We start from the raw sequence: 57,671 nt of genomic DNA on the forward strand, positions 1-57,671 counted from the left end.
CGACTTTGAAAAAGCACTGATAGAGCAAGCTTTAGCGAGCTGTGATGGCAGGATCAACGACACGATGAACATTCTACAAACCGCAAGAAAAACGCTATATGACAAGATGCAAAAATATGGGCTAGACAAGAATAATTATAAAAATGACTAAGGCAACACAACGGTGACCACACAAAAAACCAAACAAATAAACTCGAAATTGGTTTAGCGGTTTCTATACTGAAAACATGAGTAACAAAATGTTAACATAGTATATAGAGAGGTTGCCCATGGGTGAAAAAACAACCGTTCCAGCCATTACCGAGACCATTGAGATTGATGGCGTCTATTATGTCGAGCAACGAGAGTATCAGGATCGTAGAAAAAAACCGACGCAACGGGTCTTTTATGAGCGACGCTCACAGCCAGATTCCCGTCTAGACAACATCAAACACATCGACGAAGAGGTTTAACCCTCTTCGCCTCACGGTGTAAGCCGTCTTCGATGTTGTGATGTTATTTGGTAATGATCTCCGGCCCCATTAATAGCGTTGGAAGCCATGTAGAAACCCAAGGTACATAGGTGACGATAATCAAGAACAGGAACATCACACCTACCCATGGCAGCGCCGCTTTCACTACACTCATCATCGACATTTTCGCCACGCCAGCCGTCACAAACAGGTTTAATCCCACTGGCGGTGTGATCATGCCTATTTCCATATTCACCACCATCATGATCCCTAGGTGAATTGGGTCAATACCAAGCGCTATTGCAATAGGAAAAACCAATGGCGCGACAATAATCAGAAGCCCTGAAGGCTCCATGAATTGCCCACCAAGCAATAGCAAAATATTCACCACAATAAGGAAGGTAATCGGTCCGAGTCCTGCTGAAAGCATAGATTCAGTGATCATCTGCGGGATGCGTTCTTCAGTTAACACATGCTTCAATATCAACGCATTGGCGATAATGAACAACAACATGATTGTCAGTTTTCCCGCTTCATAAAGTGTGTGCTTGGTGTCCTTATGGACAAAAGCTTGCATAACCTTAACAACAATCGGCTGACGATTTTCTTTATCAGCAAACGGGCCCATGTCTTTATAAATAAAGTTGGCAATCAAAAATGAATACACGGCAGCAACGGCAGCGGCTTCGGTTGGCGTGAAAATACCACCATAAATACCCCCTAAGATGATCACCACCAACAACAAGCCCCAACTTGCATCTTTGGCTGCGTCAAAAGCTTCTTTCCACCCCACAAACGGTTGTTTGGGCAGTCCTTTCACTCGTGCGGCAATATAGATGGCAATCATCAACATGAGACCAGCAAGTAACCCAGGAATGACGCCCCCTAAGAACATTCGTCCGACAGACACGTCCGTCGCCGCAGCATAAACTACCATCACGATAGAGGGTGGAATCAGTATTCCTAGTGTCCCAGCATTACAAATAACGCCAGCGGCAAACTCTTTGGTGTAGCCATTTTTAATCATCCCTGCAATAACGATACTACCAATGGCCACCACTGTAGCCGGTGACGACCCAGACAGCGCTGCAAACATCATACAAGCAACAACCGACGCCATGGCCAAGCCACCACGAAATGAACCCACCATTGCAATAGCGAAACGAATAATACGCTTCGCCACGCCGCCCGTAGACATAAAGCTGGATGCTAAAATAAAGAACGGGATCGCTAGCAGCGTATAGTGACCAGCAAAGGCATTAAATAAGGTTTGGGCGACTGATGCTAACGACGCATCGGAATGCATCAACAAAAATAAAATGCTCGACAGTCCAAGCGAAATGGCAATTGGCACGCCCACCAGCATGAAAGCAATAACCATTAAAAATAGAAATAAAATTGCCATAGGTTACTGCCCCTTATCCTTGGTATTGCCTAACGTACTGTGCTTGCTAGATTCACTGGCTGCTATATTTTCGAAGGCGTTATCTTCAGCCATCTCAGCCTTTAGCGCCTCCAAGTCTTCTTCGGCTTCGTGACCCGCAATCATGCGATCCATTTTTCCTGTCACAACCTGATAAGCGACATGTAAGAAACGATAGGTCAGCATTGCCATGCCAATTGGTAACGCCATGTAAGGGATGAATCGAGGCAGTTTCTCGTAACGCTCACCTTCATTGAGCCAATCAGCCAAAAATTGCAACATCTCAGGCATAGGGATATCGTCGGTTTCATACCACGCTCGCTCGGTGACAAATGGATACCAATAATTCCAAGAGCCGATTAGCAGCAGTATCGAAAACGTTAAGCAACTCAGTACCGCGATAATGGCGCACATTTTACGCCACTTAACGGATACCATATTGATGATGACATCCACGCCAATATGAAAATGTTTTTTAACACCATACGACGCGCCAACCAGTACCATCCACGCGAACATAAAGACGGTTAATTCAAGTGCCCAAAGAATATTGCTGTTAAACACATATCGAGAAATAACATTGGCGAAAGTCAGCAGCGTCATCGCACCAAGAAAAAAGGCGATCAACGCTTCTTCAAATGCATCGGTCACCTTACCGATTTTTGTCGTTATTGATTGTTCCATGTGAACCATCACTTTTTATAAATAGGGAGAAGAGAAGTTGGCCTTGCGTGGACAAGGCCAAACTTGGGTTTGATGGTATTACTGTTGATTCGAGGCTAATGCTGCATCAATCAGCTCCGAGCCAATATCTTTCTCAAACTTTGCCCATACTGGTTGTAGAGCTTCCACCCACAACTGGCGCTGTTCTGGCGTTAACGTTCGAACTTCCCCACCCGCTTCAATGATGTTGTTTTTGTTAGCTAAGTTAACCTGACTGGATTCCGCATTGCGCGTTTCTGTCACTTCTTTAATGATAGTACCAAGCTGGTCGCGAACATCGTCGGGTAGCCCTTTCCAAAAATCATTCGACGTCACGACTAAATAGTCCAAAATACCGTGGTTAGTCTCAGTCACACCATCTTGAACTTCAAAAAACTTTTTGCCGTAAATGTTCGACCATGTGTTTTCTTGCCCATCGATAACCTTGGTCTGCAAGCCACCGTACACTTCTTTAAATGACATTTTTTGCGGGTTTGCACCAAGCTGTTCAAACTGCGCCACTAGTACATCGGATGCCTGAACACGGAACTTTAGCCCTTTCGCATCTTCAGGTGACAATAGCGGTTTGTTCGCTGACATTTGCTTCATACCGTTATGCCAGAACGCCAGACCTTGCAAGCCTCGGCGCTTCATTGCATTTTTTAGCTTGTCACCAGATTCTGAGTTCTGGAAGCGGTCTACGGCGTTCACGTCTTCAAATAGAAAGGGGAGGTCAAAAATGCGGTATTTTTTCGTGAACTTTTCAAATTTTGATAGCGATGGCGCAGCGAGTTGCACATCACCATTTAGCATGGCTTCGAGCACTTTATTATCATCATAAAGTGTCGAGTTTGGGAAAACCTGCATACACGCCTTGCCGTTCATCTCGGTATTCACACGCTCTTCAAGTAACGATGCCGCGATGCCTTTTGGGTGTTTGTCGGTATTCGTTACGTGGCTAAACTTAATAACAATTTCACCCGGGTCGCAATTAGCGGCCGCATTGAAACTCGCAACAGACAGGATGGAAACCGTAAGTAGGGATAGAGGCTTTAACATTCTTATTCTCCTTGGATTGAAGCAGTCCCTTCAATGGGTACTGATACTTTTATAGAGCAAGTTGAATGCCAACCATGAAATACAACTACATTTCAATGATTTAACCGAAAACTCACATCTAAATACTGAAATAGACTAAGAAAATGGGGGGAAAATGACCCATCAGTTACAGGTGAAAGGGTAAACAATGACTCATTTTGTACTGTTACTATCTGTGCTTTTTTATTAGAACGGTAGATTACTTGTATGCAACAAGTTCACAGTAGTGAGCCCTATATTGACAGCTTTCTACGCGCTCAACTCTTCTAAACCCTGCTTGTTTTAGCATAGATATAAATGTGTTTTCTTTTATTAAATGCGAATATTTAGTGAATTTATATACGTCTCCAGCGATTGAAATATCTACGTCCCACTTACGTTTCAACGACGCCTCATCGTGAGTTATCTTTTCTCTTACTCGTACTGGTAGGCAATTGACTGATTTCTCTTCGTGCTCAATCACCAATGGTGCATCGAAATTAAAGTGTTTCTCTGAAGGAATATCGATATATAAACACCCATCGTTTCTTATCGCTTTATAGATCCCATTAATCGCTTTTTTAACACCATTAAGATCTCCCAACATCTGATGTGACTCCCACATATCAGAATAAACAATTGAATTTCCTCGACATAAAACTAAATCGAAGGATTCTGGCAATTTATAGCCCAATTCATCCCACTGAATTTTTAGGGGACTCGTTTGCACATTATCTCTATGCGCGTTTTCACTAAACCGACGTAACATTTCACTACATGCATCCGAGCAGACAATATTATGACCCGTTCTAATTAAATCGATAACACCAAAACCAGTGCCTACCGAGCAATCTAAGACACGGCCAAAACGATAAGGTTTTATAATGGACTCTAACGATTCTACGAGGGTATCCCTGCAGGTCACTGCATCTAAATAATAATCAATTTGGGCTGGGAATGACAAAGGCTTCACAGGGCACCCTCTCGCTCTTCGTATTGGTACTCACCATCGATCCAAGATTTCAAGCGATCTCTATCTATCTTGCTGTTATGTCGCTTATCGGTCGGTAATATAGAGGGGTAAAGCATAATATTCGACGACGCATACCCTAAACCCAAAAGCTTCTCTTTGATGACATCAATATTGGCGAATCCTTGTTCGGACTTAGGTATGACTACCGTAACATGCTGATCATTATCATAAATAACAGCACTGGCACTAATTCCGGTATGTAAGTTTATAAACTGCTCTATCGCGTCAGGACAAAAATAATTATCGCCGTATGAAATAGCGTACTTTTTGCGAGTCATAAACCACACAACACCATGATCATCAACGTATCCAATATCCCCCATTTTATGCCAAGTAAGATCACTCTCAGGAATGCGTACCTTTGATCGTTTCGTTAAATCTGGTCTTCTAAAATATTTGCTCGTTACCCGTTCACCAGCAACGATGATCTCACCGATTGTATTAGGTTTCAGAGGGAGCGATAGAGCTGAATTGCAGTCTACTGATATCACCTTTACTTGAATGCCATCACACGCGGCACCTAATGGAATTCCCATCCCCTGCGCAGTCTTGTCTAGTGATAATGTTTTAAAGTCTTCATAACGAATCATCGTAAGTGGAAGTAATGCCTCAGTACTTGCATAAGGAATATAAATATCGCCTTTATTTAGTAACGAGTTCAACTTTCTCAACATATTTAAATTCAAAGATGCTCCCGCTGTCGATATTATTTTTATATAATCAAGGCTATGAGATTGGGTATCTAGGCACTCAATCACTCGAACCCAAAACGCTGGCGATGCGAATATATATTGACATCCATAATGCTCCATTTGATGCAAGATATTGCTAATAGGCATAAGGTTAGGTTGTAGAGAATTAGTCTCAGGAATAATAGCCTTTCTATTGTTATAGATACACGCCAGAGCTAGGTATGGAAACAATACAAATTCTTTATCAACCAATTTATGAATTTTATTTAACTCTTGCGCCTGTGACTTCAACTGTCCAATAGTCCATGGAACGCCTTTCGGTGTTCCCGTCGTTCCCGTGGTATACAGTAATAAACACTCAGTTGAATCAGAAACCATGACTTCAGGATAGTCCGATGGTTCTATCGCCCATAATTCTATTGGTGAACAAGTCGTGAACCCTTCGATTTCCTCATCACTAAGCCATAACACTGGCTTTAGTTCGTCAATACACTCGACAAGTTGGCTCTTTTTCTGGCTAATATCTACCAAACTTGGAATGGCGCCAATCATAAAGCAACCATATAGAATTGCGTAATATTCAAGTGAGGCTGGCACAGACACGATTACATGGTCATTTTGACGTACACCAGACGCCCATAAACGACCCGCTACTTGTCTACTGCACGCCAATAACTCAGACGCTATATATTCCTTTCCTGACGCAGCATCAATAAGAACTGTATTATTATCCTCTGAGGAACTTTGAATAAGAGATTCAATAAACGTGTTCATATGTTACCTATATAGTGGAGTGAGCTATGGACTTTATACTCACTTAATATATAGATCTTTTGTAATTGTCATACCTTGTAGACATTTCAAATAATCAGGAAACCAACAACATTGTAAGTTACAAGCAGCTCGTTAGCATAAAAATAGTACAGTCCAGAAAACGTTAATATTAATCCCCCTCTTAATAAGCAATAACTGATACAAATCACTACCTACAGACCAAGATAATACAATTTATTATCGAAGGTAATTCCAGAGTTTGAGTGATTCACTTATCGTCAGAAGATTTAAGTGGTAACTAATCCCGATTCCAGATAATAACTGCGACTAAAAGGCGTGTTAAGTTTTAAATAAAACACTCGAACACCCGCAGCTTACCTAAATCGCCGCTTTTACCGCTTTGGCTAGCTTCTTCGCGGTCTTTTTAGGATCGGCATTTGGGTCATTAAAAAAGTCCGTCACGACATCGAAGATGGCACCTTGCACGTAACTCGTTGTCGCCATTCCTTGTGACACACTCGGCACCAGATCACCGCTCTTTTCTGCCATTTTAAAACTCGCTAATGAATCCAGTGAGCATTGGTCGAACTTAGACATATCTAAATCCGTTCTGGCGGGTAATGAGCCTTTTTTTAGATTAAAGGTTTCTTGAAAGTTTTTGTCTAAGATCGCCGCGGCAAGTGCTTTCTGGGCATCCACATCACCACTATCTTTTAAATCAAAAAAGGCAAAGCTGTCAATGTTGTAAGCAAATTGAGCCGCCGTGCCCGGAGCTGGCGCGCAGATAAAATCCTTACCGGGTACTTTACCTAACGCGATAAACTCACCTTTTGCCCAGTCACCCATTATCTGCATTGCGGCTTCACCATTGGCTACCATGGAAGTCGCGACATACCACTGACGCTCTGGTGCGTCGGCATCCATATACTCACGTAGTTTCTTAAATTTAACGAGCGCTTCCACCATTTTGTCGCTTGCCAACATGTCTAGGTCAAGTTCAACAAAAGCCTTTGTGTAACCTTCTGTTCCCAGAACACTTAAGGCGATGGTTTCAAACATGGTCGCATCTTGCCAAGAACCCACACCGTTTGATAACGGTAAGTAACCTGTCGACTTAATTTTTTCAGCGACAACAAAAAATTCATCAAGAGTGGTAGGCACACTCACCCCTGCTTTTTTTAGTACCTCAGGGTTCGCCCACAACCAGTTCACTCGGTGGATGTTGACGGGCACCGCCACGTACTCACCATCAAACTTCATGATATCGGTGACGATTTTCGGGACTTTTGTATCCCATTCCCCTGCTGCAGCCACATCGTCCAAGTTGGTTAAAAAGCCCAGGCTTCCCCACTCTTGAATATCATGACCCTTTATTTGCGCAGCCGATGGCGGATTGCCCGATACGGCGCGCGTTTTGAGTACCGTCATTGCCGTTTCGCCACCACCGCCCGCCACAGCGAAATCTTTCCAAGTATGACCCTGCTCTTCAAGGCGCTGTTTCAACGGTTGTACTGACTTTGCTTCTCCGCCTGACGTCCACCAGTGCAGCACTTCGACTTCTCCCGCATGAGTAAGAACGGGCAATAGAGCCGAGGTGGCCATCGATAGTGTCAGTAACAGCTTATTTATTCTCATTGTCGTTCACATCGTCATCGTACAACACTCGCAGTCCACGAGCTGTCTAGGGTGAAATAGATAGAAGTTAATCAGTTTTCACTAAGTTTCTAGTTTATAACTAAGCATCTAGTTTTTACTACGCTTCTAGGTTTTTACTAAGCTTCTAAGTTTGGCGGGATGAAGACCTGTACCTCTAGGCCGCCAACATCTGCGTTTCGCATGATTAAATCCCCGCCTAAGCCGTGGAGAATACTGCGGCATATCCCGAGTCCAAGGCCGTGCCCATCTTTATCTGTTGCCAATCTCACATACGGCTCAAAAACCGCTTCAATTTTCTCTTTCGGGATACCCGGCCCTTTGTCTTGAATCGTCACGATTATCCAATTCGGTGTTTCTTCAACGTTAATGAATGCTCTATCCCCGTACTTAACGGCGTTATCCACTAAGTTAGTTAGCACTCGCTTAATCGCAAGTGGTTTGGCAATAAATGGTTCAATCGGCTCGGAAGTGACCGATACTAGCGTATGCACTTGGTTATGCATTTCAGAAACACTACGGATAATCTCATTAAGGTCGATATAAGCGTTATTTTCATGCAGATCCGTGTCACGAACGCACTGCAGCGCACCTTTCACCATCATTTCGAGTTCATCGAGATCAAGATTGAACTTGTCACGCTTAGCATCATCATCAAGCAACTCAGCACGTAATCGCAATCGCGTAATGGGTGTTTTTAAATCATGAGAAATCGACGAAAACAGATGTTCACGATCGGCAATGTACTTACGAATACGCGTCTGCATGCGATTAAAGGCACGAGTTGCCGTCACAAGTTCCGTCGCGCCTTGTTCAATGAGTGGTGGCTGGTCAATATCCATACTCATATCATTCGCCGCTTTTGCTAAGCGCCGTAATGGTTTCACCTGCGCTCGTACCAGTAAAAATGTGAGTAGCAATAGCAATGTGGTAGAGGTGATCAAAAACACCATTTGATCTTGAGTCAACATCGTATCATCAAGCTGGATATACGGAGACGGTAACAACGCCGCAATATACAACCACTCGCCTTGGGCAATTTTTAACTGCACTACAAGTACTGGAGGATCAAGCGGTCCAAGCGTTAGTGTATGGTGCGCCCATGACTTGGGTAAGTCGTTGAGAAAAATATCATTTTTTAATAATCTTAAATTTTCCGCTTTAGAGAATTCAACACTAACCGCCTGAATCGACGGTAGTTTTTCATTCAATACGTCGCTGACCGATGTCATCGAGGCCAGCTTTAAAGGCGTGTCTGGAATCGGGTCGACGATAAGCTCTTCTTTATTAAACGATACGAAGAAGCGAGTGCCACCCATATTACGGATTTGGTCTAGAACAATATGTCGGTATTTGATGGGCAACTTTTGAAAAAAGGTCACCGTCGATGCAAACATGTTTGCCATGCTAGCGGAAGTATCTCGGATCCCCGCCAGCTCATCTTGTTTGGTTTTTTGATACCAGATAGCGGTTAGAACGCCCTGCGAGCAGACCACCGCTAACAGGGTTAATAACAACGTACGAGCAACAAGCGTATTAAGGTTAAAGCGTCTTAACCAGCGGGAACGAGACATCAGGAGTTTACCATTCTAACTTAGCGCCAATTTAACTAAGTACTATTTTATCAAAGCACTATTTTAACTAAGCACTATTTTAACTAAGCGCCATTGTAACTAAGCGCCATTCGCAACAAGTTACGGTTGGAGCCATCGCCAACACTAATAACCATACTCAACCGGAACGGAAAGAATATAACCGTTACCACGCATCGTTTTAATGTAGTGTGGATACTCGGCGCTTTTGCCTAATCGATTACGGATTCGGCTCAGTTGCACATCAATCCCGCGTTCAAACGGTAGCGCTTCTCTGCCGCGAGTCGCAAATGAAATGGTGTCCCTATCCAACACTTCGTTGGGCTTAGACAGAAACAACATCAATAACGCAAAATCACTACCAGACAAATCATGATGGCGATTGGTCACCCGATTCACCATACGTTGCGATAATGTATCAAGACGCCAGTCACCAAAATCAATCGTTCTTGGTGGCTGTTCATCGCGATCTTCATGAATGTGAGCTCGTCTCAATAGCGCTTTAATACGCGCCATCAGTTGACGAGGGCTGAACGGCTTAGCAATGTAGTCATCAGCACCAATTTCCAGACCAATAATCTGATCCGTTTCATCTGAAACGGCCGTCAGCATAATAATCGGCACTTGCGAGTCACGGCGCACACGTTGACACAACGTAAAGCCATCATCACCAGGTAACATGACGTCCAGTAAAATTAAGTCTGGATAGCCTTTGGCTTTAATGAACAACTCCATTTCAACACCATCTTCTGCTGTGGTGACCTGAAAACCCGATTTACTCAAATACTCATCAAGCAATAAGCGGATCTCCTCATCGTCATCTACGACAAGAATGTGTGTCTTTGGTTGCATTTCCAATCCTTAATGATTACGTCACAGCCTATAGTGTAAGGCTTTGCGGTTTTATTTATCATCGCTTCATTAATAAAATTAACATACGAATCTTGACCAAGATCACGAAAGTGATACTTAACAAGCCATGTAAAAACTGATAGCACAAAAAGTATTCAACTTTATGAAGAGCAACTGATCTCCATTTTTTTCCCCCAGTTTGGTGGGGGCGCCGCTAAGGCTGCTGATTCGGGATGTTCATCGTAGGGCGTTGTTAATACCTTGAACAGTGTATTAACTAAGTGAAAATTGCCCTGCTCCGCCTCTTCGATGGCTTGTTGAGCCAAATAATTACGCAGTATGTATTTGGGATTTACCGCGCGCATTCCATCACAACGTTCATCAACAGATAACGGCTCTAGCGTTGCCCGAGCCTGATAACGTTGCAACCATTTTTCTGCTTCAGTTTTATCATTGAACAAGTCCAGTACTGGTGTCTTTCCGCTAGTATCTAGGTTAGAAAGCGTTCTAAAGAACAGCGTAAAATCGACCTGATGACGCTCAATAAATTCAAATGCATCATTAAAAAACACACCATCTTCGCTCTGTTTCGTCAATAACCCAAACTTGGCGCGCATCTGTTGGCTGTATTCGCTCTGTAAGGTAGCGGTGAACCCTTCAAGCGCGTTATCCAGCTCCGCTCGCTCGATAAATGGTGACAATGCATGTGCTAAAGCGGTTAAGTTCCACAACGCAATGGAAGGCTGATTGTCAAACGCATAGCGCCCCTGATAATCGGAGTGATTGCAAATATAGCTAGGCTCATAGTCATCGAGAAAAGCAAACGGTCCGTAGTCAAACGTTTGTCCTAGCACCGACATGTTATCGGTATTCATCACACCATGAGCAAAACCAACCGACTGCCACTGGGCGATCATCTGCGCAGTTTTTGTCACGACTTGATTGAAAAAATACGCATAAGGGTGAGCCTGATTCAGACTGTCTGGAAAATGCCATTCAATCACCTTATCTAGCAGTAGTTTTAGTTCGCTATGTTGTCCGGTGTAAAAGAAATGTTCGAAATGACCGAAGCGAATATGCGTTTCCGCAACCCTCACTAGCATCGCTCCCTGTTCAACACGCTCTCGATAGACTGGAGTCTCGCTGACCATCATGCCCAATGCTCGGGTTGTTGGGATACCTAGCCCATTCATGGCTTCACTACATAAATACTCTCGAATCGTTGAACGAAGTACTGCCCGCCCATCTCCCATCCGAGAATACGGTGTTTTCCCCGCCCCTTTAATATGAATGTCTTGATAAACACCATTTTTGTCTTCTATCTCACCAAGGAGTAATCCACGACCGTCACCTAAATCGGGGTTATAGACCCCAAATTGATGTCCTGCGTATTTCATTGCCAGCGGCGATAGGGAATCAATGGACTCCGTTCCAGACAATACTGCTAATAGCTCTGGGTAATCATCAACGTGTCGCGGCAATCTTAACTGCGTGGCAAGATCACTATTCCAAGCCACCCATTGCGGCGCCAAAAGCGGCGTTGGATTCACGGGAGTATAAAAGCTCGCGGGAAATTCAGTAAAGCGCGTGGAGAGATGAATACTATCCCAAACCGACATAGGTAAACCCTTTTACAGCAAATATGGTGTAATTAGAGTATAGCGATAAGATTGTAATAAAAAAGCAACAAAAAGAAGGGTCTTTAGCCTAGAGGAGCACCCAGAAGCCAATGTTTAATTGGAATTTGAACTGTCCTCTAAGAAAGCAGGTAGGGTTAGATTAGCGCGAGAATGGCAACCACTGAACCTAGTGAAAATAAGCAAGTACGGCTAATAACGCCAAAATTTGAATGTTGGATCATTTCATGATGCATAGGCAATTTCTCCTTTTTATTACACTACAATTACAATTTAGTACGAAGCGGCCATTTATTCAATATTATTGATGCAAATCTTTGAATTCGTACCAACAAAATAATACTAAACACGATAAGTACAGCGGCAACCATAGAGAAAAGCGAGAATTAGGTGTGTCCCAATTCTCGCTTGAACATTAAACAACCTCTATCTATTCAAAACAGATCGTTAACCTTATTTCCGTGCCAACCACTCATTTTAATGTGAAAACTCGGGCTGTTTTTCTAAACGAACCGCTGATACCTTAAATTCCGGGATTTTGGCATAAGGGTCCGTGGCGGTGTTGGTAAGTTTGTTCGCCGCCGATTCTGCAAAATGGAATGGAACAAATACCACGCCAGCTTGCATCCGCTTAGTGACAAACGCAGGCGCTGATATTTCGCCACGGCGAGATACCAACACTACCGGTTCACCATTAGCGATACCAAGACGCTCTGCATCTTCAACACTGATCATCACTCGTGGGCCCGCTAGATTATCTAATCCTTTCGTTTTTCTCGTCATGGTTCCGGTATGGAATTGCTCTAGCAATCGCCCAGTCGTTAACGTCAGAGGAAACTCTTCATCCGGTAATTCGGCTGCATATTCAAACGCTATCGCCGCCATGGCGCCTTTACCACGAATAAATTGGTCTTTATGCATAATACGAGTACCAAATGGTTTCACATCATTACACGGCCATTGCAGCCCATTACCACCAATCGACTCCCAGCGAATCCCTTTATATTGAGGGGTGACCTGCGAAATTTCTTCGGTAATATCTTGCACCGTTTGATAATTCCATTCTCCGCCCATCGCGTTAGCAATATCTTGGATAATTCGCCAATCTTCCATGGCATCACCCGGCGCTTTAACTGCCGGTACTAAACGCTGTACCCGTCTTTCGGTATTAGTAAAGTGCCCGGCTTTTTCTGCAAACGAGTATGATGGTAAGACGACATCCGCTAACGCCGCGGTTTCAGTTAAGAAAATGTCTTGAACCACTAGGAAATCTAAGGCTTTTAACCCCTTAAGTACATGAGCTTGATCAGGGTCGCTCAGCACAGGGTTTTCCCCCATAACGTACAAGGCTTTCATGTCACCGTCACAAGCAGCATCAATAATTTCAGTTAACGTCAAACCCTGTTTGGTCGGCAATGTGTCGCTTTGCCACGCCTGAGCAAACTTTTCTTGAACATCAGGACGAGTCACCTTTTGATAGCCTGGATAATCTGTCGGCAATGCGCCCATATCACACGAGCCCTGCACATTAGATTGGCCACGAAGTGGATTAATACCGCCCCCTTCTACCCCAACATTTCCACATAACATTTGTAAGTTGGCGATCGAGCGGACGTTGTCGTGCCCTGTTGTATGCTGAGTGATACCCATTGAATAGAATACTGAGCTCACGCTTGCGGTACCGATTATCTTGGCCATTTTTTCAATGTCTGCTTTCGGTACGCCAGTAATCAGCTCTGCATTGCTTGAAGAATACGTTGGCTTACTGACCTCCGCGAGCAGCGCCTCATATCCTTCCGTTCGTTCAGCAATATACGCCTCGTCTTGCCAACCATTAAGTACAATTTGATGCATGATGGCATTGAGTAACATTACATCGGTACCCGGACGATGGCGCAGGTAAAGCTCAGCATGATCAGCCATATCAATACGTTTTGGATCCGCAACAACCAAGCTAGCGCCATTCGCGACTGCCTGCTTAATATGAGAGCCAATAATAGGATGCGCGGCACTGGTATCTGAGCCAATAATAAAGATCACATCCGAATGTTTGATGCTCGGAATATCATTGGTCATTGCCCCGCTACCAAACGCCGCCTCTAACCCTGTCACAGTGGAAGAGTGACAAAGTCGCGCACAGTGATCGATATTATTGGTTCCGAACTCACGGCGTAGCAGCTTTTGAAAGGCATAGTTATCTTCATTCGTTGTTTTTGCCGATGAGAATCCGGCAAGGCTATCACTACCATACATCGCTTTAATTTTGGCAAACTTACTGGCAACGTAATCAATCGTCTCCGGCCAAGACGCAGGCTGAAGCTGGCCTGACTTACGGATCAACGGCGTGGTTAATCGCTCATCGCTGCCAATGAAATCAAAACCAAATCGCCCTTTTACGCACAGCATGCCTTGGTTCACTGGCGAGGTTTTATCCCCTTTCACATAACGAATGGTATTACTTGCGGCATCCACATACAGCTCGACTCGGCAGCCAACACCACAATAAGTACAAATGGTTTTGACTGGTGTTAGCATCTCTATTCGGCTATGGGATTTATCACGCTTATCCACCAGCGCTCCAGTAGGACAAACTTGAACACAAGCGCCACATTGCACACAATTACTGTCACCCATTGACGCATTCTCTGGAAAACTTGGGCGGTGTGACGACTCTGAGAAATTCAAAATACCGTGTACTGACTCCGTTTGACACGCATGTACACAAGAGCCGCAGCTGATACAACGGTTGGCATCAAATACAATGAATTCACTCGATTTGTCTACCGGAAACATTTTGCGTTCGTTGATATCAATCTCACGATAATCAACCTGATATTCTGTGGCGTAATCCCGAAGGTCGCACTGGGTATTAGCTTGGCAACCACACTCTAGACATCGCGCTGCTTCAGAAATGGCGCGTTCAGTGTCAATATCCAACTCCACTTCTTGGTATGTGGTTTGGCACGCTTCAACATCCAGCTGCTCAGCTTGCGCTCTCGGTCTCGCGTGCTCTTTCAAGTACTCGGTTTGTCGCACTAAGCTGATTCTTTCTGCTTTGTGGCTATTAAATGGCGTTTGCGTTGGCTTAAAGTGCCCTTGCAAAATAAACCGTTCAATCGCGTCGGCGGCTTTCTTACCATCAGCAATGGCTTCAATTGCCGTCGCAGGGCCTCGCCTAAAATCACCAATACTATAAATATTGTAACCGTGATGCATAGAGTCCGAATCTGAGGCTGCCGTCCCCCAATCGGTCAGTGGCAAAGCATATTTTCCTGTCTTTAAAAAATCAGTCTCAGGCTTTTGTGACAGAGCAGAAATGACCGTATCGAAGGGCTCTACTATTGTTTTACCTGTGGATACTGGACGTCGGCGCCCTGAACTATCAGGCTCACCTAGCTCCATAATTTCTAGCTCAATATGGCTAACTCGCCCTTGCGAGTCCGCACTATTTTCTACTGGGTTAGTCAAAAATCGAAACTTAACCCCTTCCAATTCTGCCGCTTCAATTTCATGTAATTCTGCCGGCATTTCATTGCGAGTTCGTCGATATATAATCGTCGTCTCCGCGCCCTCACGGATAGCGGTTCTGGCGCAATCTATCGCCGTATTACCACCGCCAATCACGGCTACTTTATTACCGACCTTAAAGGATTGATTCGTCATTATGTCTTTAAGAAAATCGACACCAAGTATGCAACCTGACAAGTCCGAACCGGGATAAGGCATGTTGACCGCCTTAGTTGCGCCAACAGCAAGACAAACCGCTTCATAGTTTTCGGTTAACTCATCCAGCGTCATATCATTGCCCAACTTCGTGTTGGTGTGGAGACGCATACCACCACGACACATAACTTCAATTTCTTTATCTAAAATATGTTTCGGTAATCGATATTCTGGGATGCCATAACGTAGCCAACCACCCGCCTCTGGCATCGACTCAAAGACATCAACCGCAAAGCCCTGATAACTCAGATAGTAACCGCACGCCAAACCGCCCGGCCCTGCGCCAACGATCGCCACTCGATGGCCGTTATACGGCAATTTTTCCGGTTCGAACTGTTCGCTAAGAGACAGATCAATATCAGCCGCATGGCGCTTTAACTGTCGAATCGCCACAGGCTCGTCAACTAAACTTCGACGACACTCGTGCTCACAAAACGCCGGGCACACTCGGCCTATTGAAATAGGCATTGGTAGCGTGTCTTTAATGACTTCCACCGCTTTAATGTGATCATCTTGCGCAATATGATGAAGGTAGGTTTGGATATCGACATGAGCAGGGCACGCCACCTTACAAGGTGCCTCACAATCGGCATTATGATCGGCAAAGATACGATTAAGCGCTTGGCGACGAAGAGTATTAATTTGCGCGGATTGTGTAACAACGGTCATGCCATCTTCTATGTCCGTTTCGCAAGCTTTGACGATGCCTTGCCCGACGATTTCAACCACACACAAATCGCACGACTGTTTATCGTTATGCTGACTAATAGAACAAAGGGATGGGACATCAACGTGAATGTCTTTGGCGACATCCAAAATGCTTTTACGCTGACGCAGTAGATACGGTTGACCATTGATTGTTACATTCATATAGAACTATCTCTTTTAAATCACTGAAACGCGTCCACTGAGGTCATGCATTCTGGCAAAGCGGTGCCTTGCCAGGCTATTCGGTAACCACACTGGATTGATAATCGCGAGACAATTAATCATACCAGTGCATACAAGTCCACACGACGGGTAAGGACTTAAGAATAAAACGCATGACGAACCATCAGTAAGGTTCTGATTAATAGGGTTGTTGCACAGTGGTCGAACTAGTTTAAAAAAGAATTCTTGGCGCTCTCTGGGGGTCTCTCATTGAGAGAGATTTATAAATAGGAGCATACTCACTAAAGTATAACCTTACATTTGAAAAGGATAAATGATACGACCCTAAAAACGAGATCTTACGTGGCGCATAATGGTAAATACCCATTCTTTATCATTGCTATTCTCCTCCTCGTCAACAAAACAACTAAAAACACCACGAGGAATAAAAATGAAAATGTTCAAAGAAATCGCATTAAGCACCGTTATCACGACCATCGTTATGCTGAGTCTAAACGCTTCTTGGGATTGGGTTTTCATTGCAAGTTTAGAGGTTGCTGTACTCGCATCTATCATTTTAGCTAGCATGCTAAAAGGCGCGATATCACTCGAAAAAGTGATGGCGTCTTACTTCTTAACCCATAAAACGCTCCCCAAACTAAAACGCGGCATTTCTTCTTACGTAATCCTTGTCGGCTCAAAATTTGTCGCTATGGGTATCATTGCTAGCGTTTTCGGCCAGCACGTCGCCTTTACCGGCGCATTTGGTGGCGTTGTCGCTTTCTTTGCTATTATTTTTGCCGTGCTTGGTATCGAGTCATTACTTGCCCGCTTTCATTCACAAGCAAGCGCGTAAGGAGGATATCCCCCTGCAAATAATAACGGTTTGCACACAATCAAAATGTAAGTGATTTCTATCAATTACATATCTGTATATCGCAACTCGAAACACGCGCATTTACGCAACCTTTCCTTAACAACTTACATTAGCATTGCTGCGACTATTATAACCAAGGAACCGTTATGAACCGCATCACGCTACTCGCAACTTGTATCGCAGGAGTCATTTCTCCCGCGTTACTCGTTGCCGCCCCAGCGGCACCAACACGATCAATAGATCTCAATACTATTAATCATGAGCATATATTAAACACACTCAATGGCACGACAATACTTGCCGCAAGTGAAGAAGCAGACGCAGAGCAAGCACTGCATCACCATTTGAACCACCACCAACACCTTAATGACACCGGTGCTCTCGATGACTATGAACAGAGAAGAAATCAGCGTTTACGCCAAATGATGACCGGCTCATCACTCACAGTGACTGAAAGTACAGCGACAAATAATGAAACCGGCGTACACACCGTTCTCAAAGCAGGCGCATGGAACGGGCCCATAACAAAAGACAAAGTTCTCGCTCTACTGATAGAGTTCCCCGATTACCCCGTCAATACCGTCACCGCCGATGAAACATCCAACTACTATGATGATTACCCCGCAACGCACTACGCTGATATGTTATTTGGGCAGCAGGGGTACGTAGGCAGCAACGGAGAAACACTCCTGTCAATGGTGCAGTTTTATGAAGCCCAAAGTGGCGGCTCATATAGCCAATATGGCGAAGTGTCTGGTTGGTATACTGCACAATTCCCCGCCGCCTATTACGGGGCGCAAAATGGCTCAATTAATGATATTAATGCACGAGCACTCGTTAGAGAGGCATTGCTCGCTGCCGACAAAGATCCCAATATCAATTTAAGTGATTTTGATCTCGAAGATCGATACGACATCGATGGCGATGGAAACTTACGAGAACCAGACGGCCTCGTTGACCATGTGATGATTTTTCACTCTGCTGTTGGACAAGAGGCAGGAGGCGGCGCCCTCGGTTCAGATGCCATCTGGTCCCATAGGTGGAACCTTGGAAGCTTACAACTTCTTCCGAACTCTCCCGCAACCGTACCAAACTGGAACGGGCTAATGGCGGCGTACGACTATACCATTCAACCGATTGACGCTGCTGCTGGCGTGGCTGCACATGAATATGGCCATGATCTCGGCCTGCCTGACGAATATGACACTGTGTATGGGCAAGACGAATATGGCACAACCCCGGGAGAGCCCGTTTCTTACTGGTCTATCATGTCATCGGGTTCATGGGCGGGTCTCATTCCAGGTAGTGAACCGACGGCGTTCAGTCCATGGGCTCGCGAGTTTCTTCAGCGTTCTCTAGGCGGAAATTGGTTCAACGTCAAAACGGTGTCCTCTGAGGCGCTTACCACACAACCTCAACGCTTTGAGCTTACTCACGCAGCAAACCGAAATGAAAAGCTCGATGCAATTAAAGTCGAGCTCCCTAATAAATCAGTAAAAGAAATTGACCCTATTGGCTCTCATGCTTATTTCTCAGGACGAGGAAATAACCTTAATACGCTAGCATCCTTTGAGGTTGATTTAACTCAAGCCAGCACTGCGACGCTCTCTTTCATGGTGCATTACAGCATCGAACAAGATTACGATTTTGGACGAGTTCTCGTCAATGGCGCACCGATTGCTGGAAGTATCACCACCGATAGTGATCCATTTCAAACCGGGCATGGCATTGGGTTTACCGGGCAATCTGATGGCTGGCAACCAGCAATGTTCGACTTGTCTGCGTACGCAGGCCAATCCGTTACCATTAGCTTTAACTACTTTACCGATCTGGGGTATATCGATGATGGATTTTGGTTTGATGATGTCAGCGTCACTAGTGAAAATGGCATCATTAAACAGTTTTCAGCAGAAAATGAAGAACCTGACCTCACCTTGCTGGGTATGACACGAAACTCTGGTTCATTTGAGTATGAACATTATTATTTAGTGGAATGGCGTCAACACCAAGGAGTGGATAAAGGCCTAGCGCATATCAATCGTAGTGGTAGTTTAATGAGCTTTGATCCCGGCATGGTCGTTTGGTATGTCGATACTTCCTTTACCGACAATGGTGTCACGAAACACCCAGGAGAAGGGTGGCTTGGTGTGGTAGACGCAGACCGAAATCCGCAAATTTGGAGTAATGGCACTCCTGCAACAACGCGATATCAAGTTCGAGATGCCGCCTTTAACATCCAAGCGGGTTCCATTATGAATTTACTCGATCGCATCGGCAATCAACTCCATGACCCGTACATCGTAGCAAACCCAATGTTTATTGATTGGGAGGATTATTCCAACCCAATTCGACCAGCCACAGGGAAACAATTGCCGCAATACGGCTTAATTTTTAATGTTGTTGCCCAGCACTCCAACGGTCGTGACGCCACACTGGAACTATCTAAAGTTTGGTAATACGAAACTAATCACAAACTTCAGACGTAAAAAAGCCTCGTCATTTATGACGAGGCTTTAGAATGAGGTCTGTCCCGTCCTGAAATGTGCTTACACATTAAGGACGAATTATGACTACTTCAATGCAGCGTTTTTGATATGCCAGAAAGCAAAAAACCTCGCTAAAAAGCGAGGTTTTTTTAAAGATGGTCGGTGAAGAGGGATTCGAACCCCCGACCCTCTGGTCCCAAACCAGATGCGCTACCAAGCTGCGCTATTCACCGAGATGTTGCGTTAAGTCTTCCTAAGCAACGGATGGGTATATTACTGATTATTTTTTTTGGCGCAAGTCATTTAGCACATCTTTTTTGTGCTAACCGTTCGTTTGCTTAACTAACGACCAGAAATAGTAAAACCGTGACTAAGCACACACAGTTAGCTACAAATATTTAACGAGTTGTTCTCATTTGATCCAGATCAGTGTCGCTCTTTTGGCCAGCCCGTAGCATTAAACTTGTCACGCAACTTTGGAGGAAACATGGAATTTTGGCTTGAACTCCTATTTGGTAATGCTATAGGCCTATCATCAATGATCGTTATTTTTGGTGCTTTAGGGCTTATGTTGTTTTACGGTGGTTTCTTCATCTATAAAGTAATGCATGACGAATCTCCTCACTAGAATCGCTTAGCTCCTACTCTAAGAACAGAAACATCTAAGATTAGAAACCGCTATGCACCGGAGTGAATCGCTTGTTCACTCCGGACTTTTATTTACCCCACGTATTTCACTACTCAATACTTTTTCCCCACCTCAAGCTTGGTATATACTCCGTTTATCCTTTTCCCTCACGTGTCGTGACCTATCCGAGATACTGCTATGTCTCAAGATAATGACCTAGAACTATTCCAACAAATGATGGGCGACGTTAAGCCACTGCAAAACGATACCGTCGAACTCAAAAAACCGCTGCAAATCTCCGAAGCCCAATTGGCAAAACGAGAAGCCGCGCTTTGGCTATCAGAGCAATGTCCAGACCATCTCTCTCTTGATTTTGCCCCACCACTTAAGCCAGAAGATATTATCGAATTCAAACGCAATGGCGTACAAGAAGGTGTTTACCGTAAACTTCGTCTAGGCAAGTATCCATTACAAGCTAAACTTGATTTACATAGACGAACTCTGAGCCAAGCCAGAGATGAAGTCATTGGGTTTCTGCAACAATGTATGCGTTTAGATGTGCGTACCCTTCTTATCGTACATGGCAAGGGAGAGCGCTCTAATCCGCCAGCATTGATAAAGAGCTACCTAGCCCATTGGCTTACTCAAATTAGAGATGTTCAGTGTGTGCATAGTGCTCAACAATTTCATGGGGGCAGTGGTGCGGTGTACGTTTTATTGCGAAAAAGCCAAGAAAAGAAGCTAGATAACCGAGAACGTCATCAAAAACGGACGAGTTAAGTGACTTGTCACTCACTTGAGTATAAAATACGCGACCTTATTTGTGTCTGACCAACCAAGAGTAATATAAACTCATGCCTAACTCTGCTGACGGTAAACGTCTTAATAAATACATCAGTGAAACTGGTTTTTGTTCTCGTCGTGAAGCCGACCGCTTGATTGAACAAAAACGCGTTACCATCAACGGCATCATTCCTGAAATGGGAACGAAAGTGCTTGCGGGTGACAATGTCGAAATCGATGGTAAGCCAGTTAAAAGCAAAGAAAAGCCTGTTTATATTGCCCTTAATAAACCAACGGGTATCACTTGTACGACCGAACGTGATGTGCCGGGAAACATTGTTGATTTCATCGGACACAGCAAACGCATTTTCCCCATAGGTCGATTAGATAAACCCTCAGATGGGCTGATTTTCTTGACTAACGATGGCGACATCGTCAACAAGATTTTGCGGGCTGGAAATAACCACGAAAAAGAGTATGTGGTGCGTGTCGACAAACCCATTTCTAAAGAGTTTCTCAAAAACATGGGCTCTGGTGTCGCCATTCTAGATACCGTTACCCTACCTTGTAAGGTTGAGCAAGAAACGAAATTCTCATTTCGTATTACTCTAACTCAAGGTCTCAATCGCCAGATTCGTAGAATGTGTGAAGCATTAGGCTATGAAGTTCTAAAACTACGTCGTGTACGTATCATGAACATTAGCATCGATGGTATCCCTAATGGCAAATGGCGATACCTAAGTGAAGCCGAAGTTCAGGAAATTCATGCTTTGTGTGAAGACTCTTCAAGCACAGAAGAAGCCTCTAGAAAAGATGGTTCAGGCCGCCGCATCAATAAAGCGACCGATGCTAAGCTTCACGATGCTCGTATCGAAGCAAAACGCGAGAAGATGAAAACGTTTTCTGGTCATGGTGCTGATGAATTCAGACGTGGACCGAAGCAAAGTGACCGAAATAGCCAAGATGCTCGCGGTCACCAAAGTGGTCGCGGTAAGCAAGGCGAACATAATAAACAAGGTGATCGTCACAAACCGAACCACCGCAATAACTCGAATGTCACTCGTACGCATACTGACAGCAAACCACGCTCAAACGATACCTCTAGTAAGCCTAGAGCGCGAGTCAGCGGTACGCTATCACTTAAGAAGTAGTCACTTAAGAAGTAGCCACTGGCGACTTTAGCCACTAAGCTTCACACAAATTAGCAAATTGACCACGAGTTAGTGCTGCCAAATCATGCGGCGCTAACTCAATTTCTAGCCCTCTTTTCCCTGCACTCACGCACATGGTTTCCCTTGCTTCGGCACTCACATGAATAAACGTCGGCAACGCTTTCTTTTGACCAAGTGGGCTAATTCCACCTAAAACATACCCTGTCGTTTTCTGAGCGATCTCCTTGTCCGCCATTTCTGCTTTTTTACCGCCCGCCGCTTTAGCTGCCAACTTCAAATTCAATTTTTCTTCAACAGGAATAATCGCAACTGCAAGGTTTTTCGGTTCACCATTTAATGAAAAAAGCAGGGTTTTAAATACCGATTCAGGATCTTGCCCAAGCGCTTCAACCGCTTCTAATCCATAACTTTCATGTCTTGGATCATGATGATATTGGTGCACGACATGGGTGATTTTTTTCTTTTTGGCGAGATTAATAGCAGGTGTCATAACAGTATTCCCAGACATTAAAAAAGCGGTACCGACAGTACCGCTTATTTATAACTGACTCACTCAAAAAGAGTCAATGCGTGATTATTTGATTTTGTAAACAATCTCGCCATTTGGCTGATACTTATTGACATCAATTGGGCTGTTCGCCTCTAAGTAGTCTTTTAGTACTTCTGCATCAACAAAACCGGTGTCAACATAACCTGGGTGGTTGTTGAGTTTTGGATAGCCGTCACCACCAGCCGCATTGAAGCTTGGTACGGTAAATCGATACGTCGCTTTTGGATCTAACGCTTTGCCGTTAATCACCACGTCCGATACCGACTCTTTACCCACCGTCATTGAAATACCAGCAAACTGCGCATACGCACCAGAATCAACAGGTTTCAATGCGACTACATTTAAGTAATCTAACACTTCTGCACCTGACATATCGGTGTAAGTCACGATGTTACCAAATGGTTGAACCGTCAATACATCTTTATAAGTGACAGCACCTTCAGCAATAGAATCACGAACGCCACCAGAGTTCATAACAGCAAAATCTGCTTTCGCACGTTCTTTATGAGCGGTACCGATTAAGCGACCAAGGTTTGTTTGACTGAAACGCACAACGTTACGGTCACCCTCTAACTTGCCGTTAGTCTCGGCGATTTCAGCGCTCAGCTGGCCTTGACCTTTTTCTTGGAAAGGCGTCAAAAATGCCAGTAGTTCTGCATCAGGCTGAATCTCTTCTTCGATCAACACACGCTGCTTCTTACCGTCAACTTTGATTTTTTTCTTCAAGTTCACAGGAATTAAATCATAGCTCACCATCTCTAGTTCACCATTCTTGAATTCATAGTCTGCACGACCCACGTACTTGCCCCACTCGTGTGCTTGAACAATCCACGTGCCATTTTGTGTATCGGGTTTACACTCGTCGGCAGGCTTAAAGTTTTTCTTCACCACATTTGGGCCTTCCATACAAACAGGCTCTTGTGAGTGACCACCGACAATCATGTCCAGATCGCCAGGCTCAAGGTAACGCGCCAGTGCCACATCACCCGGCGCATTCACACCGCGCTGACCATTTTCATAGTGACCCATGTGCGTCACGGCAAAAATAAGGTCTGGCTTTTCTGTTTCTTTCAGCTCAGCAATAAGCTTTTTCGCTTCCACTTTAGGGTCACGGAACTCAATGCCACCGATATATTCAGGGTTACCAATTTTCGCGGTATCTTCTGTTGTTAAACCAATAACCGCGATTTTTATACCCTGCTTATCAAACATTTGGTAAGCGTCGAACATACGCTCACCGGTTTTTTTGTCATAAATATTGGCAGATAGCATTGGGAAGTTTGCCCACTCTTTCTGCTTAAAAAGCACTTCCAGTGGATTGTCAAATTCATGGTTACCGAGTGCCATCGCGTCGTAACCAATTTTGCTCATGCCTTTAAAGTCAGGCTCAGCATCCTGCAAATCGGATTCTGGTACACCGGTATTAATGTCGCCGCCAGAGAGTAGCAATAAGCTCCCCCCTTCTGCTTCAACCTGTGAACGAATATCATCGATCAACGTTTTACGCGCCGCCATGCCATATTCGCCATATTTGTTTTGCCAGAAACGACCGTGATGGTCATTGGTATGAAGTACAGTTAGCTTATACGTTTCATCTGCATTCCATTCGTGCTCTGGTTGAGTTGCGCATCCTGCAAGTGACGCGATGATTGCCGCACTAAGTACGGACTTAAACATAAGGCTCTTTTTCATTGTCATACCTTTGAACTTTGGAGAATTCCACTGCTTTAATTATTTTAGAGTAACTCACTATCATTAAGTTAGAGAGACTCACTATCTATGCTGAACAGTCAGTTTATGCTGAGAACGAATGAATAGACCGATCTTGAAACATCAGCAAAACTTGCGTTAGTTTAAATTAACCCATTAAACATAACATGTTGATTTCATTTTTATGATGCATAGGTCACAAGTTGCTGGGCAACTCTAGAAGTGGCTCGCATCATCACAATCAACATCGCTCATAACTTGGTTAATAACTAACGTTGATTGATTAAAAGATAAACCAACTCACCCCAAGAGTGTTAACCATTCCCAGCAAAGTTAAAGAGAACTAGTAGGAAACCGCTTTTACAACACAAAACGTGAACATTTATTACAAGGCGGCCATTGTAGTTTTACTAAACGGTCTATAGCCTACTCGCTATACTTATTATAATAAGCGTCACTCTAAGGTTGTTCTTTGTTTTCTTTTTTGCACTTAACTAGCACGCGTCCATTTCAGGTGTTACGTTATCGCGTTTTTTTAGACTCGCAAATCTATCAGCCCTACTCACGATTTATGTACGGGGCGATTGCTGTTTTTTTGCTGTTTTCAATTTCCGATCTTCTGGTATTACAGCAACACGGTCACATCATTGTCGCCGCTCGCTTTACTCTTGCTACCGTAGCGGCACTGTCCTTGTATTTCGCATCCAAAAATCGATGGCGAGGCTTACCGATACTCGAGGTCAGTCTATTTGTCTGCGTTGGGCTCATTGTCCATCACGCTGGAATCATTGCGTTAAGTATCGGCAACACCAATTACCAAAGTGGTGGCATTCTTTTAATGCTCTATATCGGCACGTTTTCTCGTCTTTCTTTTGGCTACTCACTGATCGCAATCGCCGGTGTCGTGCTTCCCTATGTGTTGTATTTACACCCAGCGCTGGTACTCCTAAATGAGGCTAAAGAGTACAACCATTATATGATTGTGCTCAGCACAGCGGTGTTTTGTATACTCGGCAGCTACCGTCGTGAGCTTGAAACAAAAAGGCGCTTTACTGAAATCCAACAAATTCGCAGTCAATCCATTCGTCTTTCTGCGTATTCAAAACGCCTCAAAAGTCTCAGCGAAACGGATGCACTCACTCAAACCAACAACCGACACTATTTAAACCTTTGGATTAGCCAAGAAGACCACATACCGTCACCGTTCAACCTTGCATTCGTGATGCTAGATATCGACCGCTTTAAGCAAATCAATGATAGCTACGGTCATGATGTAGGTGATTCAGTCATAAAACAGGTGGCATCCGTACTGCTCGCGAATAAACCGCAAGAGGGCCAGTTAATTCGTTATGGTGGAGAAGAGTTTTTGCTGATTTTCCCAGCAAGCGATGTCAATACACTGGCCCATGACGTGGAATCAATACGAAAAAAGTGTTCTGAGGTAACGGCACAAGAAAGCGTTCACGCTACGGTATCGGCGGGCGTTTATCTAGCAAATGCTCAAAACGATACCATTTTGTCAGCAATCAACTATGCCGATAAGGCGCTTTACCAAGCGAAACAGTCTGGAAGAGATAAAACCGTCATACCACAGTTGGCAATTCAGCCTTATTAGACAATGAGTGAGAAATCAAACATAAAAAAGGGTAAGTCACTGTGCGACTTACCCTTTTTAACTTTAACTCTGAACGAGATTAACGAATATCAATATGCTCAAAGCCTTTAATAAGATCGTCCAACGCTTTCATTTGCGCTAAGAACGGTTCTAGCTTATCCAATGGCAACGCAGAAGGACCGTCACACTTCGCCGCATCAGGGTTTGGGTGAGCTTCAATAAATAGACCAGCAATTCCCGTAGCCAAACCCGCTTTCGCCAGTTCAACGGTTTGCTCACGACGACCACCAGAGGCGGCACCAGAAGGGTCTCTCATCTGCAGAGAGTGCGTCACGTCAAAAATGATTGGACTACCATTCGATACTTTTTTCATCACGCCAAAGCCAAGCATATCAACGACAAGATTGTCGTAACCATGGCATGCACCACGCTCACACAAGATAATTTTCTCGTTGCCGCATTCAGCAAATTTGTCCACGATGTTCCCTACTTGACCAGGGCTCATAAATTGCGGCTTCTTCACGTTAATGACGGCATCAGTTTTCGCCATCGCTTCAACGAGATCGGTTTGACGAGCTAAAAAAGCAGGGAGCTGAATCACATCAACCACATCAGCAACAGGCTGTGCTTGCGCTTCAGTATGAATATCGGTAATGATTTTTACGCCAAAGGTATCTTTCAGTTCTTGGAATATTTTCAACCCTTCTTCCAAGCCTGGGCCACGATAAGAGTGTACTGAACTGCGGTTCGCTTTATCAAATGACGCTTTAAACACGTATGGAATGCCTAATTTTTCAGTGACTTTTACATAGTGCTCGCAAATCTGCATCGCCATATCACGAGATTCAAGCACGTTCATGCCTGCAAACAATGTAAATGGCTTGTCATTCGCGACTGGAATATCGCCTACGTGAACGGTTTTAACTGTCATTGGACTATCTCTAATTTTAGTGAAGGATTACAGGCGAGCGACTGATCGCAGAAACCTGTGTTTTCAGTAATTCAATTGCAGGATCATCAGGGCATTGATCAATAAAAAATTGAAAATCACTCGCGGCGATTTGATGACAATCTAACTGCTGGTATATGTAGCCTCTATCTCGAATCTCATAAGGATCGTCAGGCACAAAGGTAAGTGCCAAATCAGTGCAACGTAGCGCCAACGTGTACTTCTCTTCGCGTAATAGGGCACTTTTAAGCAAGGCTAACCAACGACCAATCACCGTTGGGTTGTCAGAACTCTCTAAATGCTTTGCTTCCAATTTCGCCAATGGCCCTTCGTTACCAATCAACCAAGCTCGTAGTGTCGACTTTGCCACATACTCACCATCATATGGATTGATATAACAGGGTGCTTCATTGGGCCATGTTACCTTTAATAAAAATTGAGTCGGAAATGTGACTGCCTCAACAGGGAAGCCTAGCTTGCTGGCGAGATAGATCAAGATCGCCCCTAGACTTACTGGCACACCTTTTCTTCTTTCTAGCACTTTATCAATAAAAGCATTGTCAGATGAAAAATAGGCTTCCTTGTCACCACTAAAGTTCCACTCTCGATAGAACAATCTTAGCAATGCATCAAAGCGCTGCTTTTCATCGATTTCATGAGCCAAGGTTTGCTCTGCTTCTTTTAACAGACGTGCTAGCTCTAACTCAGCCCAGTGATGCTGTGTTTCTGGGTCAACGGCTTTATTTAATATTAATGCGCCTTCAACTAACGCGATCGCGTCAAAATCTTCATCAAACAGTTCGATCATCGTTTATCCCATCAAAAATGGCGTTTTCAGCATGGCGATTTTCGCTGCCATCATCAACCAACCTAACGCACCAAAAAAGGCACAAACTCTCAGTAAATTGTTCTTTGCAAGTTTTAGCGAGAAGAAAGCAAGTGCAAAGTATGCCAAGATACAAGTGACCTTCTCTGTCATCCACGGCGCCGCATCGGTAAACGGAATGAAGCCAGTTACCATAATTAAGCCAATACCAGACAACAACAACAATGAGTCATTGATATGGGGGAAACGCTTTAAAAATGGATGATTCACCTTAGATGAGTTCATCATGATCAAACCAAATCGCACAGACAGTAGCGCAACACTCAGTGCAATTGTCATTAAGTGGAAATGTTTTAGTCCTTCATACATAGCAACTTTACTCTCTGTTTTATGGTTATTATTGATTACTGGTTATTAACTGTTCGTAGTCTGTTCGTGCTTACCTACTGCTCTGACATACTTGTTTGTATGACCGTTACTCGCACTTACAACCACTGACCGAGCGTCACACGATCATTGCCCGCGTAGTCTTGCTCAGTCGTGACATTCTTAAATCCATTACTTAACAATATTGTGCGAACCGCATCACCTTGCTCAAAACCGTGCTCAAACATCAACCAGCCATTTACCATCAAATGTTGAGGCGCATTTTCCGTAATGTACTCAATATCCGCAAGCCCATTGTTCTCAGCAACTAAGGCTGTAGCAGGTTCAAACCTTACGTCACCTTCCGATAGATGAGGATCATTTTTATCGATATAAGGGGGGTTTGAGACAATCATGCTAAACGTTTTGTCAGCGGCAATAGGGGTAAACCAACTGCCTTGATAAAATGACACATTACTAAGGTTAAGTTTCGTGGCATTGCCTGTGGCTAAATCAACCGCTTCTTGCTGGTAATCGACCCCAACAAATTGGCGGCTCGGTAACTCTGACGCAAGCGCAAGAGCAATGGCGCCGGTGCCGGTACCTAAATCCAGCACATCTCCCTCTAAGGATTGTGCTTTATCTAGAGCCAACTCAACTAAGCGCTCGGTATCAGGTCGTGGAATTAAGGTACTAGAAGCCACATTTAATGGCAGTGACCAAAACTCTCGCTCACCAAGAATATAAGCCACTGGTTCACCTTGAACACGCCGTTTAAGTAGCAACTCAAACTGCACAGATTCATCGCCGGTTAGCTGTTTTTCCGGCCACGTGAGTAAATAGCTTCTTGGCTTATCCAGCGCGTGACAAAGTAGCACCGCCGCATCCAAAGAAGCAGATTCGCTACCCGATTCAGAAAGAACAAGCGATGCTCGTTTGAGCACCGCTTCGATAGAGTATTCCAAAGGCATAAATTAGTTATGCTCAGCTAGCGCCGCAAGTTGGTCTGCCTGATGCTCGGTTAGCACAGGATCAACTAAAGACTGCAAGTCGCCTTCCATAATTTCAGACAATCGATAAAGCGTCAGCGTAATACGGTGATCCGACACTCGACCTTGTGGGTAGTTGTAAGTACGAATACGGTCGCTACGATCGCCCGAGCCTAATAGATTGCGGCGAGTATCCGACACTTCAGCAGCACGTTTCGCTTCTTCAGCTTGCGTAATACGGGCAGCCAAAACCGCCATCGCTTTTGCTTTGTTCTTATGCTGTGAACGCTCGTCCTGACATTCTACTACCGTGCCTGTTGGCAAGTGAGTAATACGAATAGCAGAATCGGTCGTGTTGACGTGCTGACCACCCGCGCCTGAAGCTCGGAAAGTGTCAATTTTTAAATCCGCCGCTTTAATCTCAGGGATCTCAGCTTCTGGTACTTCAGCCATCACCGCAACCGTACACGCAGAGGTGTGAACACGACCTTGTGATTCTGTTGCAGGAACACGCTGCACACGGTGACCGCCTGATTCAAACTTAAGTACGCCATAAGCGCCTTCACCAGTCACTTTAGCGATCATTTCTTTAAAGCCACCTTGCTCTGAGATATTTGAGCTCATGACTTCAATACGCCAACCTTTCTTTTCAGCATAACGGCTGTACATACGGAATAAATCACCGGCAAAGATACCTGCTTCATCACCACCCGCACCTGCGCGAATTTCCAAGAAACAGTTACGATCATCATTTGGATCTTTAGGAAGCAGCAGTACTTGAAGCTCTTCTGTCAAACGTTCAATTGTGGCTTTAGACTCTGCTATCTCTTCTTGCGCCATTTCGCGCATCTCTTCATCGTCTTCCTTCGCCATCTCTTCAGCGGCAACAAGATCGTCTTGTGCTTGCTGGAAAGCTTGGAAACACTTGGTCACTTCTTCTAGCTGAGAATACTCTTTTGATAACGCTCGGAACTTATTCTGATCGCCAATCACGTCAGGGTCACCAAGCAGGTGTTGAACTTCTTCGTAACGTTCAACCAGAGTTTCCAATTTCATTAGGATGGAGGCTTTCATAATTGCAGTCTTATCTCAGAATATGGCTTATTTAGTTTGGTCTAATCCCAAACTTTGTCTAATAACCGTCAGCTTAGCAGGATCACCCTGCTCTGCGGCATCTTGCAGCGCCTTAGTTGGCGCATGAATAAGCTTGTTGGTTAATTTATTACTGAGCTCTAGCAGCACTTTCTCCGGATCGGTTCCTGTGGCTAGCGCTTGTAAACTTTTTGATAATAGATCTTGGCGAGTATCATTCGCTTGCTTGCGAAACTCTCGAATACTATCAACCGCTTGCAAAGAACGCATCCAAGTCATAAACAAGGCGCTTTCTTCACTAACAATGGCTTCTGCTTGAATCGCCTCGACTTTACGCTGTTCAATATTACCGTCGACAATGGATTGCAAATCATCAACGGTATAAAGGTAAGCATCATTGAGCTCACCCACTTGTGACTCTATGTCACGCGGAACGGCAATATCAATCAATAACATTGGCTGGTAACGACGCTGCTTAATGGCGGTTTCTACCATCCCTTTACCGATAATAGGTAAAGGGCTCGCCGTCGAGCTAATCACGATATCCGCTTTCGGTAATACTTCAGGGATCTCATTGAGTGCAATAACTTGGGCACCAAACTGGGAAGCCAACACCTCGGCCCGTTCCTTAGTTCGGTTTGCCACAATCATTTGCTGGCAGCCGTGCCCTTGCAGATGCTTTGCTACCAGCTCAATGGTTTCACCAGCCCCAACCAATAACACAACTGAGTCGGCGATAGTTTCAAATATTTGCCTTGCCAAAGTGCACGCTGCGTACGCTACCGATACAGCACTGCTGCCAATCTCCGTTTCAGTACGAACACGTTTTGCTACCGAGAACACTTTTTGAAACAGTCTCTCGACATTGCCATCAACCGCACTGTGTTTTCGAGCATCTGCATACGCTTGCTTCACTTGCCCAAGTATTTGCGGCTCACCTAAAACTAGAGAATCTAGCCCACACGAAACACGCATCAGGTGTCTAATGGCAGCTTGTTCTTCATGAACATAAAGCGAAGGTTTTAATTCTTCCGCTGCTACTCCATGAAATTTAATCAGCCAGTCAATGAGTTGAGTTTTCCCGAAGCTGCCGGTATCGCAGTAAATTTCCGTACGGTTACACGTAGATAAAATCACTGACCCATTAACCTTGGTATTTTCTTTTAGCTCTTTCAGCGCTCTATCGAGTTTTTCAGGTGGAAACGCCACCTTCTCTCTAAGATCCACTGACGCTGTATTATGGTTGATACCAATGGTAAGCAATGACATGTAACGCAAATTCTCTGATACGGATTTGACAAATAGGTGCGAATTTTACTTGATGGCAAGCGTTAATGAAAGGCTAACACCAATTTGTTTTCCTGAGTTTGTGGGTTTGATGCTATAGTCTTTCAATATTGTATTGAATTTGCACAATAAACCATCAAGTTAAGATGTTTCCTATGCTCAAACTCTCTCGCCAGTTTTTTTATACCTTTATCGCCCTTTATTTGATTGGGTGTAGCTCATTGCCGCCAGAACCCGAAAGTGTTGAATGGAAAGCGCATCAATCGCAGCTTGCCAACCTCACGCAGTATACCGCTATTGGTAAACTCGCTTACGTGTCTCCGGAGCAACGTCAAACACTCAACTTTCAATGGACATATTCCCCTAACTTTACCCAAGTTAGGCTCACGACATTTCTAGGTCAAACCGTATTAAATTTGACCACCACACCAAACGGTGCATTCATTGAAACCTATGATGGTCAGAAGTTAACTGGTAAAGACGTGAACCAACTCATCTATCAACTTGTTGGTTTAGACATCCCTATTGAACAACTGCAAGATTGGCTAATTGGGCTGCCATCGACCGCTGATCGCTATGAACTAAACCCACTCAACACCGTGGGGAGTTTGACTAAAAAACTGCAAAACAAACAATGGCGTTTAGATTATGAAGCCTACCAAAGCTATACGCTGTCTGACTCGTCACAAACACTTCCTATGCCAACTCGAATGCAACTTGAACAAGGCGATACCAAACTCAAACTTGTTGTTGCGAAATGGACCATCAAACAATGACCATGAACGCTCTACTTAACAATGCCGCCACCGTATGGCCCAGCCCTGCGAAACTGAACTTGTTTCTTTACATCACGGGTAGGCAAGCAAACGGATACCACGAACTGCAAACCCTGTTCCAATTCATCGACCTATGTGATGAGCTAGAGATTACCGTTAATGATACTGGTCATATTACACTCTCCCCTGATATAGAAGGTGTCAAAACGGAAGACAACCTGATATGGAAAGCGGCGAAATCGCTTCAAGATACCACTCGCAGCCCATTGGGCGCCCATATTAAGATTAAGAAAATTTTACCTATGGGAGGCGGCATTGGCGGCGGCTCTTCAAATGCCGCAACTGCGCTCGTCGCTCTCAATTTCTTATGGCAAACGCACTGCTCCACAGACGATTTAGCAAAACTCGGGCTCGTATTAGGTGCTGACGTCCCTGTTTTTGTCCGAGGATTTGCAGCTTTTGCCGAAGGAGTCGGTGAGAAACTCTCTCCTGCTACCCCTAAAGAGCAATGGTATTTGGTTATAAAACCGCAAGTAAGCATTGCAACCGTCGATATTTTCACTCACCCGAATTTGACTCGAGACACGCCAAAACGAGACTTATCAACGCTTTTAGACTCGGTTTACGAAAACGATTGCGAAAAAATTGTGCGAATGCTGTACCCAGAGGTTGATAAGCAACTTTCTTGGCTGCTACAATACGCGCCGTCGAGATTGACGGGAACCGGATCATGCCTCTTTGCTGAATTTGACAGCGAAGAGAATGCAGAGAAAGTTTTTCACCACCTTCCTGACAATGTCTCCGCTTTTGTAGCGAAAGGGTGCAACCGCTCTCCTTTATTAGAGACCTTGGCTAAGTACCAATTAGCCCAAACACAATCTGTTTAAACTGGACGCAACCCTGAGGTTTCCACCGTGCCTGATATGAAGCTATTTGCTGGTAACGCTACACCTGAACTAGCCCAACGTATTGCTGATCGTCTATACATCTCTCTTGGAGATGCTACTGTTGACCGTTTCTCTGACGGCGAAGTCGCTGTTCAAATCAATGAAAACGTTCGTGGTAGTGATGTATTCATCATTCAATCAACTTGTGCGCCAACTAACGACAACCTAATGGAGTTAGTGGTAATGATTGATGCAATGCGCCGCGCTTCAGCAGGCCGTATTACTGCTGTAATTCCTTACTTTGGTTACGCTCGTCAAGATCGTCGTGTACGCTCTGCTCGTGTACCAATTACTGCAAAAGTTGTTGCTGATTTCCTTTCTAACGTCGGCGTTGACCGCGTTCTTACTATCGACCTACACGCTGAGCAAATCCAAGGCTTCTTCGATGTACCTGTAGATAACATCTTTGGTACACCAGTATTGCTTGAAGATATGGCGAACCGTGGTCTAGAAGATCCAGTGGTTGTTTCTCCTGACCTTGGTGGTGTTGTACGCGCTCGCGCAACTGCTAAAGCACTAGGTGATATCGACATTGCTATCGTAGACAAACGTCGTCCACGTGCGAACGTGTCAGAAGTAATGAACCTTATCGGTGATGTAGAAGGTCGTGACTGTGTTATCGTTGATGACATGATCGATACTGGTGGTACTTTATGTAAAGCCGCTGAAGCATTGAAAGAACGTGGTGCAAAACGTGTATTCGCTTACGCAACGCACGCCGTCTTCTCTGGCAACGCAGCGAAAAACATTAAGAACTCAGTACTTGACCAAGTGATCGTCACTGACTCAATTACACTGACTAAAGAAATGGCTGCTACAGGCAAAGTTCATCAGTTAACATTGTCTTCAATGCTAGCTGAAGCAATTCGCCGTATTAGCAACGAAGAGTCTATCTCTGCGATGTTCAGCTCTAAGTAAGACCGTAACGTATTTTAAAAAACCACTTCCTCGGAAGTGGTTTTTTTGTATTCAAGTTTTGTCCCCCCCGTTAGTGTGCTATCATACCGCGCTTTTTGATATTCAAGAGAGATCGGTCCGTTGACTCAGCAGATAAAGTTACTTGTAGGCCTAGCCAACCCAGGTCCTGAATACGCGAGAACGCGTCACAATGCAGGAGCATGGGTGGTCGAAGAGCTTGCTCGTATTCATAACATCACATTAAAGAATGAACCAAAGTTCTTTGGCCTAACTGGCAGAATACAAGCTAACGGCAGTGATCTTAGAATATTAGTTCCGACAACATTTATGAACTTGTCAGGCAAAGCTATAGCGGCTTTAGCAAAGTTCTACCAAATTCAACCTGAAGAAATCATGGTCGCTCACGATGAGCTAGACTTACCTCCAGGTGTTGCCAAGTTCAAAAAAGGTGGTGGTCATGGTGGTCATAACGGCCTTAAAGACACCATAAGTAAATTGAGCAACAATAAAGATTTCTATCGTCTTAGGATTGGTATTGGCCATCCAGGACACAGAGACAAAGTCGCAGGCTATGTACTCGGTAAAGCGCCAGCAAAAGAGCAAGAATGCCTTGATGCTGTTGTCGACGAATCCGTACGCAGTCTCGACATCTTACTGAAAGATGGCCTGCCAAAAGCACAAAATCGCTTACACACGTTCAAAGCTGAATAAGGTTACAATCATGGGTTTTAAATGTGGCATCGTTGGATTGCCAAACGTTGGCAAATCAACTCTGTTCAACGCACTAACAAAAGCAGGAATTGAAGCAGCAAACTTCCCGTTCTGTACTATCGAACCAAACACTGGCATCGTTCCTGTTCCAGACTTGCGTCTAGACGCACTGTCAAAAATTGTTAATCCGCAAAAGATCTTGCCGACAACAATGGAATTCGTTGACATCGCTGGGCTTGTAGCTGGTGCTTCTAAAGGTGAAGGCCTAGGTAACAAATTCCTAGCTAACATCCGCGAAACTGACGCGATTGGTCACGTTGTTCGTTGTTTTGAAAACGACAACATTGTGCACGTTGCTGGTAAAGTATCGCCAATTGAAGATATTGAAGTGATCAACTTAGAATTGGCTCTTGCCGATTTAGACAGTTGTGAGCGTGCAATACAACGCAATGCTAAAAAAGCAAAAGGCGGCGATAAAGACGCTAAATTTGAAATCACAGTATTAGAAAAACTGCTACCTACTCTAACTGAAGGTGGCATGGCTCGTACGGTTGAACTAGCAAAAGAAGAACTCGCAGCGATTGGCTACTTGAACTTCCTTACGCTTAAACCAACGATGTACATCGCCAACGTTAACGAAGACGGTTTTGAAGATAACCCGTATCTTGATGCGGTTCGTGAATTTGCAGCCAATGAAAATAACGTTGTTGTTGCAGTTTGCGCAGCGATTGAGTCTGAGCTATCTGAACTTGATGATGAAGATCGTGAAGAGTTCCTCGCAGACATGGGGATCGAAGAGCCGGGCCTAAACCGTGTGATTCGCTCAGGTTATGATCTGCTTGCCCTGCAAACTTACTTCACCGCTGGTGTTAAAGAAGTACGTGCATGGACAATTCCAATTGGCGCTACGGCTCCACAGTCTGCAGGTAAAATCCACACCGATTTCGAAAAAGGCTTCATTCGAGCAGAAGTCGTTGGTTACAGTGACTTTATCGAATTTAGTGGCGAATCTGGTGCCAAAGATGCAGGTAAGTGGCGTCTAGAAGGTAAAGATTACATCGTAAAAGATGGCGATGTGATTCACTTTAGATTCAACGTCTAACAAAGCAAACTTTGTTTTGTATAAAAAGCCAGCACTCGCTGGCTTTTTATGTTTTTACTCCCAGAAAGCGACATTGTTTATTAAAGCGAAAAGCTATAGCTAGCATCAAGCGGCTGGTATTTTAGTAACAGTTTTTGATCACAAACAGCGCTATTTGTTTAAAAAAAACCCGAACGGCACTTTTTGGCTAATTTCTTCAAAAAAAAAGTTGACGCATTTGTCTCAACTACGCATAATGCGCCCCGTTCTCAGCGATAAGGCAACTTACCGAAGAGAGCGGATATTTAGAAAAAATGGCTACTTAGCTCAGTTGGTTAGAGCACATCACTCATAATGATGGGGTCGCAGGTTCAAATCCCGCAGTAGCCACCATTTCTAAATTTGCTTTTAAGTAAGCACAAAATGCGGTCGTGGCGGAATTGGTAGACGCACCAGATTTAGGTTCTGGCGCCGAGAGGTGTGAGAGTTCAAGTCTCTCCGACCGCACCATTCTTTAGAAATAAAGAATCAAGTATGATGACTTTGAGTTTTAAGTACTCTAAACAATCCTGTTGGGCTATCGCCAAGCGGTAAGGCACTGGCTTTTGATGCCAGCATTCCCTGGTTCGAATCCAGGTAGCCCAGCCAACATTTCGTTTTACTGAAAGACATTTTTTGTCAAATTCGGTAGAACTAGAGATAAGTTTGTATTATATTGTCTCGCTCGCAAAACATGGCTACTTAGCTCAGTTGGTTAGAGCACATCACTCATAATGATGGGGTCGCAGGTTCAAATCCCGCAGTAGCCACCATACAACGTTACTTAGACCTACCAATGTCTTCTTAACTATATATTCTTCTCTAAGTTATTTACTTAGGTTGAAAAGCTTTGCTGCGGTCGTGGCGGAATTGGTAGACGCACCAGATTTAGGTTCTGGCGCCGAGAGGTGTGAGAGTTCAAGTCTCTCCGACCGCACCATTATTTCTTAATGTGTTATTTGTTTAACTCAATTAAGAACGTGTGATTGACACTGAAACAATCCTGTTGGGCTATCGCCAAGCGGTAAGGCACTGGCTTTTGATGCCAGCATTCCCTGGTTCGAATCCAGGTAGCCCAGCCATTACAACGTTATTGAGACTCACCAATGTCTTCTTAACTATACTCTTCGCTAGAGTAAAAGCTTTGCTGCGGTCGTGGCGGAATTGGTAGACGCACCAGATTTAGGTTCTGGCGCCGAGAGGTGTGAGAGTTCAAGTCTCTCCGACCGCACCATTATTTCTTAATGTGTTATTTATTTAACTCAGTTAAGAACGTGTGATTGACTCTGAAACAATCCTGTTGGGCTATCGCCAAGCGGTAAGGCACTGGCTTTTGATGCCAGCATTCCCTGGTTCGAATCCAGGTAGCCCAGCCATTACAACGTTATTAAGACTTACCAATGTCTTCTTAACTATATATTCTTCTCTAAGTGTTAACTTAGGTTGAAAAGCTTTGCTGCGGTCGTGGCGGAATTGGTAGACGCACCAGATTTAGGTTCTGGCGCCGAGAGGTGTGAGAGTTCAAGTCTCTCCGACCGCACCATTATTTCTTAATGTGTTATTTACTTAACTCAATTAAGAACGTGTGATTGACACTGAAACAATCCTGTTGGGCTATCGCCAAGCGGTAAGGCACTGGCTTTTGATGCCAGCATTCCCTGGTTCGAATCCAGGTAGCCCAGCCATTACAACGTTATTGAGACTTACCAATGTCTTCTTAACTATATATTCTTCTCTAAGTTGTTTACTTAGGTTGAAAAGCTTTGCTGCGGTCGTGGCGGAATTGGTAGACGCACCAGATTTAGGTTCTGGCGCCGAGAGGTGTGAGAGTTCAAGTCTCTCCGACCGCACCATTATTAGAAATAGTATTTAGTTATTATTTTCTGGCTACTTAGCTCAGTTGGTTAGAGCACATCACTCATAATGATGGGGTCGCAGGTTCAAATCCCGCAGTAGCCACCATACAACGTTACTTAGACTTACCAATGTCTTCTTAACTATACTCTTCGCTAGAGTAAAAGCTTTGCTGCGGTCGTGGCGGAATTGGTAGACGCACCAGATTTAGGTTCTGGCGCCGAGAGGTGTGAGAGTTCAAGTCTCTCCGACCGCACCATTATTTCTTAATGTGTTATTTACTTAACTCAGTTAAGAACGTGTGATTGACACTGAAACAATCCTGTTGGGCTATCGCCAAGCGGTAAGGCACTGGCTTTTGATGCCAGCATTCCCTGGTTCGAATCCAGGTAGCCCAGCCATTACAACGTTATTAAGACTCACCAATGTCTTCTTAACTATACTCTTCGCTAGAGTAAAAGCTTTGCTGCGGTCGTGGCGGAATTGGTAGACGCACCAGATTTAGGTTCTGGCGCCGAGAGGTGTGAGAGTTCAAGTCTCTCCGACCGCACCATCATTAAGAAAGCTCGTCATATGACGGGCTTTTTTTTGTTTTAACTTTCCCAATCACCCTCTTTCTCCAAAAGTAACAAACAGACTAAAGCTTTGCTATCCCTCACAAAAATCAAACTTTCCCCTATCCTCTTAAATACCCTTACAACACTCTAGAGATATCCTATCACTCACCTAAGTACTCTCATGCCCCACGCCTCAATTTCGCTATGTATTGGACAATATAGCGACGACTCTTATTCTGGGTTTAACCACATTCATTTTAACCTAGAGACTATGGTGCCCACGTCGCAACATAACGTTTCTGCCATTAAAAACCCTTCTTATCTCGCCCGCACTGATCGCGGCTGGTACACCCTGTCAGAACAGTCTGAACAAGATGGGGCGGCACTGTACTTTTTAAACGATAGTTTTGAAACAATCAGCGCGCAACCTCTTAAAGGTGACCATCCATGCCATGTAGCGATTTCTGAGTGTCAAACACTCCTAGGCGTAGCGCATTACGGTTCAGGCAGCTTTGAGGTCTATATGTTAGCGCCCACTGGGGAGATCCGTCAGCGGCTAGCCCTAGTTCAGAATGAGGGACAAGGGCACCACTCGACTCGACAACTCAGCCCACATGGTCATCAAACAGTATTCGTGCCTCAGTCCCATCAAGTGATGACGGTAGATCTTGGATTGGATACGTTGAATTTTTACCAAATCAATGAGAAACGCGTTATTCAACAGCAGTCCCTTAAGCTTCCTGCCGGCAGTGGTCCCAGGCATGCCGTTTTCAGCAGCGATGGACAAATCGGATTTATTCTGTGCGAACTTGATGAAACACTGATCACAATTGAAAAGCAAACAAATGGGCAGTGGCAACTAGTTAGCTCCCAGCCCGCATTTCCGAAACACAGCAAAGGCGAAGCAGCCGGTGCCATCAAGCTTTCGAGCGACCAACGCTATGTCTATCTATCAGGAAGGCATCAATCTATCATTAGTTGGTTTGATATCACCACGCCAAACTCACCTAGCTATCAGGGGTTCGTTGAGACTAAAGGAGACTTCCCCAGAGATATCAGCCTATCGAAAGATGGTCACTGGTTAGTCGCAGCAAACCAAAACTCAAATAATCTGGCCCTCTTTAATCTGAATAAAAAAACAGGCCAGCCAACGTTAGCAAAAATAATGCTAACCTTGCCTAAGCCCGTTTGTGTGGTATTTGACTAGCGCTGACGCCATAACGTCGACGCTATCCTATAATTCAGGTCTTTTATTTCAGCCCCATAGCGTAACGTAAGATTTGCGCTTTAATGGGGCCTGAGTGCTCAGCCAGCTTTAACATGGCGTTACGTGCCACCTGCACAGGGCTCAAGGTGTTACTAAATCCTTTATAAAAGACATCCATGCCCGTTTGCATTAATAAGTTGTCAGGACGGCGATGAACTTCATAGCGACGTAATACCCCCTCCATTGACGCGTTGTCATTAGAGAGCTGCAAGAGCGAGCTGACATCTTTGAAGCCAAGATTAACGCCCTGCCCGGCTAATGGATTAATTGTATGCGCAGCGTCTCCAACTAAAATACACCGATGCTTAGAGTACTGTTGGGCATGACGTCGTGTCAGTTGAAACGAGCCATGCGCTAATACTCGAACCTTCCCTAATTCGGTAGGAAAGCAGTGCTGAATTTCACTTTCCAATTGCTTGAATGGCATAGCTTTAAGTTGCTTAATACGTTTCGGGGCGTCATACCACACCAAAGAGCCTTGATGTCCACAAAGGGGTAAGAAAGACCGAGGTCCAGAAGGTGTAAACCACTGCCAAGTAATATCTTGCTGAGGTAATTCGGTTTCGACATTAATTAACATACATTCTTGTCGATAGTCCCAAGCAGTTACCCCAATGCCCGCGGCTTGGCGTACCTTTGAGTTGGCACCATCGGCACCAATCACAAATAAGGTGTGTAATTGTCTACCAGACTCTAAGGTCAGCGTATTACCTTGAGGGCCAAGGGCGATATCGGCTACCCCATCTGAATCAATTACCGTCAAATTCTGGTAATGAGAAAATTGCGCCCACAATCCCAGCTGAATAACTCTATTTTCAACAATATAACCCAGTTGCTCAGCACCTAACGTTTCTGCGTTAAAGCGTAGGCGACAAGACTCTGCCTCCCAAGTTTCTAAACGCGCGTAGGGGCAAATTCGCATAGTGGCAATGTCATCCCATGCGCCTAGCTCCTCTAACAGGTCAACGGAATGAGGGGAGATCGCAGATACTCTTAAATCCATCGGTTGCGAGGCATGAAACGGCTTGGGTTCGAATTTTTCAACGACGGCGACAGTACGTCCCTGCTTTGCAAAACCAATGGCGACGGCCGCACCGACCATTCCACCACCAACAACTACGATTTCAAACTGTTCCATTGTTCCACTGCTACCCTGAATTCTACGTATTTTTATTGTACGTACCGAACCTACAAAGGGCGAGTAATTTTCATCAAATTTCCTTACACATTAAGAGGCTACTTTCTCTTCACAGCTATGGTGCTATAAGCGCTCAAAGAGTTTTTGCCCTACTACTAGTCAGGCGGTTTTTAAAGCAGTACAATACGCCGCTTACCGCCGTGATGGCGGCTATAATTTGAACAATAGTTCTACGGAATTTAAATAACTGACGAGCGAAAGTGATGAGTAAGAAACTGCTAATTAAAACCTGGGGCTGCCAGATGAACGAATACGATTCATCAAAAATGGCCGACCTGCTTAATGCTGCTAACGGCTACGAGCTGACAGAAGTGCCAGAGGAAGCAGATGTACTACTATTGAACACCTGTTCGATCCGTGAAAAAGCGCAAGAGAAAGTCTTCCACCAACTCGGTCGTTGGAAGACATTGAAAGATAAAAAAGAAGGCGTTGTTATTGGTGTAGGCGGTTGTGTAGCGACCCAAGAAGGCGATCATATTCGTCAGCGCGCCCCATTTGTTGATGTAATTTTTGGCCCTCAAACCCTTCACCGCTTGCCAGAAATGATTCGCCAATCTCAAAGCAACGAAGCGCCTGTTATGGATATTTCGTTCCCAGAGATCGAAAAATTCGACAATCTACCAGAGCCACGCGCGGAAGGCGCAACGGCGTTTGTTTCCATTATGGAAGGTTGTTCAAAGTACTGCACGTACTGCGTGGTACCTTATACTCGTGGCGAAGAAGTCAGCCGTCCAATGGACGATGTATTATTTGAAATCGCACAACTTGCCGAGCAAGGGGTTCGTGAAGTCAATCTTTTAGGTCAAAATGTTAACGCTTACCGCGGACCTATGCACGACGGTGAAATTTGCTCATTTGCTGATCTTTTACGCTTAGTTGCATCTATTGATGGTATCGATCGTATTCGCTTTACCACAAGTCACCCACTTGAGTTTACTGACGACATCATTGCGGTGTATGAAGACACTCCTGAGCTGGTTAGCTTCCTTCATTTACCGGTTCAAAGTGGCTCGGATCGCATCTTAACAATGATGAAGCGCCCGCACACTGCGATTGAATATAAGTCGATCATTCGTAAACTTAGAAAGGCACGTCCTGATATTCAAATCAGTTCAGATTTCATTGTTGGCTTCCCTGGTGAAACCGACAAAGATTTCCAAGACACAATGAAACTGATTAAAGACGTGGATTTTGATATGAGCTTTAGCTTCGTATTCTCTCCACGCCCTGGTACACCTGCGGCAGATTACCCATGTGATACGCCAGAGCAAGAGAAGAAAGAGCGTCTATACGAACTGCAACAGACTGTAAACGCTCAAGCTATGCGTTACTCACGCCTGATGCTGGATACTGAGCAACGAATTTTAGTAGAAGGTCCTTCGAAGAAAAACCTGATGGAACTTCGTGGTCGTACAGAAAACAGCCGTGTCGTTAACTTTGAAGGCAGTGCTGACCTTATTGGTCAATTCGTTGATGTGAAGATTGTCGACGTGTTCGCAAACTCACTTCGTGGTGAGCTGCTTCGTACAGAAAAAGACATCGATCTTCGTGTTGTGACGTCTCCAACAGAAATGATGGAAAAAACTCGTCGCGAAGATGAGCTAGGTGTGGCAACCTTTACGCCTTAGCACCTAATGAGGAGCCCGGTCGCAATCGGGCTCCATACATCGCCCATAGGGCATAATGTGAGGCTACATTGAGTAATAAAATAGTCACCTTAGAGATCAACCTAGAACCCTCTGATAACCGCCGTCTGTCTAGCCTATGCGGACCTTTCGATGACAATATCAAGCATTTAGAACGTCGTTTAGGCGTTGAAATCAATCATCGTAGCAACTTCTTTACTATCGTCGGTCAACCGCATACTAGCGCTGCTGCGTTGGATATTATCAAATCACTTTATGTCGATACCGCGCCTGTTCGTGGACAATTTCCAGATATAGAACCTGAGCAAATCCACCTAGCCGTTAAAGAGTCCGGAATACTGGAACAAAGCGCTGAGTCAGAAATTGCTCACGGTAAAGAAGTCTTTATCAAAACCAAGAAAGGCATCATCAAGCCACGTACCCCCAACCAGGCGCAATACCTTGTTAATATGGTGACACACGATATTAGTTTTGGGATAGGACCGGCCGGTACAGGTAAAACTTACCTCGCGGTTGCCGCGGCAGTTGATGCACTAGAACGACAAGAAATTCGTCGAATTCTTCTGACTCGCCCAGCCGTTGAAGCGGGCGAAAAGCTGGGCTTTTTGCCCGGTGATTTAAGCCAGAAAGTGGACCCGTATCTACGCCCACTCTACGATGCTTTATTTGAAATGTTAGGATTTGAGCGCGTTGAAAAGCTCATAGAGCGCAACGTTATTGAAGTGGCACCTCTGGCCTATATGCGCGGTCGTACACTCAATGATGCCTTCATTATCCTTGATGAAAGCCAAAATACCACCGTCGAACAAATGAAGATGTTCTTGACCCGAATTGGTTTTAACTCACGCGCTGTCATTACTGGTGACGTGACGCAAATAGATTTACCTCGTGGTGCAAAATCAGGCCTTCGTCATGCGGTTGAAGTTCTCAATGACGTGGATGAAATCAGTTTCAATTTCTTCCAAGCGGATGATGTGGTTAGACACCCTGTTGTCGCTCGTATCGTCAACGCTTATGAGAAGTGGGAATCGGCTGACCAAAAAGCGCGAAAAGAGATTGAGCGCCGTCGTCGCGAAGAACACGAAGCAGCAAAACTTAACACCGGGACTGATGTCAGTCCTCAATAACGCTTTAACAAGTTTCGATAAATAGGTAAATGATGAGCATTGAACTTGATCTACAGTTAGCGGTCGAATCTGAAGAAGGGTTGCCTTCTCACGCTGAGTTTCAGCAATGGCTAGACAAAGCGATTATCCCGTTTCAAAAGGAAGCGGAGCTGACGATTCGAATAGTGGATGATGCAGAAAGCCAACAGCTCAACCACGACTATCGCGGGAAAGACAAGCCAACCAATGTCTTGTCATTTCCATTTGAAACGCCTCCTGGGATCGAAATGAATTTGCTTGGCGACCTAATTATTTGCCGCCAAGTCGTAGAAAAAGAAGCGAAAGAGCAGTCAAAAACCTCAACTGCACACTGGGCACATATGGTTGTACATGGCAGCCTTCATCTGCTAGGTTATGATCATATTGATGACGAAGAAGCTGACGAAATGGAAGCTTTAGAGACCGAAATCATGTTAGATATGGGCTTTGAAGACCCGTATATAGCAGAGAAACAATAGAGGCGTTTTGCCTCTTCTTATGTGCGCTATCACACGTCTGATAGCATTCTGAATTGAGAAATCATGAACGAAGAGTCTTCTCCCTCTAACCCCGAGGGAAACAGTAAAAAATCAGAAGGTCCGAGTAGAAAGTCCTTCTTTGAGCGCCTAGGTCAAATATTTCAAGGTGAACCAAAAGATCGCCAAGAGCTTGTAGATGTCATTCGTGACTCTGAAGTCAATGACCTAATAGACCATGACACACGAGATATGCTTGAAGGTGTCATGGAAATTTCCGAAATGCGAGTCCGCGATATCATGCTACCTCGCTCACAAATGGTCACTATCGAACGTTCCGACGACTTCGATAAACTGATTGGGCTAATGACCGATGCGCAGCATTCTCGTTACCCTGTCATCAGTGAAGATAAAGACCATGTGGAAGGTATTCTCTTAGCTAAGGACCTACTCCGTTACTTGGGCTCGAATAGCGCCCCTTTTGACATTGAAGAAGTGATTCGCCCTGCTGTGGTAGTACCGGAAAGTAAACGTGTTGATCGCTTACTTAAGGAATTCCGCGAGGAACGCTATCACATGGCTATCGTCGTTGATGAATTTGGCGGTGTTTCTGGTCTAGTGACCATTGAAGACATCCTCGAAGAAATTGTTGGCGAAATCGAAGACGAATTTGACGATGATGATGAGCTCGATATCAGAAAGCTGAGCAAACATACGTTTGCAGTCAAAGCTCTCACGACCATCGAAGAATTCAATGACACCTTTGGTTCAACCTTCAGTGATGAAGAAGTTGATACTGTTGGTGGCTTAATTATGACCGCATTCGGTCACTTACCTGTTAGAGGGGAAGTGGTCGAAATAGAAAACTATACCTTTAAAGTGACAGCGGCGGATAATCGTCGAGTGGTGCAAGTTCAAGTTACCATTCCCGATCTAGAAGCAGCATCGAGTGTCGAAGAATAACGATACCTTGTGTCCACCGGTTAAGTGAGACCACCATTAAATGAAGAATTATCTTCGCCTATTGCGGCCCGTTGGGGCCGCTTTTGTTGGCGCCAGTACAACCCTAGCCTTCGCTCCCTATCAACTGTGGCCACTTGCTCTGCTAAGTCCACTTATCCTACTGCTTCTGCTGCAAGGACAAACCGCTCGGCGTGCACTTTTTATTGGCTACGCATGGGGTTTTGGCCAATTTGCGACCGGCATTAGTTGGGTCCACGTTAGTATCGATAATTTTGGCGGTATGCCGAAATTCGCTAGCGTACTTCTAATGACTCTATTGGTGGGTTACCTGTCCATCTATTCAGCATTATTTGCTTGGTCATTAAACCGTTTTTTCCTAAAAGATAATCGTACACGCTACCTTCTTGCTGCCCCTGCGCTATGGCTCATCTTTGACTGGGCTCGTGGCTGGGTGATGACAGGATTCCCTTGGTTATGGTTAGGTTATAGTCAAATAGACGGGCCGCTAGCCAGCTATGCCCCTATGGGTGGTGTTGAGCTCATTACGCTACTGATCATCATCACGTCAGCGAGTATAGCTTACGCGATTCGAAGCAAACATTGGCTTATAACCCTTATTCCTCTGGTCATTTTTTCAGTCGGATTCGGGTTACGTCACTATGAGTGGGTAACACCGGATACCACCCGCACGAAGAGTGTGGCACTCATACAAGGTAACGTTGACCAAGCGCTAAAATGGCTACCAAGCCAACGCTGGCCGACGATTATGAAATACACCGATCTTAGCCGAGAAAACTGGGACGCCGACATCATCATCTGGCCAGAAGCCGCTATTCCAGCAATGGAATTTGAACTGCCGTCTTTCCTAAGTAATTTAGACTCGGCGGCCAAGATGAACAATACGGCCATCATCACAGGTGTTATCAATAAGTCAGAGTCTGACGAATACTACAACAGCATTCTGGTTGTGGGACAAACCCCTTATGGGGACTATGAGCTTGATCTTGACGAGCGTTTTCACAAGCACCACTTATTGCCGTTTGGAGAGTTTGTTCCATTTGAAGATCTTCTTCGTCCAATCGCGCCGTTTTTTAACTTGCCGATGTCTTCGTTTAGTCGCGGGGCATATGTACAACCCAATATCGTTGCCAATGGCATGCATTTAGCACCGGCTTTATGTTATGAGATCATTTTTAACGAACAGGTTCGACAGAATGTGACGCCAGAAACAGACTACTTGCTCACACTCTCTAACGATGCCTGGTTTGGTCGCTCGATTGGTCCCTTACAGCATATGGAGATAGCTCGAATGCGAGCATTAGAGCTTGGAATACCATTAATACGTTCAACCAACAACGGCATTACAGCTGTCACGGATCATAACGGCAAAATTACTGCGCAAATCCCTCAGTTTGAAACCGCGGTGTTGCGTACAGAGGTCACGCCGACAAACGGGACAACTTGGTACAGAGAGGTCGGGACATGGCCTCTTTATGGTTGGGTGCTGTTATGTTTAGCGTGGGGGTGGTACCTGCGTAGGAAATGATTCATAGCGGCATAGCCCAAGTGAAAACATCGCGTCATTGCAATCAATGACAACGCCGTTTTCACTTGGGCTATGCGCTTTATTTACGTGGCTGACACGATCAATTCAAGCTTTCCATACTTTCTTCCATAATATATAACTATTTAATTCTTCTCCCCCACCCAACAAAATCATATTCTTATCATGTAATCGCTGACCGATACGGTTAACTGAATGAAGGAACATATAATGAGCAAGATCTACGAAGACAACTCTCTCACCATTGGTAACACTCCCCTAGTTCGCCTCAACAAAGTTAGTAACGGTAACGTCCTAGCTAAAGTTGAAGCTCGTAACCCTAGTTTCAGTGTTAAGTGTCGTATCGGCGCCAACATGATTTGGGAAGCAGAGAAAGACGGAAGACTAAAAGCAGGCGTTGAGCTTGTTGAACCAACAAGTGGGAACACAGGTGTCGCACTGGCTTTCGTTGCCGCTGCTCGCGGATACAAACTGACACTAACCATGCCAGAGTCCATGAGTCTAGAACGTCGTAAATTACTCAAAGCGCTAGGCGCTAATCTAGAGCTCACCGAAGCAGCGAAAGGCATGAAAGGCGCTATTGCCAAAGCCGAAGAGATTGTTGCCTCTAATCCAGAAAAATACCTTCTGTTGCAACAGTTCAATAACCCAGCAAACCCGGCTATCCATGAAAAAACAACGGGCCCGGAAATTTGGGACGCTACAGATGGCGAAATTGACGTGTTCGTCGCTGGCGTAGGTACTGGTGGTACCATTACTGGTACGAGCCGCTACATTAAAGGCGAAAAAGGCAAAGCAATCATTTCTGTTGCAGTCGAGCCAACAGAGTCGCCAGTCATTAGCCAAGCGCTCGCGGGTGAAGAAATCAAGCCAGCACCACACAAAATTCAAGGTATCGGTGCAGGTTTCATCCCAGAGAACCTAGATTTAGACATCATCGACCGTGTTGAACTTGTAACATCTGATGAAGCGATTGAGATGGCGCGTCGTCTCATGGAGGAAGAAGGGATCCTTGCTGGCATCTCTTCAGGAGCGGCTGTTGTTGCTGCCAATAAGCTAGCAGAACTCCCTGAATTTAAAGGAAAAACCATAGTTACAGTACTACCAAGCTCAGGTGAGCGTTACCTAAGTTCAGCATTATTCGCAGGTATATTCACTGACAAAGAGATTCAGCAATAATATGTTGCCAAATCAAATTTTGATTTAAAAAAGCCCCTTTATGGGGCTTTTTTGTTGAATCTCTGTCAGCCTTTGGTAATATCAGGTCAGTTTTATTTTAAGCTTAAAAATAAATAAGCGATTTAAAGAATAGTCGTAGGGTATGGAGACAGCGAAGACTGCAATCATAGCCTACAATTCAAGACCGATGCAGCGCTTAATGAATCATGACTTTAGTCCTATAGCAGGAACAAACAAATGACGCTAAGCTTGGCTTTAGTTAAGAAAACAAACATAAAATAAATCAATTGGGGTAATAAAAATGTACGAGAAGCAAGTAGAAATCACAGCAGAAAATGGTCTTCACACTCGTCCTGCAGCGCAGTTCGTTAAAGAAGCAAAATCTTTTGACGCTGACATCACTGTGACTTCTAACGGCAAAAGCGCTAGCGCAAAAAGCCTATTCAAACTACAGACTCTAGGTCTAGTTAAAGGTACTAACGTAACTATCTCTGCTGAAGGCCCACAAGCTCAACAAGCAGTAGACCACCTAGTTGCTCTAATGGACGAGCTTCACTAAGCAGCCATCATTCTTCTAAAGCCATTTTGTCGAAAGCAAAGTGGCTTTATTGGAAATAGCGCTGACTATCAGCTACACATAAGTGTAGCAACGTAAGTCACCCTTTCTTTATACATTTGACCACATTAAGGTAAAGCTATGATTTCAGGCATCCTAGCATCTCCTGGTATTGCGATCGGTAAAGCATTACTACTTCAAGAAGACGAAATTGTTCTTAACAAAGCAGCCATCTCTGATGACCAAGTAGAAGCGGAAGTTCAGCGTTTCTTTGACGCTCGTAACAAATCGTCTGCTCAACTAGAAATTGTTAAGCAAAAAGCACTAGAAACTTTTGGTGAAGAAAAAGAAGCCATCTTCGAAGGCCACATCATGCTTCTTGAAGATGAAGAGCTCGAAGAAGAGATCTTAGCTCTCATCAAGAAAGACAAAATGTCTGCGGACCACGCAATTTACACCGTAATCGAAGAGCAAGCGTGTGCACTTGAATCTTTAGATGATGAATACCTAAAAGAGCGTGCTACGGATATCCGTGATATCGGTACTCGATTTGTGAAAAACGCACTTGGCATCAATATCGTGTCACTTAGCGACATCAATGAACAAGTGATCCTTGTTGCTTACGACTTAACACCTTCTGAAACAGCGCAAATCAACCTAGACTACGTACTTGGTTTTGCTTGTGACATCGGTGGCCGTACTTCGCACACCTCTATCATGGCTCGTTCACTTGAACTTCCTGCTATCGTTGGTACTAACGATATCACTAAGCAAGTTAAGAACGGCGACATGTTGATTCTTGATGCGATGAACAACAAAATCATCATCAATCCTTCTGAAGCACAACTTGCAGAAGCGAAACAAGTCCGTGAGTCGTTCCTTGCTGAAAAAGAGGAACTTGCAAAACTTAAAGACCTACCAGCTGAAACTCTAGACGGACACCGTGTAGAAGTTTGTGGCAACATCGGTACCGTAAAAGACTGTGACGGTATCAACCGTAACGGCGGTGAAGGTGTTGGTCTGTATCGTACTGAATTCCTATTCATGGACCGCGATTCTCTTCCTACCGAAGAAGTGCAATACCAAGCGTATAAAGAAGTTGCAGAAGCGATGAATGGCCACTCAATTATTATCCGTACTATGGATATTGGTGGTGATAAAGACCTTCCGTACATGGACCTTCCAAAAGAAATGAACCCATTCCTAGGCTGGCGTGCGGTTCGTATTAGCTTGGATCGTCGTGAAATTCTACGTGATCAAGTACGCGGTATCCTACGTGCATCTGCACACGGTAAGCTTCGCATTATGTTCCCGATGATTATTTCTGTTGAAGAAATCCGCGAACTTAAGAAAGCTATCGAAGAATACAAAGCGGAACTTCGCGCAGAAAACATCGCATTTGATGAAGATATTGAAATCGGTGTAATGGTAGAAACACCTGCTGCTGCAGCGATTGCTCACCACCTAGCGAAAGAAGTTTCCTTCTTTAGTATTGGTACTAACGACTTAACTCAGTATACTCTAGCAGTAGACCGTGGTAACGAGCTAATTTCTCACCTATACAACCCACTTTCACCAGCGGTATTAACCGTAATTAAACAGGTGATCGACGCTTCGCATAAAGAAGGCAAGTGGACGGGTATGTGTGGCGAGCTTGCTGGCGACGAACGCGCGACGTTACTTCTACTAGGCATGGGCCTAGATGAGTTTAGTATGAGCGGCATTTCTATTCCTAAGGTTAAGAAAGTTATCCGTAACGCTAACTTCGCAGAAGTAAAAGCTATGGCGGATGAAGCGCTAGAAATGGCGACTGCTGCAGAAATTGAAGCGCACGTCGAAAAATTTATCGCAGAAAAGACAAACTGCTAATATAATTGAGCAGAATAAAATCAAACCTTTAGGAGCACAACATGGGTCTCTTTGACAAACTGAAGAAGCTAGTATCTGACGACAGCGCTGACGCTGGTGCAATCGAAATCATCGCACCACTATCTGGTGAGATCGTAAACATCGAAGACGTGCCAGATGTCGTTTTTGCTGAGAAAATCGTTGGTGATGGTATTGCTATCAAACCAGCTGGCGACAAAATGGTCGCTCCTGTAAACGGTACTATCGGTAAGATCTTCGAAACGAACCACGCGTTCTCTATCGAATCTGACGACGGCATCGAGCTATTTGTTCACTTTGGTATCGACACTGTTGAGTTAAAAGGTGAAGGCTTTAAGCGTATCGCTGAAGAAGGTCAAACTGTTAAAGCAGGCGACACTGTTATCGAATTCGATCTAGCACTTCTTGAAGAAAAAGCTAAATCAACGCTGACTCCAGTTGTTATCTCTAACATGGACGAAATCAAAGAGCTTAATAAGCTATCTGGTTCTGTTACTGTTGGTGAAACACCAGTACTACGCGTAACTAAGTAATCAGCAAACTAAGAAATTAGTTACTCGTTAATTAGATACGTCGAAAAAACGCAGCCAATGGCTGCGTTTTTTTAACTCTAAAATATGTCGACTATAGTTCAATAGAACAAAGTACATCCCCAGTAAATGTTTTGACACTCAATGTATTACCCTCAAAAAAACCATAGCTTGCAGCGTAGCCTTCACGCGGGAAAGTAATAGAGCCAGGATTAAAAATGACTTGTTCTTCATCCCAGTGAGCAACCGGGATATGCGTATGTCCATGAACAATCACATCGCCTTTTTTAAGCTGAGGGCGTTTAGCTGCATTATATAAATGGCCATGCGTTAAAAATAAACGCTTGCCCGATGGCAATAACACCCATGCATAATCAGCCATCATAGGAAAGTGAAGTAGCATTTGGTCAACTTCACTATCGCAATTACCTCTAACGGCAATAATTTCAGATTGATAGTCGTTAAGTAATGCCGCGACTTCTGGTGGGTTATAACTTTCCGGAACCGGGTTTCTTGGACCATGGTTAAGAACATCACCTAGAATCACAAGGTGCTGCGCTCCCGACTGACGGTAGGCTTCTAATACTTGTTGAGTCGCACTGACACTACCATGTAGGTCTGATGCAAAGAATAATTTCACGGATTTACCTCCAACACACGTTATGAGGCTATTGTAACTTAGTTTACCCGCTATTCCTCACGTGCCATGCCATTCACAACAATATTGATAACTAACCATACCAATAATCTTACCGTCTTCGATAACGGGTGCTCGGCTGATTCCAAACCGCTCAAAAAGACGGGCACAGTACTTAACATTCATATTGGGATTGGCCAATCTGTCAGTATTCGAATGACGCCAAGAATAATAGCAAGCCCTACTAATAAGGCTACAAGCAAACGAAGATCCATGACGTAGCCCTGCATTGACTCTTCCGTCATTGTAAACACTCCCACTTCAGCCGCCACCATTGCCAAACCAAACACAAAGAAAGTGAGCCCTAATACTACGAGCAGTAGACCGAAAAGTATCGAGAGCACATTGGGAAGCGGCTCTTGAAGCACGACTAGTTGGAAAAAAGCACCACAAATACAATGGGCATTAAATCTTTCAAACTATTGAGCATGACATGTATGAGGGCTTTCATCCCTTGCACGCTTTTCTCCCATTCCGCATATCGTACATTTAGAATGGCAAAGAATATTGTAAGAAGATGTGATAATTGCAACATCCATGTAACCTAGTCAGAATTACTCACCATTCTGTGATCTCAGCCATTTAACGATACGCGTTATTAGAGTTAGTCAATAAAGCTATTTCATTGCTATATTTACTTAATGGCGTTAAATCATTTACCTATAGTCAGATAATCTCATGCGGCAGTATCACCACTGCTTGGTGCGCAAACACCACAACAAGTAATGTAGAACTATAAGGCTTAGTGGTTAAAAGCAATAAGGGAGATCGAATGCATCTGTTAGTGACCGGTGGTACTGGATTTATCGGTAAAGAACTACTTAAACACCTCACCACACACACGGTTACCGTGATCAGTCGTGATGTTGAAGCAGCAAAATTGACACTCCAACATACCGATTTGGGAAACATTACTTACTTAGCCACTCTCGATACGTTTGATGACCTCAATGCATTCGATGGTGTCATTAACCTTGCCGGTGAGCCCATTGCAGACAAGCGCTGGTGCGATGATCAGAAAAAAATCATTTGCGATAGCCGGTGGAATACCACCGAAAAATTAGTCACTCTTATTCATGCCAGTACCGAGCCACCAAGTGTCGTAATTAGCGGCTCAGCCGTCGGCTATTATGGCGATCAGCAATCTCATCCTTTCGATGAGAGCTTACAGGTACACCAACATTCGTTTGCTCACAACGTATGCGAAAAATGGGAATCCATTGCAATGAGAGCCCAGTCAGCACGAACGCGCGTTTGTCTATTACGCACCGGAGTCGTATTGGGCGAAAATGGTGGTGCGCTAAGCAAGATGTTACTCCCTTACAAGTTGGGTCTTGGCGGTCCAATTGGGCATGGTAAGCAGTACCTACCATGGATCCATATACTCGATATGGTAAGAGGTATCGTCACCCTACTCGACACTCCCCATGCTCAAGGACCTTACAATTTTTGCGCGCCCCATGCTGTCTCTAATGCACTGTTTAGCCGAATATTGGCGAGGACCCTAAATCGCCCCCACTTTTTAATGACGCCAGCATGGCTAATAAAGATAATCATGGGGGAATCGTCATGCTTATTGCTAGACAGTGTACGCGCCAAGCCCAAACGCTTAACTGAAATCGGGTTTAACTTTTCTTTTCCTCATGTAGAACCCGCATTGAAAAATATTCTTATTAAAAGTCGATAACGCTTGTCTCAACCGTGTACTCATCGCTATGGTGAAGCTTCGAAAGGACTAAGGCGTTAACTCTAAAATGAAAAAAGCGATATTAATCACAGGTTGCTCCAGCGGTATTGGCTATACCGCTGCACATGAACTCAATCAACGTGGCTATCATGTCATAGCGTCATGTCGCTCAATAGAAGACGTTAAACGTCTTCAAAATGAAGGGCTAACTTGTATTCAATTGGATCTGGCTGATGCCAAGAGCATCCAACTTGGGGTACAAAAGACTCTCGACCTATGTGAAGGACGGCTATATGGTTTATTCAATAACGGAGCCTACGGACAACCAGGAGCGTTAGAAGATCTCCCAACTGATGCACTGAGAGCGCAATTTGAGGCTAATTTCTTTGGCTGGCATGAATTAGTTCGACTCATTTTACCCATTATGCGCCAACAAAATGAAGGGCGTATTATCCAGAATAGTTCCGTCCTTGGTTTCGCCGCAATGAAATATCGAGGGGCTTATAACGCCTCTAAATTTGCACTGGAAGGATGGACAGATACGTTGCGTTTAGAGTTGCACTCATCCAACGTCCGTATTGCTTTAATTGAACCCGGCCCTATCGAAACACAATTTCGAAGCAATGCTAAAATCGCTTTTCTTAAATGGATCAACGTCGAAGCCAGCATCCATAAAACCGAATATCAAAAGCAACTGCAACGCCTCTCCGTCACAGAATCGAACAATCAATTTGTGCTACCTCCAGAGTCCTGTCTCCCGGCATTGATTCATGCCCTAGAGTCCACACGGCCCAAACTCAGGTACCGAATCACTACGCCAACGAAGATCTTTGCGGTACTAAAAAGACTGTTACCAGGAAAGTGGCTTGATCCTATATTGCGAAAAGCTGCATAGAATTCGTTCATTTGTAATTTTAGTGTCACAAAGTATCGATATATTACTCAATATAGGCTCACGGCAATCTGTTTTATCGCCGTGACTTTCTAAAAGGATCATCACAGATCCAATAACTTGCAGTGATTAATCTGGATACGACAATATGACGTTAAATCAGCTTAACTGGGTCGCTGTGGGGGTGACACTCGCCTATTTTGTTTGGTTTTAACTCCCCCAAACAGCGATACCAAAAACACCATGAACACCGTGCTGAAAAGTACGGTGTTTTGGTTTCTACGCCTTGCTTAATGTCTTTATGACCTTGAATCTTCTTATGACCTTGAATTTCTGCTCTTTCATACCAATCTTGCTTGTAGAACTAACGTGAATACAAACAAGGACTATTGGATGCAACCACCGTACATTGTTGATCTGAATGAGCAAAATTTTCGCCAAGTATTAGAAGGCTCCATGAGCACTCCGGTACTCATTCATTTCTGGGCGCCGATGAGTGAAGAAAGCGTTCAAATGATCCCATCATTGAAAGCGTTAACAGAACAATACAGCGGCGCTTTTACTCTAGCCCTGTTGAACTGCGAAGAGCAACAAGCCATTGCAGGTCAATTTGGCGTACAAACGCTGCCGACGATTGCATTATTCGTCAATGGTCAGCCTGTAGATGGGCTAGGCGGTCCTCAGCCTCTTGAAGCCATCACAGCCATGTTAACAAAACACCTTCCTAGCCAAGATGAATTGACGGCACAAAAAGCATTAGAATTGACTCAGCAAGACGCGCATACCGAAGCGCTAACTCTCTTTGCTACGTTATCAGAAGAGTACCAAAGCAAGGGTGAAATCAAGCTTGCAAGAGCAAACAGCTTATTAGAAACCAATCAATTCGAACTCGCAGAAGCTATGCTAGACAGCATTCCGCTAGAATATAAAGATAACTACTATAAATCGTTGGTTTCTAAACTTGAGCTGCATAAACAAGCTGCCGATAGTCCAGAAATTCAATCACTAGAGGCCGCTCTCAAAGCGTCTCCTGACGGACTCAAAATCGCTGCAGAATTGGCGCTGCAATACCATCAAGTCAGCCGAGATGAAGAAGCCCTTGCGCTGCTTTGGGGCTACGTGAGCCGCGATCTCAATGCTCTAGATGGCGAGCTCAAGAAAACCTTCATGGATATCCTCTCAGCCCTAGGACAAGGTAATCCCGTCGCCGGTAAATATCGCCGACAGCTCTACTCCTTGCTTTACTAATTAATTAAAAGGGAGGCTAAGCCTCCCTTTTAATTAAATAATTGATATTATTTACAATTTAGTTACTTCACTAAATACACACCTATACACTATTCCATTTGCGCTCACGCTCATATTGATCCAGAATGGATTAAATTTTATACAAGGAGTTGACTCATGGCTATTGATGCAATGGTTACTATTGGTGGTTTTATCCTCGTCGCTATCGTGTTTTTGGTGGCTGGGGTAAAAACGGTATCACAGGGCGACAACTGGACTGTCGAACGTTTCGGGCGCTACACCCATACTCTGAGACCCGGACTGAACCTCATCATTCCATTCGTCGACTCTATTGGCAATAAAGTCAATATGATGGAGCGCGTACTTGATATCCCACCACAAGAGGTCATTAGTAAAGATAATGCCAATGTGGTCATTGATGCTGTCTGCTTTGTGCAAGTCATCGACGCGGCTAAAGCCGCCTATGAGATCACTGATCTTGAACATGCTATTCGCAATCTTACTCTCACTAATATGCGTACCGTACTTGGCTCAATGGAGCTTGATGAAATGCTCAGCCAGCGTGACTCCATAAATACTAAGTTGCTTGCTATCGTTGATGAGGCAACCAACTCTTGGGGTGTAAAAGTAACTCGCATCGAAATCCGTGATGTCCAGCCACCAGCCGACCTCACCGCTGCGATGAATGCTCAAATGAAAGCCGAACGAAACAAGCGTGCTGAAGTTTTAGAAGCGGAAGGGGTAAGACAGGCTCAGATTTTACGTGCCGAAGGACACAAGCAATCCGAAATCTTAAAGGCAGAAGGTGAAAAGCAAGCTGCTATACTTCAAGCAGAAGCGCGAGAAAGAGCCGCCGAAGCAGAAGCTAAGGCAACTGAGATGGTGTCGATGGCTATCGCCCAAGGTGATATGCAAGCAGTTAACTACTTTATCGCCCAAGGTTATACTGACGCTCTAAAATCGATTGGCCAAGCCGAGAACGGCAAGATCATAATGCTACCACTCGAAGCAACTGGGCTAATGGGCTCAGTGGCTGGCATCGCGGAAATGTTCAATCAATCAAAAGCCGATAACAAGGATAAAGCGTGATTGAGTTATTAAACCAAGTTAACTACTGGCACTGGCTTGCATTTGGGTTACTTCTGTTATGTGGGGAGCTACTCGGTACCGCTGGCTATTTATTGTGGCTTGGGATCTCTGCTATGTTGGTTGGCATCATTGTCGCCTTTCTGCCAATCAGTTGGCAGCTACAATGGGTAAGCTTTGGCGTATTTGCCCTTGTGCTCACGTGGCTATGGTGGCGTAAGCAGCATAAGACCGACATACGCTCAGATAATAACCGAGAACTGAACCAAAAAGATAAGCAGCTGATCGGTCAAACCGCCGTGTTAGAGCACGATATCAGTAAAGGTAAGTGCAGAATTAATCTTGGTGACACCTCATGGACGGCCTATAGTGATGAACCCATAGCCTCGGGATCACTCGTACGAGTTATTGATGTAGACGGCATTACACTTTTGATCGAGAAAGCTGATTAAGCGATCTAAAAATCGTTAAAGTAATCAAATAAGCATAATCGGCAAAACATGTACCCTAAGCAGCTCAACCGAGCTGCTTATTCTTTCTCCATCAATTGAAAGTTAAAGGCTTTTCCTTTCGAGACTAAGGTATTCAATGTCTGACCAACACAGCTATTTTTGCTATGTTTGTTGTGCGCACTCACTAACCCTTTACGATCTATCTTGATGACTTGCTTTCCATCCATACTGCGATAATACGCAATCCGGTTTTGATCTTGATATTCCGCAAATAAGGTTATTGAGCCGCTGCGGTAGGGTTTACCGACCTCACACACCACAACATCAGGAAAGCCATCAAATACTTCGGCATTGGCCATAAAGGCTAAACAAATCCCCCCTAACCCCCACCAGCGTCTTACCATAATATTCCTCTCCCTCACACAACCGCCACAAATAATACGCCAGCCCTTACCAGCCAGCATTGTTAATAACCTAGTATAATTTCAACATGTAGTTAGGATAA

General features: G+C 44.5%; 48 protein-coding genes, 16 tRNA genes and 3 pseudogenes (1 of these 67 only partly in view). 43 read left to right on the forward strand and 24 right to left on the reverse strand.

Going from position 1 to position 57,671, the window contains the following annotated elements; genetic code table 11:
* A protein-coding gene (locus tag L4D05_RS14830) for a sigma-54-dependent transcriptional regulator (RefSeq protein ID WP_428754639.1) crosses the window boundary here: on the forward strand, positions 1–151 show its 3' portion. It extends 1,190 nt beyond the left edge of the window; the window shows 151 of its 1,341 coding nt (coding positions 1,191–1,341); its start codon lies beyond the left edge, outside the window; the stop codon is at positions 149–151.
* Positions 152–269: 118 nt separating this feature from the next.
* On the forward strand, positions 270–452 hold the full coding sequence (locus tag L4D05_RS14835) for a hypothetical protein (protein WP_428754640.1): 183 nt from the start codon (positions 270–272) through the stop codon (positions 450–452).
* A gap of 43 nt (positions 453–495) precedes the next feature.
* Here L4D05_RS14835 and L4D05_RS14840 read toward each other — a convergent pair whose 3' ends face one another.
* The 10 genes and pseudogenes from L4D05_RS14840 to fdhF form a co-directional block, all read right to left on the reverse strand.
* A complete protein-coding gene (locus L4D05_RS14840) occupies positions 496–1,857 on the reverse strand; it encodes a TRAP transporter large permease (protein ID WP_428794503.1) in 1,362 nt (453 codons plus the stop codon).
* A gap of 92 nt (positions 1,858–1,949) precedes the next feature.
* Positions 1,950–2,559: pseudogene (locus L4D05_RS14845) on the reverse strand (TRAP transporter small permease); the annotation flags it as partial.
* A 78-nt stretch (positions 2,560–2,637) separates the two neighbouring features.
* The gene (locus tag L4D05_RS14850; protein ID WP_428754642.1) at positions 2,638–3,636 is read right to left on the reverse strand and encodes a TRAP transporter substrate-binding protein; all 999 of its coding nucleotides are present in this window, start codon (positions 3,634–3,636) and stop codon (positions 2,638–2,640) included.
* 238 nt (positions 3,637–3,874) lie between these two features.
* Positions 3,875–4,627: a class I SAM-dependent methyltransferase gene (locus tag L4D05_RS14855; protein WP_428794504.1), complete on the reverse strand. Its 753-nt coding sequence runs from the start codon at positions 4,625–4,627 to the stop codon at positions 3,875–3,877.
* Positions 4,624–6,153 carry an AMP-binding protein gene (locus L4D05_RS14860; protein WP_428794505.1) on the reverse strand — a complete coding sequence of 510 codons (1,530 nt, stop codon included), beginning with the start codon at positions 6,151–6,153 and terminating at the stop codon, positions 4,624–4,626. The genes L4D05_RS14855 and L4D05_RS14860 overlap by 4 nt, the downstream gene beginning before the upstream one ends.
* 378 nt (positions 6,154–6,531) lie before the next feature.
* Positions 6,532–7,788, reverse strand: a complete 1,257-nt coding sequence (locus L4D05_RS14865; RefSeq protein ID WP_428794506.1) for an ABC transporter substrate-binding protein — start codon at positions 7,786–7,788, stop codon at positions 6,532–6,534.
* 137 nt (positions 7,789–7,925) lie between these two features.
* A complete protein-coding gene (locus L4D05_RS14870; RefSeq protein WP_265675927.1) occupies positions 7,926–9,380 on the reverse strand; it encodes an ATP-binding protein in 1,455 nt (484 codons plus the stop codon).
* A 144-nt stretch (positions 9,381–9,524) separates the two neighbouring features.
* Complete coding sequence (locus tag L4D05_RS14875; RefSeq protein ID WP_428754651.1) at positions 9,525–10,250, reverse strand: response regulator; 726 nt, start codon at positions 10,248–10,250, stop codon at positions 9,525–9,527.
* A 161-nt stretch (positions 10,251–10,411) separates the two neighbouring features.
* Positions 10,412–11,869, reverse strand: coding sequence for a protein adenylyltransferase SelO (locus tag L4D05_RS14880; RefSeq protein WP_428794507.1), 1,458 nt, complete (start codon positions 11,867–11,869; stop codon positions 10,412–10,414).
* Positions 11,870–12,364: 495 nt separating this feature from the next.
* The gene (gene fdhF / locus L4D05_RS14885; RefSeq protein WP_428794508.1) at positions 12,365–16,480 is read right to left on the reverse strand and encodes a formate dehydrogenase subunit alpha; all 4,116 of its coding nucleotides are present in this window, start codon (positions 16,478–16,480) and stop codon (positions 12,365–12,367) included.
* A gap of 451 nt (positions 16,481–16,931) precedes the next feature.
* Between fdhF and L4D05_RS14890 the strand changes: the two genes are divergently transcribed.
* Entirely contained in the window at positions 16,932–17,336 is a 405-nt protein-coding gene (locus L4D05_RS14890; RefSeq protein ID WP_428754654.1) for a hypothetical protein, read from the forward strand.
* 167 nt (positions 17,337–17,503) lie between these two features.
* Positions 17,504–19,813 carry an immune inhibitor A domain-containing protein gene (locus L4D05_RS14895; protein WP_428794509.1) on the forward strand — a complete coding sequence of 770 codons (2,310 nt, stop codon included), beginning with the start codon at positions 17,504–17,506 and terminating at the stop codon, positions 19,811–19,813.
* Positions 19,814–19,999: 186 nt separating this feature from the next.
* Here the strand turns inward: L4D05_RS14895 and L4D05_RS14900 are convergent.
* Positions 20,000–20,076, reverse strand: a tRNA-Pro gene (locus L4D05_RS14900).
* A 254-nt stretch (positions 20,077–20,330) separates the two neighbouring features.
* Between L4D05_RS14900 and L4D05_RS14905 the strand changes: the two genes are divergently transcribed.
* The 3 genes from L4D05_RS14905 (at position 20,331) to rluF (ending at position 22,405) form a co-directional block, all read left to right on the forward strand.
* Complete coding sequence (locus tag L4D05_RS14905; protein WP_428754656.1) at positions 20,331–20,471, forward strand: DUF3149 domain-containing protein; 141 nt, start codon at positions 20,331–20,333, stop codon at positions 20,469–20,471.
* Between the two features lie 198 nt (positions 20,472–20,669).
* A complete protein-coding gene (smrA, locus tag L4D05_RS14910; RefSeq protein ID WP_428754657.1) occupies positions 20,670–21,251 on the forward strand; it encodes a DNA endonuclease SmrA in 582 nt (193 codons plus the stop codon).
* Positions 21,252–21,325: 74 nt separating this feature from the next.
* On the forward strand, positions 21,326–22,405 hold the full coding sequence (gene rluF, locus L4D05_RS14915; RefSeq protein WP_428794510.1) for a 23S rRNA pseudouridine(2604) synthase RluF: 1,080 nt from the start codon (positions 21,326–21,328) through the stop codon (positions 22,403–22,405).
* Positions 22,406–22,439: 34 nt separating this feature from the next.
* Here rluF and ybaK read toward each other — a convergent pair whose 3' ends face one another.
* Positions 22,440–22,916: a Cys-tRNA(Pro) deacylase gene (gene ybaK / locus L4D05_RS14920; RefSeq protein WP_265675936.1), complete on the reverse strand. Its 477-nt coding sequence runs from the start codon at positions 22,914–22,916 to the stop codon at positions 22,440–22,442.
* Positions 22,917–23,000: 84 nt separating this feature from the next.
* Complete coding sequence (gene ushA, locus L4D05_RS14925) at positions 23,001–24,668, reverse strand: bifunctional UDP-sugar hydrolase/5'-nucleotidase UshA (protein ID WP_428794511.1); 1,668 nt, start codon at positions 24,666–24,668, stop codon at positions 23,001–23,003.
* 490 nt (positions 24,669–25,158) lie between these two features.
* Here ushA and L4D05_RS14930 point away from each other — a divergent pair, with 490 nt between their 5' ends.
* Positions 25,159–26,301, forward strand: coding sequence for a GGDEF domain-containing protein (locus L4D05_RS14930; protein WP_428794512.1), 1,143 nt, complete (start codon positions 25,159–25,161; stop codon positions 26,299–26,301).
* 79 nt (positions 26,302–26,380) lie between these two features.
* On the opposite strand, the gene kdsA is transcribed toward L4D05_RS14930, so the two are convergent.
* From kdsA to hemA, 6 genes are all read right to left on the reverse strand, one after another.
* The gene (gene kdsA / locus L4D05_RS14935) at positions 26,381–27,232 is read right to left on the reverse strand and encodes a 3-deoxy-8-phosphooctulonate synthase (protein ID WP_265675939.1); all 852 of its coding nucleotides are present in this window, start codon (positions 27,230–27,232) and stop codon (positions 26,381–26,383) included.
* A 16-nt stretch (positions 27,233–27,248) separates the two neighbouring features.
* Complete coding sequence (locus L4D05_RS14940; RefSeq protein ID WP_428754661.1) at positions 27,249–28,058, reverse strand: SirB1 family protein; 810 nt, start codon at positions 28,056–28,058, stop codon at positions 27,249–27,251.
* A 3-nt stretch (positions 28,059–28,061) separates the two neighbouring features.
* Positions 28,062–28,445 (reverse strand): SirB2 family protein, encoded by a 384-nt coding sequence (locus tag L4D05_RS14945; RefSeq protein ID WP_428754662.1) that lies wholly within the window; start codon positions 28,443–28,445, stop codon positions 28,062–28,064.
* A 116-nt stretch (positions 28,446–28,561) separates the two neighbouring features.
* Positions 28,562–29,413 (reverse strand): peptide chain release factor N(5)-glutamine methyltransferase, encoded by an 852-nt coding sequence (gene prmC, locus L4D05_RS14950; RefSeq protein ID WP_428794513.1) that lies wholly within the window; start codon positions 29,411–29,413, stop codon positions 28,562–28,564.
* A gap of 3 nt (positions 29,414–29,416) precedes the next feature.
* The gene (gene prfA, locus L4D05_RS14955; protein ID WP_428754664.1) at positions 29,417–30,505 is read right to left on the reverse strand and encodes a peptide chain release factor 1; all 1,089 of its coding nucleotides are present in this window, start codon (positions 30,503–30,505) and stop codon (positions 29,417–29,419) included.
* A gap of 27 nt (positions 30,506–30,532) precedes the next feature.
* Positions 30,533–31,792, reverse strand: coding sequence for a glutamyl-tRNA reductase (gene hemA / locus L4D05_RS14960; RefSeq protein WP_428754665.1), 1,260 nt, complete (start codon positions 31,790–31,792; stop codon positions 30,533–30,535).
* A 173-nt stretch (positions 31,793–31,965) separates the two neighbouring features.
* Here hemA and lolB point away from each other — a divergent pair, with 173 nt between their 5' ends.
* The 21 genes from lolB (at position 31,966) to L4D05_RS15065 (ending at position 39,900) form a co-directional block, all read left to right on the forward strand.
* Positions 31,966–32,586 (forward strand): lipoprotein insertase outer membrane protein LolB, encoded by a 621-nt coding sequence (gene lolB, locus L4D05_RS14965; protein WP_428754666.1) that lies wholly within the window; start codon positions 31,966–31,968, stop codon positions 32,584–32,586.
* Positions 32,587–32,588: 2 nt separating this feature from the next.
* Positions 32,589–33,473: a 4-(cytidine 5'-diphospho)-2-C-methyl-D-erythritol kinase gene (gene ispE, locus L4D05_RS14970; protein WP_428794595.1), complete on the forward strand. Its 885-nt coding sequence runs from the start codon at positions 32,589–32,591 to the stop codon at positions 33,471–33,473.
* A 27-nt stretch (positions 33,474–33,500) separates the two neighbouring features.
* A complete protein-coding gene (locus L4D05_RS14975; protein ID WP_102470828.1) occupies positions 33,501–34,451 on the forward strand; it encodes a ribose-phosphate pyrophosphokinase in 951 nt (316 codons plus the stop codon).
* Between the two features lie 120 nt (positions 34,452–34,571).
* Complete coding sequence (gene pth, locus L4D05_RS14980; protein ID WP_428754667.1) at positions 34,572–35,162, forward strand: aminoacyl-tRNA hydrolase; 591 nt, start codon at positions 34,572–34,574, stop codon at positions 35,160–35,162.
* 10 nt (positions 35,163–35,172) lie between these two features.
* Positions 35,173–36,264 carry a redox-regulated ATPase YchF gene (gene ychF, locus L4D05_RS14985; RefSeq protein WP_428754668.1) on the forward strand — a complete coding sequence of 364 codons (1,092 nt, stop codon included), beginning with the start codon at positions 35,173–35,175 and terminating at the stop codon, positions 36,262–36,264.
* A 295-nt stretch (positions 36,265–36,559) separates the two neighbouring features.
* Positions 36,560–36,636 (forward strand) — tRNA-Met (locus L4D05_RS14990).
* Between the two features lie 32 nt (positions 36,637–36,668).
* Positions 36,669–36,753, forward strand: a tRNA-Leu gene (locus L4D05_RS14995).
* Positions 36,754–36,816: 63 nt separating this feature from the next.
* Positions 36,817–36,891: transfer RNA gene (locus L4D05_RS15000), tRNA-Gln, on the forward strand.
* 87 nt (positions 36,892–36,978) lie between these two features.
* Positions 36,979–37,055: transfer RNA gene (locus tag L4D05_RS15005), tRNA-Met, on the forward strand.
* 82 nt (positions 37,056–37,137) lie between these two features.
* Positions 37,138–37,222, forward strand: a tRNA-Leu gene (locus L4D05_RS15010).
* Between the two features lie 67 nt (positions 37,223–37,289).
* A tRNA-Gln gene (locus tag L4D05_RS15015) sits at positions 37,290–37,364 on the forward strand.
* Between the two features lie 67 nt (positions 37,365–37,431).
* Positions 37,432–37,516, forward strand: a tRNA-Leu gene (locus L4D05_RS15020).
* Positions 37,517–37,583: 67 nt separating this feature from the next.
* A tRNA-Gln gene (locus tag L4D05_RS15025) sits at positions 37,584–37,658 on the forward strand.
* Between the two features lie 82 nt (positions 37,659–37,740).
* A tRNA-Leu gene (locus tag L4D05_RS15030) sits at positions 37,741–37,825 on the forward strand.
* 67 nt (positions 37,826–37,892) lie between these two features.
* Positions 37,893–37,967: transfer RNA gene (locus L4D05_RS15035), tRNA-Gln, on the forward strand.
* A gap of 83 nt (positions 37,968–38,050) precedes the next feature.
* A tRNA-Leu gene (locus tag L4D05_RS15040) sits at positions 38,051–38,135 on the forward strand.
* Positions 38,136–38,167: 32 nt separating this feature from the next.
* Positions 38,168–38,244, forward strand: a tRNA-Met gene (locus L4D05_RS15045).
* A gap of 66 nt (positions 38,245–38,310) precedes the next feature.
* Positions 38,311–38,395 (forward strand) — tRNA-Leu (locus L4D05_RS15050).
* Between the two features lie 67 nt (positions 38,396–38,462).
* A tRNA-Gln gene (locus tag L4D05_RS15055) sits at positions 38,463–38,537 on the forward strand.
* Between the two features lie 67 nt (positions 38,538–38,604).
* Positions 38,605–38,689, forward strand: a tRNA-Leu gene (locus L4D05_RS15060).
* Between the two features lie 185 nt (positions 38,690–38,874).
* The gene (locus tag L4D05_RS15065) at positions 38,875–39,900 is read left to right on the forward strand and encodes a lactonase family protein (RefSeq protein WP_428794514.1); all 1,026 of its coding nucleotides are present in this window, start codon (positions 38,875–38,877) and stop codon (positions 39,898–39,900) included.
* Between the two features lie 43 nt (positions 39,901–39,943).
* On the opposite strand, the gene L4D05_RS15070 is transcribed toward L4D05_RS15065, so the two are convergent.
* On the reverse strand, positions 39,944–41,098 hold the full coding sequence (locus tag L4D05_RS15070; RefSeq protein ID WP_428794515.1) for a 2-octaprenyl-3-methyl-6-methoxy-1,4-benzoquinol hydroxylase: 1,155 nt from the start codon (positions 41,096–41,098) through the stop codon (positions 39,944–39,946).
* 263 nt (positions 41,099–41,361) lie between these two features.
* Here L4D05_RS15070 and miaB point away from each other — a divergent pair, with 263 nt between their 5' ends.
* The 9 genes from miaB (at position 41,362) to crr (ending at position 51,107) form a co-directional block, all read left to right on the forward strand.
* A complete protein-coding gene (gene miaB / locus L4D05_RS15075; protein WP_265674600.1) occupies positions 41,362–42,786 on the forward strand; it encodes a tRNA (N6-isopentenyl adenosine(37)-C2)-methylthiotransferase MiaB in 1,425 nt (474 codons plus the stop codon).
* Between the two features lie 68 nt (positions 42,787–42,854).
* A complete protein-coding gene (locus tag L4D05_RS15080) occupies positions 42,855–43,931 on the forward strand; it encodes a PhoH family protein (protein WP_428794516.1) in 1,077 nt (358 codons plus the stop codon).
* 32 nt (positions 43,932–43,963) lie between these two features.
* Entirely contained in the window at positions 43,964–44,428 is a 465-nt protein-coding gene (ybeY, locus tag L4D05_RS15085) for an rRNA maturation RNase YbeY (RefSeq protein WP_428794596.1), read from the forward strand.
* A 63-nt stretch (positions 44,429–44,491) separates the two neighbouring features.
* The gene (corC, locus tag L4D05_RS15090) at positions 44,492–45,388 is read left to right on the forward strand and encodes a CNNM family magnesium/cobalt transport protein CorC (protein ID WP_428752574.1); all 897 of its coding nucleotides are present in this window, start codon (positions 44,492–44,494) and stop codon (positions 45,386–45,388) included.
* 40 nt (positions 45,389–45,428) lie between these two features.
* Positions 45,429–46,934, forward strand: a complete 1,506-nt coding sequence (lnt, locus tag L4D05_RS15095) for an apolipoprotein N-acyltransferase (protein WP_428794517.1) — start codon at positions 45,429–45,431, stop codon at positions 46,932–46,934.
* A gap of 228 nt (positions 46,935–47,162) precedes the next feature.
* Positions 47,163–48,131: a cysteine synthase A gene (cysK, locus tag L4D05_RS15100; protein WP_428752576.1), complete on the forward strand. Its 969-nt coding sequence runs from the start codon at positions 47,163–47,165 to the stop codon at positions 48,129–48,131.
* 301 nt (positions 48,132–48,432) lie between these two features.
* A complete protein-coding gene (locus L4D05_RS15105; RefSeq protein ID WP_102470818.1) occupies positions 48,433–48,690 on the forward strand; it encodes an HPr family phosphocarrier protein in 258 nt (85 codons plus the stop codon).
* Positions 48,691–48,828: 138 nt separating this feature from the next.
* Positions 48,829–50,556 carry a phosphoenolpyruvate-protein phosphotransferase PtsI gene (ptsI, locus tag L4D05_RS15110; protein ID WP_428752577.1) on the forward strand — a complete coding sequence of 576 codons (1,728 nt, stop codon included), beginning with the start codon at positions 48,829–48,831 and terminating at the stop codon, positions 50,554–50,556.
* A 41-nt stretch (positions 50,557–50,597) separates the two neighbouring features.
* Complete coding sequence (gene crr / locus L4D05_RS15115; RefSeq protein ID WP_250618487.1) at positions 50,598–51,107, forward strand: PTS glucose transporter subunit IIA; 510 nt, start codon at positions 50,598–50,600, stop codon at positions 51,105–51,107.
* A 91-nt stretch (positions 51,108–51,198) separates the two neighbouring features.
* On the opposite strand, the gene yfcE is transcribed toward crr, so the two are convergent.
* The 3 genes and pseudogenes from yfcE to L4D05_RS15130 form a co-directional block, all read right to left on the reverse strand.
* Positions 51,199–51,744 carry a phosphodiesterase gene (gene yfcE / locus L4D05_RS15120; RefSeq protein ID WP_428794518.1) on the reverse strand — a complete coding sequence of 182 codons (546 nt, stop codon included), beginning with the start codon at positions 51,742–51,744 and terminating at the stop codon, positions 51,199–51,201.
* A gap of 50 nt (positions 51,745–51,794) precedes the next feature.
* A pseudogene (locus L4D05_RS15125) lies at positions 51,795–51,936 on the reverse strand (CBS domain-containing protein); the annotation flags it as partial.
* Positions 51,933–52,261 (reverse strand): annotated as a pseudogene (locus L4D05_RS15130) (DUF1538 family protein); the annotation flags it as partial. The pseudogenes L4D05_RS15125 and L4D05_RS15130, both read right to left, overlap by 4 nt.
* Before the next feature lie 312 nt (positions 52,262–52,573).
* Here L4D05_RS15130 and L4D05_RS15135 point away from each other — a divergent pair.
* From L4D05_RS15135 to L4D05_RS15155, 5 genes are all read left to right on the forward strand, one after another.
* A complete protein-coding gene (locus tag L4D05_RS15135; RefSeq protein WP_428794519.1) occupies positions 52,574–53,488 on the forward strand; it encodes a TIGR01777 family oxidoreductase in 915 nt (304 codons plus the stop codon).
* A gap of 67 nt (positions 53,489–53,555) precedes the next feature.
* Positions 53,556–54,383 carry an SDR family oxidoreductase gene (locus L4D05_RS15140; RefSeq protein WP_428794520.1) on the forward strand — a complete coding sequence of 276 codons (828 nt, stop codon included), beginning with the start codon at positions 53,556–53,558 and terminating at the stop codon, positions 54,381–54,383.
* Positions 54,384–54,773: 390 nt separating this feature from the next.
* Positions 54,774–55,628 (forward strand): co-chaperone YbbN, encoded by an 855-nt coding sequence (locus L4D05_RS15145; RefSeq protein WP_428794521.1) that lies wholly within the window; start codon positions 54,774–54,776, stop codon positions 55,626–55,628.
* Positions 55,629–55,784: 156 nt separating this feature from the next.
* Entirely contained in the window at positions 55,785–56,717 is a 933-nt protein-coding gene (locus L4D05_RS15150; RefSeq protein ID WP_428752584.1) for an SPFH domain-containing protein, read from the forward strand.
* Entirely contained in the window at positions 56,714–57,166 is a 453-nt protein-coding gene (locus L4D05_RS15155) for an NfeD family protein (protein ID WP_428752585.1), read from the forward strand. Before L4D05_RS15150 ends, L4D05_RS15155 begins: the two co-directional genes overlap by 4 nt.
* Before the next feature lie 77 nt (positions 57,167–57,243).
* Here the strand turns inward: L4D05_RS15155 and L4D05_RS15160 are convergent, their stop codons facing one another.
* A complete protein-coding gene (locus tag L4D05_RS15160; RefSeq protein WP_428794522.1) occupies positions 57,244–57,570 on the reverse strand; it encodes a hypothetical protein in 327 nt (108 codons plus the stop codon).
* Positions 57,571–57,671: the final 101 nt, after the last annotated feature.

It is taken from the genome of Vibrio nomapromontoriensis (genome assembly GCF_050337205.1).
Taxonomy (GTDB): Bacteria; Pseudomonadota; Gammaproteobacteria; order Enterobacterales; family Vibrionaceae; genus Vibrio; species Vibrio nomapromontoriensis.

Coding starts and splice junctions, on each gene's coding strand:
- L4D05_RS14835 (WP_428754640.1), top strand. CDS start 270: ATGGGTGAAAAAACAACCGTTCCAGCCATTACCGAGACCATTGAGATT.
- L4D05_RS14840 (WP_428794503.1), bottom strand. CDS start 1,857: ATGGCAATTTTATTTCTATTTTTAATGGTTATTGCTTTCATGCTGGTG.
- L4D05_RS14850 (WP_428754642.1), bottom strand. CDS start 3,636: ATGTTAAAGCCTCTATCCCTACTTACGGTTTCCATCCTGTCTGTTGCG.
- L4D05_RS14860 (WP_428794505.1), bottom strand. CDS start 6,153: ATGAACACGTTTATTGAATCTCTTATTCAAAGTTCCTCAGAGGATAAT.
- L4D05_RS14865 (WP_428794506.1), bottom strand. CDS start 7,788: ATGAGAATAAATAAGCTGTTACTGACACTATCGATGGCCACCTCGGCT.
- L4D05_RS14870 (WP_265675927.1), bottom strand. CDS start 9,380: ATGTCTCGTTCCCGCTGGTTAAGACGCTTTAACCTTAATACGCTTGTT.
- L4D05_RS14875 (WP_428754651.1), bottom strand. CDS start 10,250: ATGCAACCAAAGACACACATTCTTGTCGTAGATGACGATGAGGAGATC.
- L4D05_RS14880 (WP_428794507.1), bottom strand. CDS start 11,869: ATGTCGGTTTGGGATAGTATTCATCTCTCCACGCGCTTTACTGAATTT.
- fdhF (WP_428794508.1), bottom strand. CDS start 16,480: ATGAATGTAACAATCAATGGTCAACCGTATCTACTGCGTCAGCGTAAA.
- L4D05_RS14890 (WP_428754654.1), top strand. CDS start 16,932: ATGAAAATGTTCAAAGAAATCGCATTAAGCACCGTTATCACGACCATC.
- L4D05_RS14895 (WP_428794509.1), top strand. CDS start 17,504: ATGAACCGCATCACGCTACTCGCAACTTGTATCGCAGGAGTCATTTCT.
- L4D05_RS14905 (WP_428754656.1), top strand. CDS start 20,331: ATGGAATTTTGGCTTGAACTCCTATTTGGTAATGCTATAGGCCTATCA.
- smrA (WP_428754657.1), top strand. CDS start 20,670: ATGTCTCAAGATAATGACCTAGAACTATTCCAACAAATGATGGGCGAC.
- rluF (WP_428794510.1), top strand. CDS start 21,326: ATGCCTAACTCTGCTGACGGTAAACGTCTTAATAAATACATCAGTGAA.
- ybaK (WP_265675936.1), bottom strand. CDS start 22,916: ATGACACCTGCTATTAATCTCGCCAAAAAGAAAAAAATCACCCATGTC.
- ushA (WP_428794511.1), bottom strand. CDS start 24,668: ATGAAAAAGAGCCTTATGTTTAAGTCCGTACTTAGTGCGGCAATCATC.
- kdsA (WP_265675939.1), bottom strand. CDS start 27,232: ATGACAGTTAAAACCGTTCACGTAGGCGATATTCCAGTCGCGAATGAC.
- L4D05_RS14940 (WP_428754661.1), bottom strand. CDS start 28,058: ATGATCGAACTGTTTGATGAAGATTTTGACGCGATCGCGTTAGTTGAA.
- L4D05_RS14945 (WP_428754662.1), bottom strand. CDS start 28,445: ATGTATGAAGGACTAAAACATTTCCACTTAATGACAATTGCACTGAGT.
- prmC (WP_428794513.1), bottom strand. CDS start 29,413: ATGCCTTTGGAATACTCTATCGAAGCGGTGCTCAAACGAGCATCGCTT.
- prfA (WP_428754664.1), bottom strand. CDS start 30,505: ATGAAAGCCTCCATCCTAATGAAATTGGAAACTCTGGTTGAACGTTAC.
- hemA (WP_428754665.1), bottom strand. CDS start 31,792: ATGTCATTGCTTACCATTGGTATCAACCATAATACAGCGTCAGTGGAT.
- lolB (WP_428754666.1), top strand. CDS start 31,966: ATGCTCAAACTCTCTCGCCAGTTTTTTTATACCTTTATCGCCCTTTAT.
- ispE (WP_428794595.1), top strand. CDS start 32,589: ATGAACGCTCTACTTAACAATGCCGCCACCGTATGGCCCAGCCCTGCG.
- ychF (WP_428754668.1), top strand. CDS start 35,173: ATGGGTTTTAAATGTGGCATCGTTGGATTGCCAAACGTTGGCAAATCA.
- L4D05_RS15065 (WP_428794514.1), top strand. CDS start 38,875: ATGCCCCACGCCTCAATTTCGCTATGTATTGGACAATATAGCGACGAC.
- L4D05_RS15070 (WP_428794515.1), bottom strand. CDS start 41,098: ATGGAACAGTTTGAAATCGTAGTTGTTGGTGGTGGAATGGTCGGTGCG.
- miaB (WP_265674600.1), top strand. CDS start 41,362: ATGAGTAAGAAACTGCTAATTAAAACCTGGGGCTGCCAGATGAACGAA.
- ybeY (WP_428794596.1), top strand. CDS start 43,964: ATGAGCATTGAACTTGATCTACAGTTAGCGGTCGAATCTGAAGAAGGG.
- corC (WP_428752574.1), top strand. CDS start 44,492: ATGAACGAAGAGTCTTCTCCCTCTAACCCCGAGGGAAACAGTAAAAAA.
- lnt (WP_428794517.1), top strand. CDS start 45,429: ATGAAGAATTATCTTCGCCTATTGCGGCCCGTTGGGGCCGCTTTTGTT.
- cysK (WP_428752576.1), top strand. CDS start 47,163: ATGAGCAAGATCTACGAAGACAACTCTCTCACCATTGGTAACACTCCC.
- L4D05_RS15105 (WP_102470818.1), top strand. CDS start 48,433: ATGTACGAGAAGCAAGTAGAAATCACAGCAGAAAATGGTCTTCACACT.
- ptsI (WP_428752577.1), top strand. CDS start 48,829: ATGATTTCAGGCATCCTAGCATCTCCTGGTATTGCGATCGGTAAAGCA.
- crr (WP_250618487.1), top strand. CDS start 50,598: ATGGGTCTCTTTGACAAACTGAAGAAGCTAGTATCTGACGACAGCGCT.
- L4D05_RS15135 (WP_428794519.1), top strand. CDS start 52,574: ATGCATCTGTTAGTGACCGGTGGTACTGGATTTATCGGTAAAGAACTA.
- L4D05_RS15140 (WP_428794520.1), top strand. CDS start 53,556: ATGAAAAAAGCGATATTAATCACAGGTTGCTCCAGCGGTATTGGCTAT.
- L4D05_RS15145 (WP_428794521.1), top strand. CDS start 54,774: ATGCAACCACCGTACATTGTTGATCTGAATGAGCAAAATTTTCGCCAA.
- L4D05_RS15150 (WP_428752584.1), top strand. CDS start 55,785: ATGGCTATTGATGCAATGGTTACTATTGGTGGTTTTATCCTCGTCGCT.
- L4D05_RS15160 (WP_428794522.1), bottom strand. CDS start 57,570: ATGGTAAGACGCTGGTGGGGGTTAGGGGGGATTTGTTTAGCCTTTATG.